Here is a 54,711-nt window from a genome sequence, read left to right as displayed (position 1 = left end):
GCGGAGGGCAACGTCGGCCTCTCCGCGGAGAATCGTCAACGGCGTGCGGAGTTCGTGGCTTGCCTCCGCAAAAAATTGTGTGCGTCGGCTATCGATCGCTCTCAGTTGCTCATTGGCTTTCCGCAGTTCACGGGTGCGCAACTGAACCTCCGCCTCCAAGCGGTCCTGTACCGAAATCAGAGCAGCACGTTCGATCTCGAGAGCCTCGGCCATGCTGTTGAAACTTCGCGAGAGGGAAGCGAACTCGTCGCGTCCGGTCGCGGAAACGCGATGGTCGAGCTTGCCTGCAGCGATGGCTTTGGCGCTTTCGTTCAGTTCACGCACAGGTGTGGCGATTGATCGTCGCAGGACCAGGCCGAACCCCAGACTGCCCAGCATGAGCAACGCAGCGAAGCCGCCGGTCAGCAGCAGCAGCCGCCATTGTGCGCCACGGACGCCGGCGAGTTCCTCTCCAACCTCCCTGCGCTCATCGTGCAAAGCGGCTTCAATCATTTCTTCAAGATCGTTCTCTAATCGGTGCTCCACATCGTTGCGGAAGGCGTCTACGATGCCCTTTGGATCCCCCTTTGTTCGCTGGCTGAACAGTCGCTGGGCGGCCCGATCGATCGCCTCAAACAGCGCCTTGACGCGACCGACGAATCTGAGTTCGGCCTCCTCCTGGCGTCTATCGCTCCAATATCCGAGAGCACCGAGTTCCTCGCGAGTGGCGCCCTCCAGCTTGTAGAATCCGGATTTCACTGCTTCTCGCGCCGCTTCGAAATCCGGCATTTGCTCGGGCCCAAGCAGCAAGACTTCAGCGAGTTGCTCGGTGTAATTGTTGGCTTGCCCATTGAGTTCGGCGAGCGCCTCGAACCGCCCGTGGACGCTGTCGATTCGGCGGACGAATTCCTCTGTCAGCTGGAGTGTTGCGAATGCCAGTCCTGAAATCAGTCCGACAAGGGCGAGAATGACGATTTGAAATAGGAAGATGCGGCCTCGAACGGTCATGCGGTAATCCTGCCGGCGATCGGATAATGCCTCTCACCAAATTCTAACCGGAGCCCTCGCAAGCGTCTAATCGGAACCTCCTAAGTTCGAGCGGAGGGTGTGCGACGCCCTCATCGCCACGTTGGCGACGAACTAGACGAGGTTTCGGTTGGCACAAGTAGATTTTCGGACCGACAGTGACGCCACCCTTCGGGAAAGGACACCGCCGGTGCTCTGGCCGATATGGCGAGCCGCACTGATCGGAACCTGTGTATCCCTGTGTGTGGCCATCATTGAATTCGGCCTCTCCGCGCTCCCGTCCGACGCCCGGCGCGCGCTCGAGATCCTGCTTGTCGCGATCATCGGGTGGACCCTGACGCCGTTCGACGACACCTTCGTTGCGATCGCCGCCGGGCTGGCAATGGCGCTGCTGGTCAACCGTGATCCAGGCGCGCTGTTTCATGCGCTCGGCGATGAGTTGATCTGGCTATTGCTTGCCTCCTTCATGTTGGCGGCCACCTTCAAGGCGAGTGGGGTCGCAGATCGCGTTCTCGGCCTCGTGACGGGGCGCATGCGATCGGTTCGCGCAATCGCCTATTCCTTGACGGCCGTCATGATCGCCACAGCCTTCGTCATTCCGTCGACCTCAGGTCGCGCAGCTTTGATGATCCCCGCCTTTCAGGCGATCGCGGGACGCTGTGGAAGCGCCCGGTTGCGAAGGGCCTTCGCGCTGCTGTTCCCCACTGTTATCCTGCTCTCGGCCATTGCATCGCCCGTCGGCGCCGGTGCCCATCTGCTGGCGATCGAAATGGTCGGCCGCCTCTCGGGTGTGAAAGTAAGCTATCTGGAATGGATCGCTTTCGGCCTGCCGTTTGCGGCCGTAAGCACCTTCCTTTCGGTCGAATGCCTGCTCCGGCTTTTCCTGTCGCCGGTCGAACGGCGGATGACCCTTTTGCAGCCAACGACGGTGACTAGTGGCGGTGCCGGATTGGCACGGCAGCCGATACTCTGGATCGCCGGCGGGGTTGTCACCGCGTGGCTGACCGAACCTGTCCACGGACTTGATGCCACCGTTGTCGCTCTTGGCGGCGCTCTCTTGGCCACACTTCCTAGAGTAGGCTCCGTGGCGTTTGGCGATGCAATCAAGAGTGCGGAGTGGAAGCTGCTCTTGTTTCTGGCGGCGACGATCTGCTTGGCAGACGGCCTGACGGCATCAGGCCTCAATCGGTGGTTGATCGAGACGACTGTCGATCCGCTGCGCGGCACCGGCTTGGGTCCGTTGGCGCTTATCTCCTTATTAGCCTTGCTTGGGCTTTTCAGTCATCTCGTGATCCACAGTCGCACGGCGCGTGTCTCGGTGCTGCTGCCCCCGGCGCTGATGCTCGCATCGACAGCGCGGCTCGACCCTCTCCTGGCAATGTTTGTCCTCGTCTCGGCGACCGGCTTTTGCCAAACCCTCGCGATCTGCGCGAAACCGGTGGCGCTTTTCGCGGGAGTCGACGAGGAAGGCTACGGCCCGAAAGACCTCGCCTTGCTCAGCTCAATCCTGCTGCCGATGCAGTTCATCCTCATCGTCGTGTTCGCGGTCACCGTGTGGCCAGCCACCGGAGCCCTGCTCAACACGCTCCATCTGCAACTTGTTGGAGAGCCGTAGAATGTCGAAAAAGAAAGGATTGACGAAACGAAGACGGCTTCGAGTATTGGTCGCACCCTCCGGCTTTAAGGAGAGCCTCGGCGTTCGTGATGTCATCGCTGCATTGGCGCGCGGCGTTCGCAATGCCGTTCCGACAGCAAAGATCCTGGGCCTTCCAATGGTGGATGGCGGCGAGGATTTTACGCGGACCCTTGTTGAATTGTCTGATGGCGAGCTGCATTCCGTCACAGTGACGGGACCGGTGGGACAACCCGTGGCGGCCAATGTCGGTTTTCTCGGGCGAAGAAAGAAACGGACTGCAGTTCTGGAAATCGCGGCGGCTGCCGGGCTCCGGCTCGTCCCCACTGACATGCGTGACCCGACCCGCACTACAAGTTATGGGGTTGGTGAGTTGATTCGTTTTGCGCTCGATCTTGGCGCGGAAAGAATTCTGATCGGCTGCGGTGACTCGGGTGTCAACGATGCAGGAACCGGCATGGCCCAAGCATTAGGCGTGCGTCTGCTCGATGGCGGCGGCCGTCCCATTTCGGGGAGCGGCTCGGCCCTCTCATCGCTAGCTCGTGTCGATCTTTCCAGTCGTGATCATCGCCTTTCGAATGTTCGTGTCGACGTCGCGGTAAATCCCTACAACATGCTGCTCGGCGAGAGAGGCGTCGCTCGGGTGTTCGGCCCGCAAAAGGGTGCAACACCTGATCAGGTGGTTTTGCTCGAGCAGGGCATGGAAAATGTCGCTCACGTCGTTCGCCGCGACCTCGGCGTCGACGTGACGCCGCTTGTCGGCGGAGGAGCTTCCGGGGGACTCGGCGCCGGACTTCACGCCTTTGCTGGAGCCCGGCTGCATCCGCGCTTCGACCTGATCCTGCGGTATATGGATCTCGATCATCGGCTGTCAAACGCCGACATCGTCATGACAGCCGAGGGTGGCCTGGATGGTCAGACGAGCTTTGGAAAGATACCAGCCGAGATTGCCCGGCGCGCGAAACGTCACAATCTGCCCGTCATCGCCTTGGCCGGAACGATCGGAGCAGGTGCAGAGGCGACCCACGACATCGGCATCGATGCCTTCTTCAGCATTCTGTGCCGACCGTGTTCCCTCGAAGACGCGATCCGTGACGCCGACACGCTGCTGGCGAACGCTGCCGAGCAGGCATTCCGGCTGATGCGGGCGACGCGTGCTTTCAAGTTCAGATGACGGAGCGTGTCAGCCAATGGCCGCGATGTCGCCACGCTGCGGCCCTGACCGGCTCGAAGTCTATGTCGAGAACCGAATTTCGCGCTGCCCGGTGGGCGGGGAAGCCGAAGTCCAACCCAAACTTCACCCGATCGTGGTCCCCGCCTCCACCTTCCTCGCTTCCTTCATGTTAGGCAGGAGGACCGTCAGCAGCCCGAGCAGCGGCAAATACGAGCAGACCTGGAAGACGAAATCGATGCCCTTCATGTCGGCGACGACGCCAAGCACGGCGGCCGCGATGCCGCCCATGCCGAAGGCGAAGCCGAAAAAGATGCCGGCGATCATGCCGACCCGGCCGGGCACCAGTTCCTGCGCGAAGACGACGATGTTCGAGAAGGCCGAGGACAGGATCAGGCCGATCAGCACGGTGAGAACCATTGTCCACTCGAAATTGGCGTAGGGCAGGGCCAGGGTGAAGGGCAGCACGCCGACGATCGAGAACCAGATCATCGCCTTCTGTCCGTAGCGGTCGCCGAACGGGCCGCCGAGCAGGATGCCCAGGGCCGAGGCGCCGAGGAACAGGAACAGCATGACCTGCGACATCTGCACCGAAACGCCGAATTTATGGATGGCATAGAAGGTGTAGTAGCTGGACAGGCTGGCGATGTAGGCGTTCTTGGTCAATACCAGCAAGGTCAGCACCGCCAGCGCGCCCAGGACCTTGCGGCGCGGGAAAGGCGAAACGAAGCGTGCCGCCTTGCGGGTGCCCTGTGCGGCGCGCAGGCGGCTGTACCAGCCGCCAACCTGCCACAGCACGATGATGCCGATCAGCGAGCCGCCGGCAAACCAGGCGATGCTGGTCTGGCCGAAGGGCACGACGATGAAGGCTGCCAGCAGCGGCCCCATCGCTTGGCCGAAATTGCCGCCGACTTGGAACAGCGACTGCGCAAGACCGAACCGGCCACCGGAGGCGAAGCGGGCGATGCGTGAGGATTCCGGGTGGAAGATCGCTGAGCCGATGCCGATCAGCGAGGCGCCGATGAGGAGCAGCGAGTAATGTCCGGCATAGGCCAGCACGACCAGCCCGATCAGCGAAGAAGCCATGCCGTAGGGCAGCGAATAAGGCATCGGCCGCTTGTCGGTAATCATGCCGATCACCGGCTGCAGCAAGGATGCCGTCACCTGGAAGGTAAAAGTCAAAAGGCCGATCTGCCAGAAATCGAGACCGTAATTGTCCTTCAGCAGCGGATAGATCGCCGACAGCAGCGACTGCATGATATCGTTGATGCAATGGCAGAAGCTCACCGCCAGGATGACGGTGAAGGCCGTCGCCTGAGCTGAAATGTGGCTGGCCGCTGCCGGCTTGGCGTCGGCGGTTGCTGTGGTATCGGTCAAGGCAGGCTCCGTGGTCTTTTTGGCGGGCGCTCCCGCAGGCGGTCTTATAGGGCGCAGCCTTATACGTTGCTTGTCACGCGACTTCTTTCGTGGTTTGGTCCAATAGTTTCGCAAGTGGGCCATAGCTGATGCCGCATGGCAGGGAAATGTTCAGAGCGGGCGACACCGATCTCGGGCTGTTGCATGAGCGTCGCTGGCAATGGCTGGAGCAGGCCGTAGGGCCGGCAGTGGCGCTGCCGACCGAATATCCGGACGGCTACCATGTGCCACCGCACCATCATAGCCGCAGCCAGTTGCTGCACGCGCTGGTCGGTGTCGTGCTGGTGAAGACGCGGCATGGGCGCTGGATGGTGCCTCCGGACCACGCGATGTGGATCCCCGCCGGCACCGAACATTCCGTCGAGATGCTGGGCGACGTCAGCATGCGGTCCGTCTATGTGATGCCGGAGGCCATTCCCGGCCTGCCGGACGGGTTGCGTGTCGTCGGCATCACCGACCTGATGCACAGCCTGATCGTGGAATCGGAAAAGCTGCCGCAAGGCGCCGAGCTGAAGGGGCGGGGTGGACTGATCATGAAGCTCCTGCTGCACGAAATCCCGAACCTGCCGGAACGGCCGCTCGGCCTTCCGTTCCCGTCCGATGCAAGGTTGGCGACGCTGTGCCGGCGCTTCGTGTCGGCACCGTCACCGCATGCGACGATCGACGAGTGGGCTGCTATCGTCGGCATGAGCCGCCGCTCTTTCACCCGCGCGTTCCACCGCCAGACCGGATTGTCGCTGTCGACCTGGCGTCAGCAGGCCTGTCTGTTCGCGGCGCTGCCACGGCTGGCCGACGGCGAGCCGATCACGAGGGTGGCGCTCGATCTCGGCTATGACAGCGTGCCGGCGTTCATCACCATGTTCAAGCGCATGCTGGGAGCCTCGCCACGCGGTTACATGCGGGGCGCCCGTGATGCTGGCGAAGGTGTGCGACGAACAAGTGGTCCGGCTCGGCCTGAGGCGCAGCCCTGAAGGGCGTCGCGTTCGACCGGCCTCATGCGACGCGCTTTGGGTTCTTGTTGTATGCATGTCGTTATCGCAAAACCGCTGCACAGTTTTGCGCGACACGCATTAATCGAACAGGCTCGACACCGATTCCTCGGTCGCCGTGCGCGAGATCGCCTCGCCCATCAGTTCGGCGATGGAGATGACGCGGATATTGGCGGCGTCCAGCACTGCCTGGGTCGGCTGGATGGAATCGGTGATGACCAGTTCCTGCAGTTTCGAGGCGCCGATGCGGGCGATGGCGCCGCCGGACAAAACGCCATGGGTAGTATAGGCGGTCACACTGGTGGCGCCATCGGCAAGCAGCGCATCGGCCGCATTGCACAGCGTGCCGCCCGAATCGATGATGTCGTCGATCAACAGGCAATCCTTGCCGCGCACGTCACCGATGACGTTCATGACTTCCGATTCGCCGGGGCGCTCGCGGCGCTTGTCGACGATGGCAAGCTGGGCGTCGATGCGCTTGGCGAGCGCGCGGGCGCGGACCACGCCGCCGACATCCGGCGACACCACCATGACATTGGCAAGCTGCTTGTATTTCGCCTTTACGTCGCGGGCCATGACCGGCACGGAAAACAGATTGTCGGTCGGGATGTCGAAGAAGCCTTGAATCTGGCCGGCATGGAGATCCAGGGTCAGCACCCGGTTGACGCCCGCCCTGGTGATCATGTTGGCGACCAGCTTGGCCGAGATCGGTGTGCGGCCCGAGGCACGGCGATCCTGCCTGGCATAGCCGAAATAAGGAATAACCGCAGTGATGCGCTTGGCCGAAGAGCGCATGAAGGCGTCGATCATGATGAGCAGTTCCATCAAATGATCGTTGGTCGGGAACGAGGTGGACTGCAGGATGAAGACGTCCTCGCCGCGCACATTCTCCTGGATCTCGACGAAGATTTCCTGGTCGGCGAAGCGCCTGACGCTGGCCTTGCCCAGCGGAATGTTGAGGTAGCGGGCGACTGATTCGGCCAGCACCCTGTTGGAATTGCCCGCGAAGAGCTTCATGCACCGTTCCTGGCGAAGGATTGAGAGACTCCGATAGCACTCCAGCCTCTTAGTCGGGCTTTTAGCGGCCCGCGCCGGTATTGCAAGCGTCGTGAATGGGAATCCGCCGGCTAATCTCAATAAACGCTTACGGCTTGACGATGCGGCGATAGGTCCACTTCGACGCCGACGGAATCGGCATAGCTCTATCTTTCAGTCTGAGTATGATCTTTTCCGAAAACCGGATTTCACTTTCGGAATTATGCTCCAGGTCAGCCGGCGCCGCCGCCAAGCCAGGTGGCGAACTGGTCGATTGTCTGGTCGGCAATTGCCTGCATGGTCGCAGGCGCGACCGCCGTCCAGCCTTCGCCGCCGCCAACAGACGGCGCCTTCTGCTGGCCGTTGATGCGATGCAGCCGGTTGCCGGCCGGGTCATAGATGTCCCAGACATAGATGACGGTAGTGTCCTTGCCTTCCGTCATGGTCGAGAAATAGCCCTTGAGCACATGTGTTGGGGTCTGGTCGGTGCTGCCGGCCAAGGTGATGCCGCGCTGCCTGGCGCGTGTCTGAAGCTCGGCGGTCAGCGGTGTCGCGGCTTCTACCGAGGCGCCGACGATCGGCGCCACCTGCAGCCGGGTCCGCGCAATGGCAGCCGCGCTTTTGGCGGGCGGCACGGCTGCTGCAGCGGAAGGCTGCGCCGTATCTGCAGTTTGCGCGGTGCCGGCAGGCTGAGCCGGAGTTGCGGGGGGCGTCGCGGCACCTCCGGCTCCGGAGAGGGATTGCGTCGATTGCGGGGCAATGGCCGAGGGTTCGAGAACGTCCTTCGCATTGGTGCAGGCCGCCAGTGCCAGCGCCACGAGCAATGACACGGTCGTCACATGCGATCGTCTCATTAGCCTGAAAACTCCTTGGCGACGAACGCCCCTCACACTCTCTCCATTATGGATTCACTGCACGATCAAGTCGAGATCATGGCGGGACAGCGGCTTCGGCTGGGATTCGGTGGTCAGATAGGTGCGGCCAAGCGTCATCGCGGTTTCGGTTTCGGAGTCCATGATGATCATATGGGCGAACAGCGTCATGTTCGGCGCAATCGGTTCGGGATTACCCTGATAGAACATCGGCATATCCATCCAGGACGGGGTGAAGCGGGCGCCGAGCGAATAGCCGCAGGCATTGAGCCGGTGCTTGGTCAAGTTGTGGGCTTCGAGGGTGCGGGCATGGGCGTCGAACACGTCGCCGAACGTATTGCCGGGCGTCATCGCCTTCTCGACTGCAAGTAGCGCGGCGCGGGCGGCATCGAACAATTCCTGGTGGCGTTTCGATACCTTGCCGGTCAACACCGTGCGCATCATTGCCGCATGGTAGTGGTGGAAGACACCGGCCCATTCGAGCGTCAGCTGGTCGTTCTTGGTGAGCTTGCGGCGACCGGCCTTGTAGCGGCAAAGCAGGGCGTCGACTCCGGAGCCGATGATGAACTCGTTGGCCGGATAATCGCCGCCGCCGGCAAAGATCGCACCTTGCATGGCGGCGAGGATCAGCGCCTCATCGCCACCCTGCTTGATCAGCGGCAGTGCTGCGTCCAGCGCGTCGTCGGCCAGATTTGCGGCTTTTTCCGCCTTGGCGATTTCTGCCGGGCTCTTGAATAGCCGTAGCCGGCTGACAATGCCGGAGGCATCCGCGATCTGCCCGAAGGTCTGCAACTGCTCGTCGAGGCGCCGGCCATTATAGGCGGTCAGGCCGTGGGTGTCGTATTCGACGCCGATCCGGGCGCCGAGCAGGTCAAGCTCGTTGAGCAGATTGCGCAGATCTACCGCCGGATTGGCGCCGTTGCGGTCCGTCCACAAAACGATGTTGTCGATGATCGAGGTGTGGCGCGCCTGGCGCAAGTCGGCCGAACGCGTCAGCAGCACCATCGAGCCGTCGGCCTTGACCACCAGGCACTGGAAAAAGCAGAAGCCGAAGGTGTCGTAGCCGGTTAGCCAATACATGCTTTCCTGGGCAAACAGCAGGACGGCGTCGAGCTTCTTTTCGGCGATCTCGATCATCAGTCGATCGCGCCGCGCGTCGAATTCCGAGCGTTCGAAATGCAGCGCCATCAGTCAGCCTCCAAAACGATTGCCGAAACCTGCCGCCCGTAGTCGGGCTCGTTGCGATGCGTGCTGCGCCGATAGGAGTAGAAAAGCTCTTCCTCGGCATAGGTGCAGCGGCCAAGTCCTTCGGCATTGACGCCAGCCCTGGTCAGCCGGTCGACCGTGTAGCGGTTGAGATCGAACATCGCGTGTCCGGCATTTGCGGAGGGCGCGAAATAGCGGGCACTGCCGGCATCGGCGTCGACGAAACGGGCGACGAATTCCGGTCCGACTTCGTAATTCCGTGGGCCGATCGAAGGACCGAGCACTGCGACGATGCGGTCGCGCCGGGCGCCGAGGCTTTCCATTGCCGCGATGGTGTTTTCCAGCACTCCGGTGAAAGCGCCTTTCCAGCCGGCATGGGCGGCGCCGATAATGCGCGCCTCGGCGTCGGCGAAGAGGACCGGTCCGCAGTCGGCGGTCGAGGCACCGACGGCAATGCCCGGCCGGTCGGTGACAATTGCGTCGGCCTTGGGCCGCTCGCCGGCAAAAGGCTCCCTGGCAATGACGACGTCCGGCGAATGAACTTGGTGAGCGGTCAGCAGATGGTTTGCAGGCACGCCCATCCATTCGGCGACCCGGCGGCGATTCTCGCGCACCAGCGTCTGGTCGTCGTTCGAGCCGGTGCCGATGTTGAGGCCCCGGTAGATGCCGCTGGAAATGCCGCCGACGCGCGTGAAGTAGCCGTGGCGGATGCCTTGCGCCGTTTCCAGCAAGGGCGACCGAACGGGATCCGGTTTGGTCTGATTCAGCATGGCGGCTTTGTTGTCCGTATGGGCGATTTCGTCAAGCGAGTTGAAGGGCGCAGTTGAAGGCTGGTCAGTTTAAGGCTGGCGCAGTTGATGTCGGCCGCTAGTCGGAGATGGGAGAGTGGGAGAGGCGGCAGCGAAAAGTCAATCCATGCTTGGAAACGGCGGAACGGCAATGCCGGCGGGGAGGACGGCAAGCACCTTGAAGAGTTCGCCCATGGCCAGCGGGCCGGCGAGGCGCTCGACGTCGGCCGCGATCTTTTCGCGAGCTGCCTCATCGGCATTGGCGCCGAGCCGGCCAGCTCGTTCGAGAAGCCCCATCTTGAGCAGGAATTCACCTTGCGTTGAGAGGTGGGCATCGAGGCTGTGTGCCCGAACGGTTGCCGCGAGGGCAGCGAAATCGACATGGGCTGTGAGATCGGCCCGCCCCGGATTGGCCAGCACGTCCTCATGACGGTGCTTGCGCAAGGCCTGCAAGGTGTCGCCGATCCCGGGCTGGAGGTGACCGTAGTCGAGAAACAGGCCGGCGCCGCCAAATCCGGCAAGTCGCCCGGCGATGGCCGCCATCAGGGCGGCGCGGGCTGGCGCCACCTCGACGATCGCACCTTCCGGCGCATTCTCGGCACCCTCCGGCAGCAGCATCGGGTCGAGCGAGCCGGCGCCGACGAAAAAGCGCAGCCGGTTCGCATCGTCGAGACCGATCATCCGCTCGCGCCAGCCGGCTCCGGCGCGGACGAACTGGCGGATGGGCACCGCGTCAAACAGCTCATTACCAACAATCAGAAGCGGCGCCTGCGGTAGTGTGTCCACGGCCTCATGCCAGGCGACGGTGGCCGACGTCCCGGCAAGCGTTCGTTTCTGGACCTCGGTCAACCGCGGACTGGTCTCGATCAAGGCGAACGATGCGCTGGCGGTAAGCGTCGGATCGAGCCGCGAAAGCGTGCGCAGCATATCTCTCATCAGCGTGCCGCGGCCGGGGCCTATTTCGGCGATGGCGACCGGCGTCGGCCGGTCGATCGCCAGCCACGCCTGGTAGAGCCAGATGGCGACCAGTTCGCCAAACATCTGGCTGATCTCCGGCGCGGTGACGAAGTCGCCGGCGGCGCCGAACGGCTCGCGTGTCGTATAGTAGCCGTCCAGCGGATCGAACAGGCAGAGCGCCATGTATTCGCTGATGGGGATCGGTCCCACCGCACCGATCAGCTCGGCGATGCGGGTCTTCAGCCGCGTCATGCCGGCTGCGGTTTTGTCACCGGCTTGGCTGTAGCCATCGCCCAGATGCCGGCCAGCACCATCGGCAGTGACAGCACCATTCCCATGGTCAGCCAGCTCGTGCCAAGGAGGTAGCCAAGCTGCTGGTCGGGCTCGCGAAAGAATTCGACGAAGATGCGCGAGGCGCCATAGCCGGCGATGAACGCGCCGCCGACGAAGCGCGGCGCCTTCAGCTTGAGCCGCGAATGGGTGAGGAAGCGCAGGACAAGGAACAACACCAGCCCTTCGAGGAGCGCCTCGTAGATCTGGCTCGGATGGCGTGCAAATGGGCCGCCATTGGGGAATTCGAATGCCCATGGAACGTCGGTCGGCCGGCCCCATAGTTCGGAATTGATGAAGTTTGCCAGGCGAACGAGGCCAAGCCCCACCGGCACGCCGGCGGCAACCACGTCGAACAGCGACCATGTGCGGATGCCGCGAGACCGGGAAAACAGCGTCATTGCGAGAATGACGCCGATCAGGCCGCCATGAAACGACATCCCGCCCTGCCAGACGGCGACGATATCGAGCGGATTGGCAATGTAGCGCGGCAGGTCGTAGAACAGCACGTAGCCGGTGCGTCCGCCGAGCACCACACCGATGGCTGCCCAGACGATGAAGTCGTCGAGGTCGACGGGCTTCATCGGCAGGGTGCCGTCGGGCCACAGTTTTGGGTTGGTGACGAGGCGCTTGGCATACCACCAGGCGAACAGAATGCCGACGATGTAGCCGACGCCGTACCAATGCACCGCCAGCGGTCCGATCCGGACGATGACCGGGTCGATGTTGGGAAAGGGCAGGGCGGCCAGCGGCAGCAAATATTCGCTCAACAGGGTCTCCGGGTTCCCAATCAGGTTCGGGCGCGGACCATGCGGCAGGCTTTTGGCGGGGTCAAGGCAAGCATATGCTTGCATTCCGAATCGCGCGCCACTACGTCAATTCGACCAAGCGAGGATTTGCCATGGCGACCGGACCGAACCGCATTCTCGATGAATTCGCCAAGCTGATGACCGATGCAGCCGGTGCCGCGCAAGGCGTGCGGCGCGAGGTGGAGACCGCCTTCAGGGGCCAGGCCGAGCGCATACTCAACTCCATGGACGTGGTGCAGCGCGAGGAATTCGAGGCCGCTCGCGACATGGCGGCGAAGGCCAGGGAAGAAAACACCCGCCTCGCCGCTCGCATCGAGGCGCTCGAGGCCAGGCTTGCCGAATTGACCGGTCAACCAGCGCCTGCGGCTGCGTCAAAGCCGCGTGCAAAAAAATAACAAGAAATAAATCGTTAAACTTTTCCACAAAGCCGGATCGCAAAAAGCGCTTTGTCGTGAATCGCTTACCGGTACTGCGTGAATCTTTGTGACAGCGCCTTTCCACATGCGAATGACGCAGTGCGAAAAATTTGGCTGGTCACGCGACTCCCGATCAATAGACTGAATTTGTTGCATGATTCGGAGCAGGGTCATGCGCCGGGCGGTGGGGTCCGGTCCGGGGTCTTTGCGTTGACGAAGTCCTGGCCGTCCGAGTTCTAGGCAGAATTGTTCGAGTGTGCCTCTCCCGCGGAGCGTGTGGTGGCGCTCCCAGAACGACAGGAAGCATTTCATGGAACTTCTCGAACTCGAATTCTCCCGCGAAATCCATCCGGTGGATGTTATCGAGCAGGTGGCGCACAACAACGATTGGTCCTTCGAGCGGGCCGGCGACGACGAGATCTCGATCTCTGTTGCCGGAAGCTGGACCGACTACCACGTTTCATTCTCCTGGATGGAGGACTATGAGGCGCTGCACCTGGCCTGCGCCTTCGACATCAAGGTCCCGGAGGCGCGTGCGCTCGAGGTGATGCGGCTGCTTTCGCTGATCAACGAGCAGATGCTATTTGGCCATTTCGACCTCTGGGAGCAGGAAGGCGCCATCATGTTCCGCCAGTCGCTGCTGCTGGCCGGTGGGGTCGAGCCGTCGAGCCAGCAGGTCGAGGTGCTGCTGTCGTCGGCGCTGGAGGCCTGCGAATGCTATTTCCAGGCGTTCCAGTTCGTCGTCTGGTCAGGAACTTCGGCCAAGGATGCGTTGGCCGGCGTGCTGTTCGAAACCTACGGAAACGCCTGACCGTCGATGGTTTCGAGCAACGCGCGAAAACCCGAGATCAGCTTTGCCGATTTCGACCGCATCGACATCCGCGCCGGCACGATCGTCGAGGCCGAGCCTTTTCCCGAGGCGCGCAAGCCGGCGATCAAATTGAAAATCGATTTCGGTCCCGTGATCGGGGTGAAGAAATCCTCGGCCCAGATCACGAAATATTATACGCCCGAAACCCTGATCGGCCGGCAGGTGTTCGCTGTGGTCAATTTCCCGCCGCGTCAGATCGGGCCATTCATGTCGGAAGTGCTGACGCTCGGCTTTCCCGATGAAGAGGGCGCGGTGGTGCTTGGCGCGATCGAGCGCAAGGTGCCGGACGGAGGCAGATTGTTCTAGCTGCGCTGTTGCTCACGCAGCCAGTTTACGCCTGGTACCCAGCGCCTCTTCGACCGTTTCCATGAACATTTCCGCGCAGGCCTTCCAGCTGTAGCGCATCGCGCGTTGCCGCGCCTCGGCGCGGTCGACGTGAAGGGCGGCGAGCGCTGCTTGCCGCAGGTCGTCCGATACCGCGCCGCCGATGCCGTCACCCACAATATCGATGGGTCCGGTGACGGGATAGGCTGCGACCGGCGTGCCGCTGGCCAGCGCCTCGATGATGACGTTGCCGAACGTGTCGGTACGGCTGGGGAAGACGAAAGCATCGGCCGAGGCGTAGATCTCGGCCAGTTCGTCGTTCGGACGATGGCCAAGGAAATGGGCATCGGGATATTTGGGCTTCAGCTTCGCCAATTCCGGCCCTTCGCCTACGACCAACTTGCTGCCGGGCAGGTCGAGGTCTAGGAAGGCCGGCAGGTTCTTTTCGATCGCGACGCGGCCGACGCAGAGGAAGATCGGTCCGGGAAATCCCAGGTCCTTTCTTTTGTCCGGCCGAAAATGATCGGTGTCGACGCCGCGCGTCCACGGCCGGAGCTTGGTGAAGCCGCGCGCCGCAAGATCGTCGGCAAGCGACTGGGTGGCAACCAGCGTGCCCTGTCCTGAATTGTGGAAATCACGCAGCCAGCGATAGGCCCATGCTTCAGGCACCGGCAGGCGCGCGCTCAGATATTCCGGAAAACGTGTGTGATAGCTGGTCGTGAACGGGCGGCCGGCGTTGCGGCAGTAGCGCCGGGCCATAATGCCGAGCGGTCCTTCGGTGACGATATGGATGTGGTCCACCTTGCGTGCCTCGATCAGCTGCGCCACGCGGTGCGGCGTCGTCAGCGCCAGCCTGATATCGGGATAGGTCGGCAGAGGCAGGGTGCGAAAGATATTCGGCGTCAGGAAGTCCGTCTCGATATCGAAGGATTTCAGGGTCTCCGAGAGACGCTCCAGCGTGTGGACGACGCCGTTGACTTGCGGGCGCCAGGCGTCGGTGACCATCAGGATGCGCATGGCGGTCCCTTGGCGGCAAGCTTGATTGCCTCGCCGCGACGCCTGAGCGGCGACCACGCCGCAGCTCGGGCGTCGCACCAGCGCACCTGGGCAGGCGCGGGGTCGAAATGAGGCCGCAGGGCCGAATCAATCAGGATCGCGCGCTTCATTGGCGCTCTTCACCATGGTTTCATGACGGGCCGATGAAGGCCGGATGTCGCTGCCGTCAAGCGGGGACCTTGATCACCGCCCGAAGGCCGCCGAGCGGGCTGCGTTCGAGGACAATGTCGCCGCCATGGCTGCGGGCAATGTCTCGTGCGATGGAGAGGCCAAGGCCGGTGCCGCTGGCGTCGAGGTTGCGGGCCTCGTCCAGCCGCACGAACGGCTTGAATACATCCTCTCGCTTTTCGGGCGGAATTCCCGGGCCGTCATCGTCGATGGTGACGAGCAGCGAACCGCGCCCATGATTGGCATTGATCTCCACCGTCTTGGCATAGCGGAATGCATTGCCGACGACGTTGGAAAGCAGCCGCGCAAAGGCATTGGGGCGCACGTGCACATGCGGATCGCCGACAAGCACGGTCGACAGCTTGCGCTTGCGCAGCGCGGCTTCCTCGCGAAGCTTGTCGAAGAAGGCTTCGAGATCGAACTGACCGGCGTCTTCCGAAGCTTCGCCGCGTGCAAATGCAAGGTAGCCTTCCAGCATCGACTGCATGTCGTCGATGTCTTGGTCGAGTGCCTGGGTATCGGCCGCCTTGGTCCCGGCAAGCGCCAATTGCAGCTTGAAGCGAGTGAGGATGGTCCTCAGATCGTGGCTGACGCCGCTCAGCATGGCGGTGCGCTGCTCGAGCTGACGTTCGATGCGTTCGCGCATCTGGATGAAGGCAAAGCCGGCGCGGCGGACTTCCTCCGCGCCGCGCGGGCGAAAATCGCGCGGCATCGGCCGGCCCTTGCCGAAGCTCTCGGCCGCCTCGGCCAGCGTCAGAATCGGCCGGATCTGGTTGCGCAGGAAGGGAATGGCGATCATCAGCAGCACCAGCGAGGTGCCGACCATCCAGATTAGGAAAATATGGGTGTTCGATGCATAGGCCTGGCTGCGGCGCACGAAGACGCGCAGCACCTTGTTCTCGAGCTGGACGCGGACCTCGACGATATTGGAATTGCCGACCGTATCGATCCAGAACGGACGGTTGATCTGGCGGGTGATCTCGGACGAAAGGATCTCGTCGAGGATCGAGAAGAACGGCTTTGGCCCGGGAGGCGGCAGCGGGTCGGGCGGTAGGAGGTCGACTTTCAGCTGCATGCGATCCTGGGCGATGCGGATGACGTTGGCGTAGTCGGCGTCATGCGGATAGGTCTCTATCAGGTCGATGATGGCGGCGATGTCGCGCACCGTGGCCTGCGACAGGCGTTGCGTCACGGTCTGCCAGTGGCGCTCCATGAAGACAAAGGCGACGACCGACTGCAGCATGATCATTGGCGCGATGACGATGATCAGCGAGCGGGCATAGAGCCGCTTCGGCATGTAAAGCGACACCAGGCGCCAGAAACGGTTCCAGGCGCGCGGCACGGCCTTGAGCGCCCGCGTCGCGCGGGCGCTGAAGCCGCCATCTCCCGGCCGTTCGAGTTGCGTGGTCGCCATTCGTCCTTTCGCTCACCGGGACCCGGCAAAGGGCCGCTGTCGGCGGCATTCTATTCCACGCTGAGCCGATACCCAATACCGCGCACGGTCTGCAGCCAGACCGGATTGGACGGATCGCGTTCGATCTTGCGGCGGAGCCGGTTGATCTGGACGTCGATCGTGCGCTCGCCGACCTCGGATTCATCGCCGACAAGCTCGTGCCGCGGTATCGTTTCGCCGGCACGCGCAGCGAAGATCGCCAGGATTTCCTGCTCGCGGTCGGTCAGCTTGAGCGCCTCGCCGCCGCGCTTCAGCTCACGCCTGGCGATCTGGAACGTATAGGGGCCAAAGACCAGCTGTTCGACCTTGGGAGTCGTCACGGGGCCGCCGCGGCGCAGGATATTGTTGATGCGCAGGATCAGCTCGCGCGGGTCGAACGGTTTAGGCAGATAGTCGTCGGCGCCGGCCTCGAGCCCGGTGATCCGGCTGTCGGTTTCGGACAGTGCGGTGAGCATCAGGATCGGCACGTTTTTCTCCGTCCGCAGCGCCTTGGTGAGATCGACGCCGCTTTCACCCGGCATCATGACGTCAAGCACGATCAGATCGAAGTCGAGGCCGGCGAGCTTGCGCCGCGCCTCGCCCGAATTTCCGGCGACGGTGACGCGAAAACCGTTTTCGGTCAGATACTGTTTCAGAAGATTGCGGATTCGGGTGTCGTCGTCGACCACCAGCAGATGCGGCGCGTCGTCTTCCGGTGCTGTCGGATGATCAACCCTCTCAATGGTCTCCATGGCTTTTCCCTGACATCTTTGCGGGCACAATGTCGATCTGCGCCCTTAGTTCCGGATTGACCATCGCTTCAAGGAACCGTTCGATAACGGCGCGTTCGGTGGCTCCGGAATCTTCCAATGCAGCATGGATGCGGCGCGACTGTGGCCGCGCCAGTGCCAGCGCCAGAGCACGGCCCTTGGCCGTCGGATAAAGCTCGCGCTGGCGGCGGTCGCGGGGGCCCTGCAATTGCACGATATGGTCGGTGTCGATCAGTTGCTTGAGCACGCGCGCCAGGCTCTGCTTGGTGATCTTGAGCACATCGAGGAGCTCGGCGACCGTCAGGCCGGGCCGGCGATTGACAAAATGCAACACCCGATGATGGGCGCGGCCAAAACCGTAATCGGCCAGGATCTGGTCCGGATCGGAGGTAAAGTCGCGATAGGCGAAGAAGAACAACTCGATGATGGCGAAATCGATGCCGTCCTCGTCGGTGATCGCCGTCCTGATCGGCTCTGCGGCTGCGTGGCTCGTCATCTTATCTCCGTGTGAAGCAGGAAATTATGTCAGCACTATTGACGTATTTTCCGCGCGATGGTAATTTTTGGCAAGCTTTTCGGCGGATTGCGAACGAAAAGGCAAGCGAAGCCGTTTTTTCCGGAACTTCCTGAGTTTGCCAGACCTTAAATATCCGCCTACGCTTTGAGACAATGGCCGCCCGCAGCGGCCGAGGCGAAACACGCAACGACACAATGATGTGCGGGCTGCCGCCCGCGGGAGGTTACCATGGCATCCGTTCCCTTCGACCAACTGGACGGCTTTATCTGGATGAACGGCGAATTCGTCAAATGGGCCGACGCCAAGATCCACGTCTTGACCCACGGGCTGCACTACGCCAGCGCGGTATTCGAGGGCGAGCGCGCTTATGGCGGCGAAATTTTCAAGCTGACCGACCACACCGAACGCCTGCATGAATCGGCGCGCCTGCTTGGCTTCAAGATACCCTACTCGGTCGCCGAGATCGACGACGCCTGCCGCACGCTGTTGAAGAAGCAAGGTTTCCAGGACGCCTATGTCCGGCCGATCGCGTGGCGCGGCAGCGAACAGATGGGCGTTTCCGCACAGAACAGTCGGATCAACTGCGCCATCGCCATCTGGCAGTGGCCAAGCTATTTCGACCCGGCGCAGAAGCTCAAGGGCATCCGCCTCGACATGGCCGAATGGCGCCGCCCCGACCCGCGCACCGCACCGTCGAAATCGAAGGCGGCCGGCCTCTACATGATCTGCACCATGTCCAAGCATGCCGCCGAGGCCAAGGGCTATGCCGACGCCATGATGCTCGACTGGCGTGGCCAGGTGGCGGAAGCGACAGGCGCCAACATCTTCTTCGTCAAGGACGGCAAGATCCATACGCCCAAGCCTGATTGCTTCCTCGACGGCATCACCCGCCGCACGGTTATCGGCCTTGCCAAGGACCGCGGTTTGGAGGTGATCGAGCGCGCCATCATGCCGGATGAGCTTGAAGGCTTCCAGCAGTGCTTCCTCACCGGGACGGCAGCCGAGGTGACGCCGGTTTCGGAGATCGGTCCATACCGATTCGAGGTCGGCGAAATCGCCAAGACGCTGATGAATGACTATTCTGCGGCCGTTCAGCCCAAGCACGCAATCGCTGCAGAATAACGAAAGTCACAGCTTTTTTAACTAGTAAGGGCGGTTTTCGGGCCGCCCCTTTTATTTAAGCGCTTCTGCATTTGACTTTCACACAATTCGGCGTCTCATGATGGGGTCGGCCCGGGAGGCTGGCAGCTATGGAGGGACTGGAAATATGGATATGAACACGCTTCTTCCGATCATTATTCAGGTGATTACGGGTATCATCGGTGGTCAGGCGGTTGGCGCGGCTATCAAGACTGCGGCGATGGGGCAGCTTACCAAAATCCTGGGCGGCGCTGTCGGCGGCGTCGGCGGTGCGGCCATCCTCAACAGTCTGCTGGGTGGCTCGGTCGATCCGGCAGCCGCCGCCACGGCGGCAGGGGCCGGCAGCGCGTTGAACATTTCAAATATCGTTGGCGGTGCCGGCGGCGGCGCCATCCTGACCGGCATCATCGGTGCGGTCATGAACGCGATGAAGAAATAAGCTTTGACGTTTCAGGTTTTCAAATGGGCGGCTTCGGCCGCCCATTTCGTTTGCCGTTCGTGGGAGCGGTGGACGCCGTTCGCGTGTGTCTCTACATCAGGGCCTGGTTCAAGGTTGGAGCTCTCCTGACGCGTTCGAGGGGACGCGCAGCGCTCCGACAGCGTGAAAGGACGAATATGGGTCAGCTCAACGCCGGCATCGTGCCGGTCACGCCGTTCCAGCAGAACTGCACCATCCTCTTCGACATGGACGACAGGCAAGGCGTTGTCGTCGATCCGGGCGGCGACATCGACAAGGTGCTGGCGGCGCTCGAGGACAATGCGATCACTGCCGGCGCGATCTGGATTACGCACGGCCATATCGACCATGCCGGCGGGGCCATGGAGTTGAAGGAGGCGCTCGGTATCGAGATCATCGGTCCGCATGCCGCCGACCGGCCGCTGCTCGCCAATCTCGAGAACCAGGCAAAGCGCTACGGCATCACCGATCCCGTGCGCAACTGTGTCCCCGACCGGTTCCTTGCCGAAGGCGAGACCGTTTCGTTCGGCTCGCACGTGTTCGAGGTGCTCCATTGTCCGGGCCATGCACCCGGCCACGTCGTCTACTATAGCCGGGCTGCGAAGTTCGCCCATGTCGGCGACGTGCTGTTCCGCGGTTCGGTCGGCCGCACCGATCTGCCGGGCGGCAACCACGCCGCGCTGATCGCCTCGATCAAGGAGAAGCTTTTGCCGTTGGGCGACGACATCGGCTTTATCTGCGGCCATGGTCCCGGCGGCCGTTTTGGTGAGGAGCGGCGGAGCAATCCTTTTCTGGTCTGAAACCGCTTGCCGGAAACAAAAAGCGCGGCCTGTGCGACCGCGCTTTTTTCCGACGGGAAACTGCCTCCGCTAATTGGCGGTGCAGAAATGCTGTTCGCCGTCATAGCCGGTGAACGTGCCGGTACGGGCGTTGAAGCTCCGGTAGCGGTCCGAGCAGTATTCGTACCAGCCGCGGGTCCACGGCTCCGCATAGCTTTCGGCATAGGCCACTCGCGGCTGCACGTAATAACGGCGCACCGGGGCAGGCCTGTAGTATTCATCATCATAGGCCGGGTCGTAATAGCGGGGCTGCGGGCTGGCGAGCGCACCGCCGATCAGGGCACCGGCCGCAAGGCCGAGCACGCCGGCCGCAACGGCGTCGCCGTGGCCGTGGTGGCGGCGGTGATGGCGCCATTCGTCGGCATTGGCCGCGGGCAAGGTCGCAAGCGTGGTCGCAACGACCGCGGCGGACAGGATGGCAGTCTTGAAAATTCGGTTCATGTCAGTCTCCTTCGTGCCGGCCCGGGTCGTTTCGGGGGATGCGGTCCGGCTTTAACGAAGATTAATATGCGACCGTGGCTGAACGGGGGCTGAACGAAATTTGGCCAGGCGGTTCATCTAACTGGGCGGTTCAAGCGTGCGGCAAATACCGCAGGCCAGACCGGCCCACGTCCATTCTGCCCGGGGGTGGTTCAGCCGATCGACAGGTTGACGGCTTTCGGACCCTTGCCGCGCTTGTCCGGCTCGGTGTCGAATGTCACTTTCTGCCCATCCTCGAGACCGGGAAGACCCGACGCCTGCACGGCCGAAATATGGACGAAGACATCCTTTGCCCCGTCGTCCGGCGTGATGAAGCCGAAGCCCTTGGCGTGATTGAAGAATTTGACGGTGCCGGTCTGCGGCATGGGAAGCTCCTTTGATCCCACAAGTCCAGTCTCGGGCCGGCAAATGCCCGGACGGAAATTTGTCCTTTATTTTAGTGCCATCGGCAAGAGAAAGTTTTGCGGGTGCCGGCAAGCATCCCGGAACACAAAAGGCGCGACGAAAACCGCCGCGCCTTTACAGAATTCAAGTTCACTCAAAAGCCTTGCAGCATCCTCACACCCCGAAAGGACGCGCGGAACGCCGCCGTTCAGGCGGCGCGGAGATTGACCGCTTTCGGACCCTTGCCCATACGGTCGGGCTCGACATCGAAGGTGACCTTCTGACCGTCGACGAGCGTGCGCAGCCCGGAAGCCTCGATCGCCGAGATGTGGACGAACACATCCTTGGCGCCGCCATCGGGCGTGATGAAGCCGAAGCCTTTGGTAGCGTTGAAGAATTTAACGGTGCCGGTCTGGGCCATTGGGGAAACTCCTTCACCCGTGTCAGTCTTGGTGGTTCCGCCCGCCGCCTGGCGCCGTGGGCAAGTCCCGGTGGTTGCTTCGGCAGTCATGCATTGGCGCATGGTAAAACCCCCCGCCGAAAACGGGGCTGTCAGAGATTCACAGTATCGGGGAAAGGTCGTCCAAAACGTTCCGCTCTCCGGGTCGCAAATGCCCGAACACAAAATTTATCGCACGGAAACGTGATGCTTGCAAGACACAGCCGCGGGCGGCCCCAACAGGCGCATCCCGACGCATCGCACCGATAGTCCGGGTTCGCTGCGCGGTCATCGGCCAGACTTCACCCAGGCATGGTCCAGCAAGCGGGGCAGGTGCTGTCTTGGCTTGCGCCGGCATACCGCTCTGGCTCGCCAGTTGCAAACAGGGGTTGCATCTGGCAGCGGAATGACGAGGATCGGCCTGACCCAGGCACCATTTGTGCGGGCCGGAGTTTCGAGGGAGAGAACATTCATGCGGTTTCTTGCGGCAATCTTTCCGCGGCAGGTTTTTTCCATCCTGTTCCTGTCGGCAATTCTCGCAGCCTGCACCGTCGTGGTGGATGATGAGGGGCCGGGGCCGCGCCCGCCACGGCCGGGGCCGCAATTCTGCACCAGGCAATATGACCCGGTCTGTGCCCGGCGCGGCGGCGACCGCCAGACCTTTGCCAATGCCTGCCTTGCCGAACGGGCCGGATACCGCATCATTCGCGAGGGCGAGTGCCGCGGCGGTGGTGGTGGCGGTGAGGAGCAGACATTCTGCACCCGCGAATACCGCCCCGTCTGTGCCCGTCGCCATGGCGAACTGCGCACATTCCCCAACGAATGCGAAGCCCGCGCGGCGGACTATCGCGTCGTCGATGACGGGCCCTGCTAGCGCACCGACCTACAGCCTGGCCGGATAAGCACCATCTGGGGGCCGGCGTAGAGCTCAGCGCCGTTCCCGTTGGAGATGCGGATCTGCGGCATTATCAGCATGTGAAGCAGCGTTGTGGCGCGTCGGCTCAGTTGGCCGGGTTGTCGACCGGTTCGAGATTGTCTTCCGTGGTGACCCGCTCATAGGTCTCCTGATCGCTGCGGATGCGATATTGCGGCGAGCCGTCCTTGACCGGCAGCCGGCTCTTGATCTGGAACAGCTCCGCGGTCTTTTGGGCAAGGCCGGTGCGGCTCTTCATGCGGACGGTCTGGCCGACGGTGAAGATATGCGCCGGCGTGTCCGTGCGCCGCGCATTCTGCTGGAAGCGGATCATGTGACATTCTCCTGGTCGTGCCGAAGCGCTGCGTCGAGCTCGGCATGGTCAATGGCGACAAGCTGGCTGGTCGCGCTTTTCACTGTCCTTGCCGGCAGATGGATGAAAGTGGCGACGCGGCGCCAGGCAGGCCAGGACATGCCGTCGATCAGTTCTTCGTCGTGGTCGATGTCATAGTCGCCGGCCGGCTGCATGCCATCCAGCCCGCCAAGCACGAAAGGTGCCGCGAAATGCGCTATGGAATGGGTACTGCGAGCAGACATTCTTGTGCGCCTCGAAGTTCTCGCTTGTGCCTTGAAGTTCTCGTGCCTTGAAGTTTCTTTCCGGCCTGCCCCGGAAGCGGAGCCTGCATTGCGGTACCAGGTGTCGGCGATTTGGATAAGTTTGGCGGGCCGAGAATCCCTGACACCGCGGGGCCAAGCATGACCCAAACGGTTTCATACCTCTAGTCTGAAAATACGACTTATTCAAGAAGTTTTCGGCCTCTTACCCCTACCAACGTCAAATTACTTTTCTATAGTTATCCGCAGAACGATGATACGGTCCCGGTGCACCTCAAAAATTGTTTGAAGAACTTCCGAAAAAATTCCTCCGGCATTTGTATTTATCTAGCAATGGAAGGAAGAGAGTCATGAACTCCGCAAGAACACCGGATGTCCCGACAGTTGCAGTCAGTCCTGTCGCAAAGCCGATAAAGGTCTTGTCGCCGCGTCTCACGATAAGAAGCGACGAGGCGGCAAGGCGAAGGATTGCCGACACCGACGGCACGGCGCGGCGGGCGCGCCAGCTTGTCGAAAGCAACCGCCTGATTTGACGCGCGAGCCATGACGCTCAATTTTCCCAATCCCAGCCGCTCCTATGACCCGGCGGCCAAGCGCATTCGTTTCGTCGGCCATGACGGCATGCTCGAAGTCCCGTTCTTTGTCGAGGTCGCGGCACTTTCGGCGGCAAACCCGGCTGCAAGCGGAGCCGAGGCCGAATTTCTCAGCGCCTTCGACGCCAAGCGTTCGTCGATCCACGAGATTGCGCGCCAAGCCTACTCGCACGGCCGCAGGAACATGTATGTGCTGACGCCGGCCGACTTCCGCTAGCTCGGTGGGTTCCGAGGTTCGCTCCCTTGCGACCGCCTCTGCTCTTGCACGCGCCGCAGCGATGGCCTAGATCGCGGCAGGCGGACAACACGGCAGGTTTCCCATCAACAGAGATCCGAGACAACCGGCAGGCGCACGTTACGGCTCAGGCGGGCAGCCACCACTGGGGCTCGACCAGTACGTGCAGCAAGCGCTGCAGTTGCACCAGGCGGGGCGCCGGCAGGAAGCCGAGGCGCTTTACCGACAGGTGCTGGCGCAAAAGGCCAACCACCCGGCTGCTGCGCATTTCCTCGGGCTTCTGCTGCACCAGACCGGGCGCAGCGCTGAGGGGCTGGCGCTGATCGAACAATCGGTGCGTCTGCAACCGAACAATCCGGATTTCCTCAACAATCTCGGCACCGTGCTGCGCGACCTCGGCCGGGTCGCGGCCGCCGCCGATCTCTTCCGCAAGGTGGTGGCGATTCGGCCGGACCAGTTGGCGGCGCGTGACAATCTCGGCTCGTCGCTGAAGCAGCTCGGCCAATTCGAAGGCGCCGAGGATATTTATCGCGGCACGATGGGCCGTAACCCGTTCCATGTCCGCGCCCGCGTCGGGCTTGCCGAAACGCTGCAGGAAGCGGGCCGGCTGGATGAGGCACTGGCTGTTTTTCGCGAGGCGCTGACGATCCGGCCGAAGGATGCCGATCTTTTGCACGGCCTGGGTGTCGGGCTGATGGAAAAGGGCAATCTCGACGAGGCTGCGGATCTTTTCAGGCAGGCGCTGGCTGTGGACCCCGGCATGGCGAGGGCCTGGCTGATGCTTACCCAGGTCAAGCGCCAAAAGGAGCGCGACGCCGAGCTTGCCCGCATGGAGGCGGAGCACGCCAAGGCGCCGCAAGGCAGCCTGGCGCGCATGCAGCTTTCCTTCGGTCTCGGCAAGGCCAATGACGACCTCAGGGAGTATGGCCGCGCCTTCGACTATTTCGCCGAAGGCAACGCGATCCGCCGCCAGGGCATCGACTACGACGCCGGCAAGACGCGCGGCGAGTTCGAGGCGATGAAGGCGGTGTTCGACAAGGCCTTTTTTGAAAGGCACAAGCCGAGCGAGATAGCCGAGGACACTCCGATCTTCGTCGTCGGCATGCCGCGTTCCGGCACCACGCTGGTCGAGCAGATCATCGCCAGCCATCCGCAGGTCTATGGCGCCGGCGAGCTCAGCATATTGAAGACGGCGGTCGGCAAGCAGTTTCCGCTCAGCATGAAGGGCGGCTTTCCCTGGGGCATCGCCGACATGCCCGACAAGGCCTATGCCGAGGCCGGCCAGGCCTATCTCGACATGCTGCACGCCCGCTATCCGGGTTTTCGGCACGTCACCGACAAGATGCCCGGCAATTTCCTCTTGGTCGGCTTCATCCATATGATGCTGCCGAAGGCCAAGATCATCCATTGCGCGCGCGATGCGGCGGCGACCTGCCTGTCGATCTATAAGGTGCACTTCCGCGGCGACAGCCATCGCTACGGCTACGATCTCGACGAGCTCGCCGATTTCCACAATCTGTACACCGACATCATGGCGCACTGGCACGCCGTGCTGCCTGATGTCGTGCACGACGTTCGCTACGAGGATTTCGTCGCCGACCAGGAAGGCCAGTCGCGGGCGCTGATCGCCCATCTCGGCCTGCCGTGGGACGACGCCGTGCTGTCGTTCCACCAGACCGACCGGCCGGTGCGAACGGCGTCGGCTGCGCAAGTGCGCCAGCCGATGTATCAGGGCTCGGTCGACCTGTGGAAGCGCTATGGCGACCGGCTGAAGCCGCTGCTCAATAAACTTGATCGAGGGGCGCCTACAGCTCGATGAAGGGCTGAAAACCGCCAAAGATCATGCGCTTGCCGTCGAACGGCATGGTCTCCCAGTCCTGCTTGAGACGAGGATCGGCCATCACCTTGGCCATCACCGCGTCGCGGCTCTGGCGCGATTCGTAGACCACCCATGAGAAGATGACGACCTCGTCGTCCTTGGCCTGTACGGCGCGCGGGAACGAGGTGAGCTCGCCATAAGGGACGTCGTCGCCGACGCATTCGACGTAGGCAAGAGCACCGTGCTCCTTCCAGACGGCGCCGCCGGTTTCCACCAGCTTCTTGTAAGCATCGAGCTTTGCCTTTGGTACGGCAAGTACGAAACCGTCGACATAGGACATCTGATTTCCTCCATGCGATCGTTTTCCTCTCCGTCTGGAGCGGGAGAGGTGATTTCAGACACAGCTTGTGTGGAATGCTAAGCTGCTTTCACCGGTGCGTTCATTGCCCATTCGACACCGAACGGATCACGCATATTACCCCAGCGGTCGCCCCAGAACATCACCTGCAACGGCACGACTTCCTTGCAGCCCGCCTCGATGGCCCGCTTCCACCAGGCGTCGATGTCGTCGCTGCCGAGATGGAGCTGCATGGTGTAGCCCTGCGGTTTCACAGCGGCCATTCCATGCTCGGGATAGAAGTCGGAAAGCATCAGGGTCGAACCGTTGATGTGGAGATGGATATGCATGGTCCGGCCCTGTTCATCCGGCGGATAGGCAAAGACCTGCTCGGCACCGAAGGCCTTTCGGTAAAATTCTGCGGCTTTGAAAGCGCCGTCAAGCTGAAGGTAGGGCGTCAATCCGCCAAGCACTTTGGCGGCGGGCTGGGTCTGCGGCTGGTCATTCATGTCATGCTCCTCTTTGCGTCTGGTTTGCCTTTGCGAACCACAGGACGAACGGAACGGCGACGATCCTACACGGCCGATGGTTTTTTGGATTTGAAATGGCGCCTGCCGCGACGGCCAACTGCCACCTTCAACCTTCGATGCGAATCCGCGGGCTGTTTTTGCGCGTCGACGACGATTTCCGGCCAGCCAATATCTTTGCGCAGCTCGATCGGCAATGACAGGATGGCGCGTTCGCTGCGATAACGGGCGCGAGCCGCCGAGTAACGCGTTACGGCGTGACCTATGGATGACAGAATGGACATGATGCTTTCTCCTCGATTGGCGCCGGCATCACCGTGTCGGCAACCTAAGGACGTGGCATGCGATCATCATCCGACAGAGCGCCGGATTTTTTCCGCAATTTTTTAACCGCCGGCTTCGGCTACCTCCCGGAAGAAAGCTTCCGGGTCGTCGACCTCGGTCAGCCGCCGTTTCTCGATCAGCCAGAAGCGGTTGCCAACCGCGCGGATGAAGGAGCGGTCGTGCGAGGCAAGCAGGCAGCTCGCCTGATGTTCCAGCAATTCCGCTTCCAGCGCCTCCTGGCCATCAATATCGAGGTGGTTGGTCGGCTCGTCGAGCAAATAGAAGTTGGGATTGGCGAGCCTCAGCGCCAGCATCATCAGCCGCGCCTTTTGCCCACCGGACAGCACGCCGATCCTTCGCTCCTGCATGTCGATGCTGACGCCGGCGCCCGCGAGCAGCGAGCGGGCGCGCTGCTCGCCGACGTCGAATTTGCGCGAGAGCATCGCCAGCGGCGTGTCATCGCCGTCGATGCCGGACAGCGCCTGGTCGCTATGACCGAGCACGGTCGACGGTGTCACCTTCAGGCTTTGCGCCGCCGTTTCCGGCTCGACGATGGCGTTCCGGATCAGGCCGATCAGCCGTGATTTGCCGACGCCGTTACGGCCGAGCAGGACGATGCGGTCGCCTTGGCAGATGTGGCGCTTGCCGGTGCTGAACAGAACCGTGCCGTCAGGTGTTCCGACCACCAACTCGTCGAGCGTGATCAGCACCTTGGCATGGCTGCCGCGGTTGGCAAGCTTGATCGCGCCCGCCGACTTTTCGCGGTGTGCCGGCGCTGCCGCTTCTTCCAGGCGCTCTGCCCGCTGGTTGAGCTGCTTGGTCTTGACCGTCAAAAGGTCGCTGCCGGAATTGATGCCGATATTGTTGAGCTTGGCCGCTTGCCGGCGCAGCTGCTGCGCCACTTTCATGTCGCGCTGGAACTTGCGTTCGGTCGAGGCGTCGACCTCGTCCAGCGCAAGCCTCGCCCGCGAATAGGGCAGCGAAAACACCGGTGATTGTTCGGGACGCAGGAACAGCGTGCGGTTGGTCGTGGCATCGAGGAACGCCCTGTCATGGCTGGCGATCACCACCGGCACCTCGCGCGGCAGCGCGTTCAGCCAGGTCTCGAGCTGGCTGATCTTGCCGAGGTCGAGATGGTTGGTCGGCTCGTCGAGAAGCAGGACGTCGGGATCGGTGACCCAGACGCGGGCGATCAGCGCCAGCCTTTGCCAGCCGCCGCTCAGCGCCTGCATTGGCCGCCCGCGCATCGGTTCTGGCACGTCAAGCGAGTCAAGAACCACATCGACGCGCCATTGTTCGCTTTCGACCTGTCCGGCCGGCAAGGCATCAGCGACCACCTGCTGGAAGCTGCGCCCGGCCAGCGCTGCCGGGACGACTTGCTCGACATAGCCGACGCGCAGGCCGCGCGTACGGGTGATGTCGCCTGATGTCGGCTCCATCTCGCCGGTCAGGCACTTCAGCAAAGTGGATTTGCCGCGCCCATTGGCGGCGACGATGCCGAGCCGGTCGCCGGTGCCGATGGTGAGGTCGAGGTTGGAAAACAGCGGCGCATTCAGGGTGACGCCGAGGGATTTGAGGCTGATCAGGGCCATTTTGATTTCTCTGGTCTTGCCGGAGCCCGGCTCAATGCACTTTGACGGTGCACGTGCCAGCCATTAGGCTCGGCATTGCGCACCACGAAGGGCAGACCAAAAAATCGAAGCGGGGAAAAACCCGGACCGTCCCTGGTCAGCCCTGCAAGCTAGCTCGCAGGGCAAAGACAGGGCCGCGCTGACGGTGGTGAGAAAATAACACGCAGCCCTCCTTTCAAGACGTTCGAGTTGTAGAAACTGGCTACACCAAGGCTAGGGCCGATGGCAAGTGGCTAGGCTCCCCCTTCTCCACTTGTGGGAGAAGGTGGCCGCGAAGCGGTCGGATGAGGGGTGCTCCAGCTTGGCACCGACGGCGATCCGTCCAGCACCCCTCAACCGTCTCGGCGCTGCGCGCCGATCCACCTTCTCCCCCAGGGGGAGAAGGGAAGCTCGCTAGCGTCCCGGGCGCCCCGTCTTGCCGGGGCGGCGCTTTTCACGGCGGGCGTCGGCCGGGTCTTCGTAGGAGCCGATACCACTGCGCTGGCGGACAATGGGTTTGGCGGAATCGTTGCGTTCCTTTGCGCCCCCCTCTGCCCTGCCGCGCATCTCCCCCACACGGGGGGAGATCGGCTGTGGTTTCGCTGGCACCTTTCCTTCGACCGGCTTTTCCGTCCGCCGCACGGTCATCTCGTCGAGCGAGTTCTTCTTGAATAGCGGCTTGGTCGGTTCGCCCGGGATGCCGAAGTCGGAGCCGTGCGCCTCTTCGGCCGACTGCTTCTTGAACAGCGAACGCGACACTGCGCCGGCCGGGGTCGGCATATCCGTGCCCGGCCCCATGGCGTCGAGCGAGGGCTTCGAAAACAGCGGCTTCTTCACCGGCACGGCGCCGTCGGCGCCCATCTCGTCGAGTGCCGGCTTGCGGAAGAGGTTGGGCCGGGCCGCCTCTTCGGCCGAACGTGCCTCGTCGAGCTTGCGGAAACGCTCCTGTTCCTCCGATGTACGGTGTTTGGCCACGCCCTTGTTGTGCTTGCCCTTTTCGCGGCCCGAGACCGGGCTTTCCATGTCGGCATATTTGGCCAGCGGATCGTCGGAGATGGACAGCTCCATCTCGCGCAGCCGCTTGATCTCGTCGCGGATACGGGCTGCCTTCTCGAAATCGAGATTGGCGGCGGCATCGCGCATCTGCTTGTCCAGGGCGTCGAGATGCGCTTTCAGATTGTTGCCCATCATCGCGCCGGCGCTGTCGGTGAACTGCGAGATATCGGCGCGGACATGATCTTTTTCGTAGACCGAGTCCAGGATGTCCGAAATGCGCGACTTGACCGATTCCGGGGTGATGCCGTTGGCCGCGTTCCACTCCATCTGCTTTTCGCGACGGCGGTTGGTCTCGGCCATTGCCCGCTCCATCGAGCCGGTGATCTGGTCGGCATAGAGGATGACCTTGCCGTCGACGTTTCTGGCGGCGCGGCCGATCGTCTGGATCAGCGATGTCTCGGAGCGCAGGAAACCTTCCTTGTCGGCATCGAGAATGGCGACGAAACCGCATTCGGGAATGTCGAGGCCTTCGCGCAACAGGTTGATGCCGACGAGCACGTCGAAGGCGCCGAGGCGCAGGTCGCGCAGGATCTCGATGCGCTCGAGCGTGTCGATGTCGGAGTGCATATAGCGCACGCGAATGCCCTGCTCGTGCAGATATTCGGTCAAATCCTCGGCCATGCGCTTGGTCAGCACGGTGACCAGCGTGCGGTAGCCGGCCTTCGTGGTTTCGCGGATTTCGCCGACGACGTCGTCGACCTGCGTCTTGGCCGGGCGTACTTCGACCGGCGGGTCGATGAGGCCGGTCGGGCGGATGACCTGCTCGGCGAAGACGCCGCCGGACTGCTCCATCTCCCAGGCGCCGGGCGTCGCCGAAACCGCGACGGAGAGCGGGCGCATGGCGTCCCACTCCTCGAAGCGCAGCGGCCGGTTGTCCATGCAGGACGGCAGGCGGAAACCATACTCGGCCAGCGTCGCCTTGCGACGAAAGTCGCCGCGATACATGCCGCCGATCTGTGGTATGGTGACATGGCTTTCGTCGATGAAGACCAGCGCATTGTCGGGGATGTATTCGAACAAGGTCGGCGGCGGATCGCCCGGCTTGCGGCCGGTCAGATAGCGCGAATAATTCTCGATGCCGGCGCAGGAACCGGTCGCCTCAAGCATCTCCAGGTCGAAGCGGGTGCGCTGCTCGAGCCGCTGCGCCTCAAGCAGGCGGCCAGCCTTTTCAAGCTCTTGCAGGCGATACTTCAGTTCTTCCTTGATCGACTTGATGGCTTGATTCAAGGTCGGCCGCGGCGTCACATAGTGCGAATTGGCGTAGATCTTGACGCTCTTCAGCTCGCCGGTCTTCTGGCCGGTCAGCGGATCGAACTCGGTGATCGCCTCGATCTCGTCGCCGAACAGCGAGATGCGCCAGGCGCGATCCTCAAGGTGAGCCGGGAAGATCTCGATCGTGTCGCCGCGCACCCGGAACGAACCGCGGACGAAATTGATATCCTGGCGCTTGTATTGCTGGGCGACGAGGTCGGCGAGCAGCGCGCGCTGGTCGAGCCGGTCGCCGATCTGCATCTGGAAGGTCATCGCCGTGTAGGTCTCGACCGAGCCGATACCGTAGATGCAGGACACCGAGGCGACGATGATGACGTCGTCGCGCTCGAGCAGTGAGCGCGTCGCCGAATGGCGCATGCGGTCGATCTGCTCGTTGATCGAGGATTCCTTCTCGATGTAGGTATCGGTCCGTGGCACATAGGCCTCCGGCTGGTAATAGTCGTAGTAACTGACGAAATACTCGACGGCGTTTTCCGGGAAGAATTTCTTGAACTCGGAGTAGAGCTGCGCGGCCAACGTCTTGTTGGGCGCCAGGATCAGAGCGGGGCGCTGCGTCTCCTCGATCACCTTGGCCATGGTGAAGGTCTTGCCCGAGCCGGTGACGCCGAGCAGCACCTGGGTGCGGTCGTTGCTGTTGACGCCCTCGACGAGATCCTTGATCGCGGTCGGCTGGTCGCCGGCGGGCTCGAAATCCGAGACCATCCTGATGGCGATGCCGCCTTCGGATTTTTCCGGCCGGGCGGGACGGTGCGGCGTCCACAGCACGCCGTCCTTGTGCAGCGGATTGCCGGATTCGATCAGCGCCGACAGTGCCGCGACGGTGGCGGTGACACCGCCGGAAGCCATGGTCTCGGCTTCTTCCAGGGAGACATCGAGGCCAGCGACAGGGTTGAGACCGGCCGCAGTGCGCTCCCGCGCCGAAGCCGCGCCGCCCATCGAGGTGCCGCGTGCCGTACGGCCGGGGGAAGAGGAGCGCTCGGGGATTTTCTTGGCAGACTTGGCGCCTTCCCTCCCCCTCGAGGGGAGGGTGGCGGCGGAGCCGCCGGGTGGGGTCGGTGCGGCAGTACTCGACGTTCCTTTGCGTCCCGCGCTGCCTCCGGCGACCCCCTCTGTCGCCTTCGGCGACATCTCCCCCTCGAGGGGGGAGATTTGACGCCCTTCCTTCTCGGCTTCCTGCTTGATCTGTTCGGCCCAGTCGGCGATCGAACCGGTCAGCGGCGCGCCGGTGAACTCGGCCTGCGGCGCCTCGGCAAAGCCGCCCTTGTACAGGGGCTCCGACGCATCGAGGAAATCGGTCAGCGGACTGCGCCGCTTGGGCGGCGAAGCGCGCTCGTCATTCGCCGGCGGCGGCGTTTTCTTGTCGGAGAGTCTGGCCATGGCCCCGAATATGGGAGGTATCGGCCAAAATGGAAAGAGCGGAGTGGTGAAGGGTGCCGCGCGCAATTTGGCTGCTGACAGCAGGTTGTCAGGAGCAACGTCGAAGTGCGCCGCTCAATTAAACCAAAGCGCGAACGTCAGAAACCCGGCGCCGCCAAACTGGCGCTGGATCTGGTTGAACTCCTCGCTGGTGAGAGTCTTGCCGCGTTCGAGATAGGGCGCGATGGCCGGGCCGGTGATCGACAGCACCAGATCGAAGGGCTTCGGCTCGCCGAAGAAGCGCTTCATGTTGATGCCTTTGTCGGCGCTGCGGAAATGCGGCAGCAAGGTGCGTCCCTCCAGCAGATCCTCGGCCATATCAAGGGCGGCGAGCCAGGCCTGTACCTGCTGCTCACCAACTTCGAGACCGGTCAGCGGGCTGGTGCCTTTCTGCTGCGGCCCGGGCAGCCATTCGCGGTCATTGTCGGTTTCGGCGCGGATGGCTTTCCAGTCCTCGCGCGACAGCCGGATCATTTCCATGAGATGGCGGCGTGCCGCTTGCCGGCGCTCAGGCTCGACCACTTGCCAGTTAATGAGATGCACCAGGGAGATAAAGTCGGCTAGTCGCCATTCGGACGTCAGGATGCCGCCATTCGTGCCACCGTCCAGCGGCACGAGCGTATCCTGCAGCGGCAGTTTTGCGCGCGGGAACAGCATGTGGAAGGAGCCGTCGAACGTGTTTCTGAAATCATGCGCCAGCCAGAAGTCGGCCTGCGCCATCAGGAACTCGGCATAGCCCTGCAGCCAATAGCCGTCGGCGCGGTCGAAGCGGAAGGTGAGGGCGGGTGCGGCCGCGTCTGGCGCACCACCGCCGCGTGACAGAGACGCCATGATCGCGGCGGCGCTCTCGTCCGGCGCGATCGTGCCGTCCTCGTTGAGGTCGATGCCGAGGCGGGTGAGGTCGATGACAATGCCGATGTCCGCGTCGGCGGGTACCGAACCGAGCGTGGCTGCGGATTTCTCCAGCCGGTCGCGGAAGGCGACGAGAATGGCGCGGAATTGTTCGTAGGCCAGCGGCTCGGGATTGGCATTGTCCGGCACCGGCAGCCGCATCAGCGGCAGCATGAACGATTGCGGGCTGTCGAAACCGTGGCGGTGCAGGCCGCCGGCCAGGATCTCCAGCGCGGTGAAGAATTCGCCGGCGCCGGCGGCGTAGGCGGCTGCCGGATCGCCTGGCGCGGCGGCTTCCAGAGCGGCAAGAGCGCTGTCGCGTTCGGCTACGATTTTTGCCTCAAACAGGGCCGCCGCTTCGGGAGCCGCGGCGCTGGGTAAAGCCAGCGGCAGGAGAAGAATGATGGCGCACGCCACCAGCCTGGAAAAACGTTTCATCGTGATCGCCCCTTTTGTCGCTCCGCAGTGGATCATACACGCATTTGGTTCGCTGCGCCTGTGGCCCAGTGGTTCACCCACAACAGTCGACGCTTCAATCAATCCGGCGGACGGTCTACACAAGGCAAACGATTGGGCGTCGCGTGTCGAACTATCCGCTTTCCTACAAACTGTCCTGGCTGCCACGCTTCCTCCGGCCTTCGCTCGACGGCGACGCGCGCAGCTTTGCTCCGGCGGCCGCAGCCCTGCTCGAACCACTGCCGGCGCGGACGGTGCGGCTGGCTTTCGTCGGCGATATCTCGGCGGTGGCCAATCGCCGCGCGCCGGACTGCGATCCGGCGATTGCGGCACTGCTTGCCTCGGCCGATCTGGTGGTCGGCAATTGCGAAAGCCCGGTGGTGGAGCGGCCGAGCGCTGTTTTGGGCACCAGGCTTGGCACGCACCACGCGATGAGCGAGCGGTTCCTTGCCGAGGCGCTGGCCGCCGCCGGCATTTCGCGTGAAAAACTGGTGCTGTCGCTGGCCAACAACCATGTGCTCGACCAGGGTATTGCCGGCTTCGACGAGACCGTCGCCGCGCTGGAGCAATTAGGCATCCGCACGATCGGCACTGCGGCTCCGGTCGAGCGGTTTGCGGTTGGTTCGCTGACCATAGGCCTTGCCGCCTTTACCTTGTGGCGCAATACCGACGAGGCTCAGTTCGCGGGCCGAGTCTCGATGCAAGCCGATCCGACGCAATGGCCGCACGCTGCCGCTTCGGGTGTCGACCTCCTCTGCGCGGTGCCGCATTGGGATTGGGAATTCCGGCATTTTCCACGTGCGAAGACACGGGCAATGGCGCGACTTCTGGCCGAACATGGCGTCGGCCTGATCGCCGGACATCATGCCCATGTCGTGCAGCCGATCGAGCGGATCGGCAAGACGCTCGTTGCCTATGGGCTCGGCGATTTCATCGGCACCGCCTTCGCGCGGCAGCCATGGCCCGGCCGCATCGGCGCCATTCTCGTCGTCGACATCAGCGACGATCCCGGCACGCGCGGGGCCATCGCCGCCTACCGGCTGCATGCCTTCATGCGGCTGCGCGCCGGCGATCACGAGCGGCTGATGCCGGTTGAAACGCTGGCGGGAAAATCCAGGCAAAGGGTTCTGGCCCGCCTCGATGCAATCTTCGGTGCCGGGCGCTGACAGCTGCGCTGACGCGGTCCACCAAACCGGCTATCATGCCCAACGCGGGCGGGCTTGTGGGGCGGGTGGGTGATGGAAACTGCGGATTTCTTGCCGAGCGAAGCGGTGATCGCCGGCCTCAGGAAGGACATCGAGGCCTACGAGGCGCAAAGGGCTTCGGCCTATCGCCGGACGCACTGGCGGGTGCCACTTTTCATCGGATCGGTGGTTGTCTTCGTGGCGCTGGTGGCCTGGCTCTTCAATGCGGTTGCCGACCCCAACGAGCAGTGGTTCTCGACCCCGCATGTGTTCCTCTATATCGGCGGGTTCCTGGCGGCGATCCTGCTCTATCTCCAGGCGATCAGGCCGGCGCGCAAATTGCAGCAGACGTTCCGCAACAGTTTGCTGCCGATCGTCTTCGGCTTCATCCAGGACGTGCGCTATCAGCATGGCGTAACGCCGAACTCCTTCGATCGGCTGCCGCGCGAGACGATTGGCGTGTTCAACCGTTCGTATTTCGAGGACGTCGTCTCCGGTCGGTATGAAGGCTTTGCGTTCGAGCTCTACGAGGTGACGCTGCTGGAGAGGAACGGCAAGACCACATCTCAGGCGTTCAAGGGCGTCATTATCGCGTTCGACACCATTGCGCCGTTCCCGGGAATCTTGGTGGCGGCGCGCCGTGCCAATATGGTGGTAGGTTTCTTCCGAGGCATGTTCGGCAGCAAGACGGAACAATTGTCATGCGGCCTACCCGAACTCGACGCCGCCTACGAGTTCCACACCGACAACATCGAAGCGGCGCGGCCGCTGGTGACCGGCCGGCTGGCGCAGGCGCTCGAATGGCTTGGCGAAACATGGCCGAAGGAACCGGCACGCGTCGCGCTCAACGGCAGCGACGGCTTTCTGCTGCTTCCGCAGACGAAGAACTTCTTCGAACTGCCGGACATCTCTGTGCCGCTCGACTATGCCAAGCATGTTGCGCCGATGATCGCCGACATGGCCACGATCCTGGCGACCGCGGCACTGGTCCGCAAGATCGGCGTGAAGGATGTAGAAGCCGGTTGAACTAGAATTCAGCCGTCAGCAATCGAAGCCATAGTTTTGGCGATAATAGTCGACGTCTTCCTTCGACATTTTTTTGAAGAGAACGCAGACAGTGAAACTTCCCACCCGGCGGCCGTTCTTCATGTAGCCCCAGTCGGAAATATCGTCCCGGCTGAATTCGATCTCCTGGCCTGCCACGACGTTGTGCACGGTCTGCGGCTCGTTGTCCAAGGTTCCTGCAAATCCGGCCGCCGTCCGGTGGAAGGGAAAGACCCAGAAATGTTCAGTGGCGTCCCCGTCCCTGACCACGACTTTCAATTGGAAGTCGGCCGTTCCGGATGGCGGTGCGTCGGCCAATACCAGGAAGTCGTCGAGGCTGGCACGCGCCTGCTCGATAGCGGCCGCCATCTCCGGATCGTCGCCAGCTACGCTGACGACCTTGTCGTCGCCTTGACCAGGAGTCTGCGCGTCGGCTGATGCCGGAGCAAACGCAAGCAACAGGGCAAGCGCGATACGGGCTGCAAGCTTCATGATGCGACTGCTTTCGACATTTTCGCCAGACAAACCGGATCATCGTTCGCCGAACGTCTGATTGGCAACTGGTTTTTGTCTCCATCAGGCGCTATTCCTGGGGCAGTGGGGTGGGGTTATGGTCGAAGAACGCAAGGGGTTTCGCCTGTCGCGGCGGCTGCTGCTGGGTACAACCGTGGTCGGCGGCGCGATGCTCTGGGGCGGCACGACCGTGGCGCGGCTGGCGCGCGGTCCGTCGGGGCAGAAGAATTCCGGGCGCATCGCCGACATTGACGGCATCGACCTGGCGCAGAAGCCGCTGGAGGGAGCGCCAGCCTACGATCCGGCGCTGCCATGGCTGACCAAAGGCGGCAACATCAACGATGCCAGCGGCCTGTCGATGACACCGGTCTACGGCGTTATCGAAGTCAGCAAGGAAGACCACATCGCGAGCGCGCTGGCCTTTGCCCGCGCCAATAGCCTGAAGGTCTCGGTCGCGGCGGTGCGCCATTCGATGGGCGGCCACGCCTTCGACGACAACGCGCTGGTCCTCGACATGCGTAAATTCAACAAGCTCAGTATCGACCCGGCTGCAAAGACGATGACCTTGCAGCCGGGCGCGCGCTGGCACGACATCCAGAACCTTTTGCACCCGCGCTTCGCGGTGAAGGCGATGCAGTCGACCGACATCTTTTCGGTCGGCGGCTCGCTGTCGGTCAACGCGCATGGCATGGACCACCAGGCCGGCTCGGTCGCCGGCTCGATCCGATCGATGCGGGTGATGCTGGCGGACGGTTCGGTGACGACCTGCTCACCGGCCGAAAATACCGAGCTGTTCCGCCACGTCGTCGGCGGCTACGGCCTGTTCGGCGTGGTGCTGGAGGCGACACTCGACATCGTCGACAACGCCGTCTACCGGACCTCGCGCGAGATCATCAAATCGGACGATTTCCCGACGTTCTTCGCCGAGGTTCTGGAGCCAAACAGGGCGATCGGTCTGTTTTATGGGCATCTGTCGACTGCGCCGGGCAATTTCCTCGAGGATATGATCGTCTACCGCTATGATAAGGTCGCCGACCAGCCGCCGGCCGACCAGCCGGCAATCGGTGAACCGGGTTCGGTCGGGCTCAAGCGGGTGATCATCAACCTGGCGAAATGGGGCAGCCTGTTCCAGGAGCTGAAATGGTTCACCGAAAAGACGCTGGAGCCGCAATTCGAGAGCTGCACGGTGGCGCGGACGACGGCAATGGGCGAGGGCGAGGCCTGCCTCGTCACGCGCAACCATCCGATGCACGATTCAGTGCCCTATCTGTTCAACGATCTGCTCGATGAGACCGACATCCTGCACGAGTATTTCATCCCGCGGGCGGCCTATAACCCGTTCATCGCGGAAGCGCGCGAGATCCTGCGCAACCAGACCCTGCCGGTGCTCAACGCGTCGGTACGCATCGTCCACAAGGAGGATGTGGCGCTGAATTATGCGCCGGAGCCGGCCTATTCGCTGGTGCTCTACATCAATCAGCCGACAAACGCTGACGGCAATGCCAGGATGCGGGCGCTGACAAGGGCGCTGATCGACGTGACGATCAAGCATGGCGGGCGTTTTTTCCTGCCCTACCAGCTCCACTACACAGGCAAGGAGCTGCTTGCCTCCTATCCGGAACTGCCGTCCTTCCTGGCGAAGAAGCTGCAATACGATCCGGGCGAGCTGTTTTCGTCGATTTTTTATCGCGCCGTCAAGGCACTGATCGGCACGGCCTGAAGCGGCGGCTACAAACCGTCAGGCAGCTTCGCCGCCAGCCAGTTCGCCGAACGCCTGGCGATGCCGATCGTTGCCGATGCGGCGCGGCCGAGATCGGTCTTGACCACGGCGTAGCCGGCCTTCGTGCGGTAGACCACGGCGCGGCCGCCATCGACCGCCGCTTCATAGGCGACCGGCCGGACGGCTTCCGTTTCCGTCGCCGTGGCCTGCGTTCCGACCGCAGCACTGGGCCGATGGCTCAGTTCCGGTGGCAGCGGGTCTGTCGCGGCCGTACTGGCCGTCGTCAATTCAGGCTCGGAAGCGGTCGCAGCGAGCTGCGATGACGAAGACGAGTTCTGTATCCGGCAGATGCCGGAGACCAGCGGATAGTCGAAATTGCGCTCGTGCAGCATCTGGCTTTTCATCGCCGCTTCGCATTCGGCGATGGTCGACCATTTGGCGGGCGTCTCGCCGATATATTCGCAAAGCCTGGCGTCGCAATCGCAGCCGACGATGGTCATGGCGACAAGGGCGGTCTTGATCACGGTCGTGTCCCTCCGAGTTGCCTGGCACATGTGCGCAAGACAACGTGTCTACGGCATCATCAATCGTTGCGGAACAAGGCGGGATTTGGCCGCGATTGTGGAATGAGCGTGACGGAGCATCACGCAACGTCCTGCCGAGGCCGACTGTGACCGAAAGGCCTCAGTAATCGTAGACATGCTCGAGCCTGGCGCCCGCCGTCATCAGCGCCGGCAGAACGATGTGCAGCTTGCGCACGGCGACGGTCAGGCCGGTGCGGCGCGTCGAAGGTTGCGCCGGAAGCGGGTAGCTGAACAAGGTGCGTGCGCCTTCGGGAACATTGATCTCGTCATTGGAAAGCATGGTGACCATGATCTCGTCATTGCCGCCGATCTCGACGAAGGAGACGCCCTTGCCGATCAGGCGCGGGATCATGTCGGTGAACACCTGATAGCGTCTGGTGACGAAGATCGCGCCGTCGGCGCCGAGATCGCGCTCCAGCAAGGTGTCGGGTTCGTTGCGCGTCACCTCGCCGACCGGACCCTTGGCCCAGACATGAATATCGAGCAAGGCGGGATCGGTGGTGGCGGCGAGCGCCGACTTGATCAGATCGGCATAGCCCTGCTTGACCGTGTCGGCGAGGCCGAAGGCGAGCTTGCGTTCGCTGGTGCGGACGGCGCTGTCGTCCGGCGCCGGCTGGACGGCAAACAGGCCGGCACGCTTTTCGGCATAGGGAAACTGGTACCACGGCACCTGATCGAGAAAACCGGCGTAGTCGGCCGCCACCTTGGCCTGGTAGATGTCGACGGCGGTGCGCTTGCCGGCTGTCGCTTCGGTGACGCGGCCGATCGTATTTTCATAGGCCCACTGGATGGCGTGCTCGATCGTGTGGCTGGTGCCGATGATCACCAGCATCTGGTGGTTGTCGAGGTTGAACTTGTAGGTAGAACTGGCGCGGATGACCATCGCATAGTCCTGCCAGAAGCGGCCGATATAGGAGAGATAGGGAAAACCGCTCGGCTGGTTCTTGTCGACGAAGCCGGCATATTCGCGGGCGGCGTAGACGATGGCCCATTCCGGATAGGTAAGAAAGGTCGATTCCTCCGGCCGCTGGTAGCCGGGGATCTCGGCACGGATCTTGTCGGCCAGCGCCTTTGGCGGGGCACCCTCGGCGACGCCCGGCAATGGCGTTGTGTCCAGCGACGGCGTCGTGAGAAAGCCGTAGGCCAGCCCGGCGATCGGGATCAACACGACAATGACGACGAGCCAGAGGATCGCCTTGATAATGCGCTTTAGCCAGCGGAACAGGAACATGGCCGGTCAGGCCGTGGCGAAATGGTCGTACACACGTTTCGACAGCCAGAACCCGACGTAGACGGCGAAGCCGCCGATGACGATGTGCGGCAGGTTGGCGAAGAAGCGGGCCGGGAATTCGATGTCGTTCAGGGAGCGGAAGCCGTTGATGAAGATGCCGCCATCGAGGCAGCCGGAACCGGTGACCAGGCCGAGCACGCCGTCGAACAGATAGACCGAGCCGAACAGCTTGAAATAGAACACCGCCTGGCGGTGCGAGATGAAGGCGGCGGCCAGCGCCCAGACGCCGGAGAAGGCGTGCAGCAAATCGTCGTACCATTGCAGCGAGAACAGGCCGAACAGATTGCCGACGGCGTCGTTGAAAGCCGGCACATAGCCGATGGCAACAACGCCGAAGAACAGGAAAGCATAGGCAACAGCAAGCTTCTGGATGAGCGTCATGAAATGTCCCCCTGCCGTCAGCCCCTTTAAACGGCCCCCGACGACAAATGGATAGTAGCTGATTTTGGCGCAGCGTGAAGCGTCGCCGGCAAAATCGTCAGGCGGGGCCACAAAGACAGTCGGCGCCGGGATTTCTCCCAGCGCCTCCCTGTCAGATCAGGACACGGTCGCGGCAGCAACTCCCGAAAGATGTCGCGCCATGCCGGCCTTGATTTTGACGGTCCTGCCAGTCGCCACCCGAGGGCAGCGTCCGTTCCGGACCACGCCGGTCTCCACTCTTGCGAGCTTTGCCCAGCGCGCCATCGAAGGTTTTTGCCGTCCTTCATGGCAGCATCGGTCCGCCGTCGGCGTTCGCACGCTTTCCGCGGCCCCGTAGGTCTCGGCGTCCATCCCTCCAACAAGCAAGCCTGTTCTCGTTCAGGGCCGTACGGGCCTCAGGAAATCCGCCGTTCCGCTTTGCCTTTCGGCGTGGCGATCGGTAGCCGCCTGAGATGGGTTTTAACGTACGTCGGATAAGCGTTTGGCGGAACTGCCGCATGCCTGTGGATAGCGGGATTATCGGGGACTGACCCTGCCAAAATAGCGACTTTCCGATCTCTGCCGCCGCCGGTCGGGATTTGCCGCCTCGATGCCGAAGCCGCATTGTCGGGTAATCGACCCTTGCCCCGCAGGCCGGCGCGGGCTTCAATGCCGGCAAATGATTGGAAGGCGTGTTCGATGGCCTTGGGGAGGCAGGCTTGAAGGTCGCGGTGGTTCTCAATCCGATCGCCGGCGGCGGCAGGCTCAAGCGGCATTGGCCCGAGGTTGCGGCTTCGCTGAAAACACATTTCGGTGATTTCGAGCTGCGTGAAACGCAGGCCGAGGGGGATGCCGAACGGCTGGCGCTCGACCTTGCCGCCATCGGCTTCGAGCTGGTGATCGCGGCCGGCGGCGACGGCACCGCCAGCGAAGTCGCCGACGGGCTGCTGAAGGCTTTCCGGGAAAGCGGCCGGACGGCCGAACTCGGGCTGCTGCCTTGCGGCACCGGCATCGACTTTGCCCGCGGGCTCGGCCTGTCGAACAATGTCGATCTGACGCTGAAGCGGATTGCCGAGGCCAAGCCGCGCAAGGTCGATGCCGGCTGCATCAGCTATGTCGACGACCATGGCGCACTGGCCAGCCGCCATTTCATCAACATCGCCAGCCTCGGGCTTTCCGGCGCTACCGACCGTGCCGTCAACGCCGACAGGCGCAAGGGCAAGGTTTCGGCCAAGGCACTGTTCTACTGGCGCACGGTCTGGGAATTCCTCCGCTATCGGTTCCAGGAGGTTGCGATCACCATCGACGACGGTGCCCCGGTTGAGGCGCGCATGGCATTGGTGGCGGTGGCCAACGGCAAATTCTTCGGCGGCGGCATGATGATCGCGCCCGACGCCGAGCTTAACGACGGCGAGTTCGACATCGTCATCCTGCGCGCCGCCGGCAAGCTGAAGCTGATCTGGGACATCCGCCTGCTCTATGGCGGGCGGCACCGCAACCATCCTGCGATCACCATCCTGCGCGGCAAGAAAGTGGTTGTCGAGCCGCTCGGCGATCTGCAAAAGAACGCCGCGCTGATCGACATAGACGGCGAATCGCCGGGTCGCATACCAGCGACTTTCGAGATCCTGCCCGGCGCATTGACGCTGAGATATTGAATCAAGCTGTTAAGTCTTTGATTCAGTTGACTGCGGCTCTGGTTCCGGCGATCTCTCCAATCGACTGAAATCGATTGATAATCCGGCCAATATCAACTTGCGAGTTTAGCCGGGAAACCGGGTGCGCGCAGGTCGGTGCCGACGGCATCCTCGAGCAGTTTCACGATCATCGTCGACCAGGCGCTGCCGCCATAGGCCTGCTTGCCTTGCCTGAAGATTGCGTCGACGCGCGAGGCAAGCTCGAGCGGAACGCCGAATTTTTCACCCATGCCGAGGGCGAAGCCGAGATCCTTCAACGCCAGGTCCATGGTGAAGCCGATGTCGTAGGAGCCGTTCAGCACCAGCTGGCTTTCGGTCTCATGGACGAAGCTGTTGCCGGAGGAGGCGACGATGGCGTGATAGGACTGGGCAAGGTCGAGCCCGCCCTTTTTGGCCAGCATCAGCGCTTCGCCGGCGGCGACCAGATGGATGAAGGCCAGCATGTTGGTGATGACCTTGATCACCGCCGCCGAGCCGACCGGACCCATCAGGAACGAGCGCGCGCACATCGCCTCGACGGCAGGGCGGTGGCGCGCATAAAGCGCTGCGTCGCCGCCGACCAGCGCGGTGATTTGTCCGACGGCTGCCAGATGCACGCCGCCGGTGACCGGGCATTCGAGCGTCTCGACGCCTCTTGCCGAGGCGAGGGATGCAAGGCGCAAGATCTCGTCTTGGCCATTGGTCGACATCTCGATCCAACTGCCGCCTGCGGGCAGGCCTTCGAGCAATCCGCCGGGGCCGGCCAGCACCGCCTCGCTGACTTTTGGCGAGGGCAGGCAGGTGATGGCATTGCCGGCGCGGCCAGCGGCATCAGCCGGGCTGTTGGCGGCATCGGCACCAAGCATCACCAGCCGCTCGACGGCCGCCTGGTCGAGGTCGAATACGGTGACGGCAAAGCCGTTGTGGATCAGGTTGGCGGCGAGCTGGCCGCCGAGATGGCCAAGACCGACGAAGGCATAGCTCTGACGCGCGCTCACGGTATCAGCGGCGTCTGCATCATCTGCAAATGCAGGTCCTTGCCGGTCCAGGGATGCGCCTCGCAGACGGCTTCGTCGAGCTCGACGCCGAGGCCCGGCTCCTTCGACGGGATGACGTTGCCGTCCCGCCATTCGATTTTCTTCTTCAGCAGCTTTTCGTGGAAGCCGTTCCACTGCTTCAGCGATTCCAGAATGAGGAAGTTGGGCAGCGTTACCGCGAGCTGGATGTTGGCGGCGCCGACGATCGGCCCGCAATAGCAATGCGGTGCGATCTGGATGTGATAGGCCTCGGCCATGGCGGCGATCTTCTTGGTTTCGAGAATGCCGCCGGAGCGGCCAAGGTCCGGCTGAAGAATGGTCGCCGCACGGTTCTCGATGACGCGGGCAAATTCAAATTTCGTGGTCAATCTCTCCCCTGTTGCGATGGGGATCGAAGTGCCCCTTGCGACCTGAGCCATGACCTCGGGCATGTCGGGCGGCACCGGCTCCTCGAACCACAGCGGATCATAGGGCTCGATGGCGCGAGCCAGGCGCAGCGCGCCCGATGCGGTGAACTGGCCGTGCGTACCGAACAGGATGTCGGCTCTTGTGCCGACCGCCTCGCGGATCGCCTTGACCATGCGGGCGGAGAGGTCGATGTCGACGAGGCGCGGCTGGTGGCCGTCGAAGGCGGTGTAGGGGCCGGCTGGGTCGAGCTTGACCGCGTTAAAACCCTGCTCGACATATTCGAGCGCGCAGGCTGCGGCCAGGTCAGGATCATTGTAGACGTTCTTGCCGCGGGCGTCCTCGGAGTGGACGCTGCCGCTGTGCGGGTAGAGGTAGGTATAGGAACGCAGTGTTTCGTGTACCTGGCCGCCAAGCAGCTTGTAGACCGGCTTGCCGGCCTCCTTGCCGATAATGTCCCAGCAGGCGATTTCGAGCGCCGAGAAACAGCCCATGCCCGACACGTCGGGCCTCTGGGTGAAGCCGGACGAATAGGCGCGGCGGAAGAAGGTCTCGATATCGTGCGGGTCGCGGCCGATCAGATAACGCTCGGCCATGTCCTCGACCATTTTCGCCGTGACATGGGCCGAGAAGGTGGCGTTGTAAGCTTCGCCATAGCCGACGACGCCGCCATCGGTGGTGAGCTTGACGAAGATGAAATACTTGCCGCCGATGCCGGGCGGCGGATTGCCGACCACCCAGGTCTTGACGTCGGTGATTTTCATTTCTGATCCTCCAGAACCAGTTCGGCGCCCTTCCATCCGGTCATGATCGCGGCGGCGTTGGTGTTGCCGGTTATGTTGTCGGGAAAGATCGAGGCGTCGATAACGCGCAACGCCTCGAGGCCGTGTACCTTGAGGCGCGGATCGACGACGGCGTGCGCCGCGTCCGGCCCCATGCGGCAGGTCGAGACCGGGTGATAGACGGTGCCCGAGCGCTTCCTGAAATCCTGAATGAGATCCGCGTCGGAGGTGATCGAGGGACCGGGCAAAACCTCTTCCTCGATGATCTCGGCCATCGCCGGCATCGAGGCGATCTTCCTGACGAATTTCACCGCCGCCAGCATTTCAGCGACATCCGCCTCGGTCGAAAAGGCATTGGCGACGATTTTGGGATAATCGCGCGGATTGGCGGAACGGATCATGATTTCGCCGCGGCTCGACGGACGGCAATTGGACAGCCCGATGGAAAAGCCCGGCCATGGATCGGGCGTCAGGATCGGGCGTTCGCCGCTCTTCGGAATGACGGTTGAAAACGCCTGGAAATAGAGCTGCATGTTGGGCCGTGCCGTGGCCGGATCGGTGCGGAAGAAGCCGCCGGCATTGTTCATCGACAGTGACAGCGGGCCCGACCGCAAAAACACGTACTGCATGCCGACCAGCAGTTTGCCCCACCATGGGCGCAGCATCTGGTTGAGCGTCGGCAGCCTGCCCTTGAAAGTGTAGTTGATGCCGACATGGTCCTGCAGGTTTGCCCCGACATTCTCGTTGGCGTGAACGACAGGAATGCCCAGACCAGCAAGAAGCGCCGACGGGCCGATGCCTGAAAGCTGTAGCAATTGGGGCGAATTGACCGAACCGCCGGAGAGAATGACCTCGCGGCCGGCGCGTGCGGTTTTCGTCGCGCCATTCTGGAGATATTCGATGCCGACGGCGCGTTTGCCCTCGAACAGGATTTTTGTCGCCAGCGCGTTGATCTCGATGCGGACGTTTTTGCGCTTCATCGCCGGGCGCAGGAAGGCGCGCGCCGCCGACATGCGGCGGCCGTTCCTGGTGGTGATCTGGTAGACGCCGACGCCTTCCTGGGAGGCGCCGTTGAAATCCGGGTTGAGCGGCAGGCCGGCCTGGTTGGCGGCGGCGAGATAGCGCTTGGTGAGCGGATGGACGGAGGTCGAGCAGTCGGTGACATGCAGCGGCCCGCCGACGCCGCGCCATTGGTCGGCGCCCGCCTGGTTATCCTCCAGTGCCTTGAACGCAGGCAGCAGGTCATCGAAGCCCCAGCCGGGATTGCCGGCCGCTGCCCAAGCGTCGAAATCCTCGCGCGCGCCCCTGATCCAGACCATGGCGTTGATCGAGCTCGAGCCGCCGAGCAGCTTGCCGCGCGGCCAGTGGTCGACATTGCCGGCCAGACCCGGATCCGGCTCGGCCTTGTAGTTCCAGTTGACCGCCGGGTCGAAGAAGGTCTTGCCGTAGCCGAGCGGCATCTGCACGTAGAAGCGACGGTCGCTGCCGCCGGCCTCGAGCACCAGCACCGAGAAGCGGCCGGAAGCCGACAGCCTTTCGGCCAGGACCGAGCCGGCCGAGCCGGAACCGACGATGATGAAGTCATAGGTTTGCATGGTGGCTGCGGCTGGCTCCGGAATTCGGCTCTAACCTAGGCTTGGGCGCGACGCAGCGTCGCCGGGTCTTCCGGCATCTGATGTGAAAAAAGCGACTGGTGATATTCGGTTTGAATGTCAGCCTGTCGCCTGCTGCCCGAGTTCAGTCGTGTTCGCGCCCATCCGGGTCGAACAGGGCCGCCACCTCATTGGCTTCTTCCAGCAGGAAGGTGAACACGCTCGTGTAGGAGGTGATCGAACCGAACAGAGGATCATCACTCTCCCAGCGAAAGACCCTCCCGTCCGGATTCATGCCAATTAAATCGTCATTGTCCCCTAGCGCACCAATAAAGAGAACATCGTCTGGTGCATTGCCTGGTCGTCTCTGCACATTCGGTTCCAGTATGGAGAAGGGTTGTTGACCTGCCTCCACTAAATTTGTGCGTGACCAGCTACGTCGCAGCCCATAGACGTTTATATAATTCGCAAACAGACCTATCCCGTTGTGGAGCATGAGAAAGCAACGGAAATTATCTGGGAGTCGACGCGAAATTTCAGACTCCATCTGCCCAATTCCGATGGCGTCAAGCGGCGCATACAGTTGATGCAAATACGCTTGAGGCGCTCGATCAGGAGTATGCCCGATCCACTCTGTTCCATCCGGATATGTCTTCGTCCCGAGGCGTTTCCATTTATCGACTAGGGTTCGGAGCTCTCTGTATGCACGAGCGTCTTCATTGCTTGACCATTCTTCCTGCGAACGCATTGTCCCTAATAGCTCCATTTACCCACTTTTGACGGGTTCTAGGGTCTACCTTGTCAACCTGATCTATCACATCGAAAACAACGGGCGAACATCACAGAGTTGGTAATCACGCCCGACGGTGACTTTCGCGCCTACAACCTAAGGTCGCCAGCCAGTTCGTTCGGCCGGAGACGTGAGACTTGCCAAGCTGCGATCCGCTGCGGAAGTCTAGTCTTGCTGTTGCAATGTCGGTGAGCCTCGCTACGGCTTTGATTAATCTGTTTGCGTTCAGTAATGTTCGCCGGTGACAGCGAAGCGGGCGCAATAGCGGCTGGATGGCAACTTTCCACCCATAGCCGAAACTTCAAGCTGCGATCACAGGCGATGATCGGCAATCTGCTTGAAATCATAGCGCATGATCGGGCGGGCCGGCGTTCTGCGAGCGACGACCCTGAACCCGGCGCGCGCGAAGGTGGAGGCATATCCGCTGCCGGAAGCACTCGGCGATACGTCGGCCTCGAAAGGATAGGCTTCGAGCGCAGGCACATTTGCGCGCCTTGCGATTTCCAGAGCCTCTCCAATCAGCTGGGATGTTACGCCTCGCCTGCGGTATCTTTTTCGCACGTAGAGGCAGGACAGGGACCAGACCGGCCTGTCGTCCACGCGCTTGAGCTGCCACAGCCGATCGAGCCAGGGCAGGGCATCTCGCGGCGTCACCTGGCACCAGCCGACAGCTGTATCGCCGTCGAAAGCGAGCAAACCCGGAGGCGGACCATGCTGGACGGCCTGCCGGAACGCTGCCTTGTTTTCCTCGCCGGGTCGCTTTCGATAAGAACTGCCGATCCGTCCGTACATACACCAACAGCGACTGCAGGCGGCGCTGTCACCGAACAGGTCCTCGAGCGCCGGCCACAGATCGGGCGTTAATGGGCGAAAGCCAAGTTCCATGTCAGCCGTCATCCGCTATTGATATTGCTCAGTCTAGCCTGCACTGCGCGCTAGCGCATCATAGGTTGCGGTCCATGCGGGGATGTTCAAACCGGGGTTTCACTCAGCGTCCCTGTCGTGCTCCATCTCAGCGCAGAAAAGCAAGCACGGCCTCCATGAACTCGGTGGGGTACTCGACATTCGACAAGTGGACCGCGGGCAGGACAACCGGTTTCGCGCCGGGCACCGTCGCCGCGATCAGCTCGCTATGGCTGACGGCTGTCACAGTGTCGTGCCGGCCGGCGATCACCAGCGTTGGCCTGGAAATCAGCGCAACGGTTCGGCGAAGGTCCGCATCGCGAACCGCCGCGAACAGACCAGCCAGGCCTTGCCGATCTATGGCCAGCAGCATGGCGCGAAATTCTTCGATGACGGGTTCGTTGGCCGTCAGCATACGCGCAGGGAACCAGTTGCCCAGGAACATCTCGGCGGTTTCCGCCATGTCTGGCGCCTGCAGCACGGCGGCAATCCGCTCGTCAAACTGCTTTGCCGGTCCGAGGTAGGACGAGGTGTTGCTCAGGATCAATCGTTCGACCCGCTCGGGCGCGTGGATGCCGAGCCACTGCCCGACGAAGCCGCCCAACGACAGACCGAGGAAGTGTACGCGTTCAATGCCCAGGGCGTCGAGCAACTCGATCACGTCGCGGCCAAGCCGGTCGAGCGAATAAGCGCCGGCCGGAACGCTCGACCCTCCGTGGCCGCGAAAATCATAGCGCAGAACACGGAAATGCTTCGACAGCTCGTTGACCTGCATGTCCCACATCCGCAGTGTGGTGGCGATGGAATTCGACAGCATCAGCACGGGCTTCCCGGCGTTGCCGTCCATGCGGTAGGCGATGCGGGTACCATCGCCGACGGTCATGAAATCCAGCTCATTCATGGTGAATACCTTCCTTGCTTGGAGCGTTGAATGTGGCAAAGCCTAGCTGCGGCACGCTTTTGAAGATATTACAAACATAGGACTATCTCTGTAATAGAAGCCGACATGGCCGAATTCACCCTGCACGACCTGCAATGCTTCGATGCCGTGGTCCGCTGCGGCGGCTTTCAGCCTGCGGCGGCCATGCTGCATCGCTCGCACCCGGCTGTGTTCGCAGCCGTTGCAAAGCTGGAGCGGCAACTCGAGCTCGTTCTTTTGGATCGCAGCGGCTATCGCGTGCGCCCCACCGAGGCAGGGCTGTCGTTCCATCGCAGGGCACAATCGCTGCTGCGCGAGCTCGAGGGCTTGCGGCTTCATGCTGCTCAGCTGTCAATGGGCGAAGAAAGCGAGATCCATGTGGTGATCGGCGACCTTTGCCCGCGCCCGCAGGCATTGGGCATGCTCGGACGGTTCTTCGCCCAGTGTCCGGGCACACGCCTGCACCTGCATTTCGAGGCGGTGGGCGGCCCGTGGGAGCGCCTCTTCGATGACGAAGCCGATTTGATCCTGCACTGGATCGACAAGAGCGATCCGCGGGTGGAATGGATCGATCTCTGCAAGGTGCACTTCGTCCCAGTAGTGGCGTCGGGCTTCCTACCGGAGCGGATCAAGCACCCCATCACGCCGGATCAGATGCACGCGTTCACCCAATGTGTCATGCGCGACACGGCCCGCCATTCACCGCAACAAGACTACTTCATGATCGAGGGTGCGCCGCAATGCATGGTGGCCGACCAGGGGATGAAGAAGGAAATCATCCTGCAGGGCCTCGCGTGGGGCCACATGCCCCGCTTCCTGATCGAGGATGAGCTGCGCGACGGACGCCTGCAATCCGTTGCCGGCCGTCATCTGCCAGGCCGCACCGAGGAGTTGGTGGTGGCGCGCCGCCGCGACCGGCCGCAGGGGCCGATCTCGAACCGTCTGTGGGATCATATCGAGCAAGAGGCGCCGACGTTGCGCCGAGCGCTCGAACCCCGGCAACCTGTCCAGTAGGCGGCCAGCCGGGGCTCAGCGAGGCCGTTCGGAGGGCCAACCACCTGCTGCTCTTCACTGACGTAATTCACGCCTCCGCGCTGCAATTTGCGCATCCGGAATGGGCAATCGCCTTCGACGTGGACCAGGAGGCCGCAATCGCCACACGCCAGAAAGTGCTCGACATGGTGTCGGCGGATGGCCTGCTCGTCGCAGGCATGCACCTGCCCTTTCCAGGAATCGGTCATGTTATTCGCGAGGGCAACGCCTATGCCTACGTCCCCCTCCGCACAGCATCTTTTCAACACTGTCGACCGATAGCCGAACCTCAGGCCGCGACACTGTTCAGTGGCGCGTTGACCTGCCCGTGCCATGACGATACGGGATCGGGACAATCGGCTTCGAGAGGATTGGCCAAATGGTGCATTACGCGGACGGGCGGCCGATCGGCGATCTGACGCTCAGGACGCTGGCCATGCCTTCCGACGCCAATGCGGCAGGCGACATTTTTGGCGGCTGGGTGATGGCGCAGATGGATCTCGCCTGCGGCATCCGCGCCGCCGAGCGCGCCAAGGGCCGCGTGGTGACGGCGGCGGTGAAGGAAATGTCCTTCGCCAAGCCGATGAAGATCGGCGACACGCTGTGCATCTATACGCATGTCGAACGCGTCGGCCGCACCTCGATGACGCTCAAGGTCGAGGCCTGGGCGCAGCGCTATCTCTCCGACCTGATGGAGAAGGTCACCCATGCCGACTTCGTCATGGTGGCGCTGGACGGCGAAGGCAAGCCGAAGGCGGTTCCGGCCGAAGGCTGACCCGGCCTGATTCCCAGAAGACGGATTTAAACAGCCGTCTCTCCCGCGCGGGGGATGCGGACAGCGATCCCGCGTGGTCTTTGGCTAACGGGTTCCCGCATGTGCGCCTGCAGCGCGACCGACGGGATATTGGGAGGAAAGACAATGCGTCAACACATGCTGAACGCTGCCCTGGCGGGTACCTTTGCAGCCTTGCTCTGCCTGTCGTCCGCAAGCGCTTTTGCCGAGGTCAAAAAAGGCGATCCAGGCGCCACCTGCACGTCGGAAAACCGCACCATCAACGGGCAGGCGGCCAAATGCGAGATCTGCTCGGCGACGAAATGCGACACCAGCGGCACGACGGTGAGCAATTGCCGCAAGGAGACGACCACGACCTGCACGATTGGCGGCAGGGTGGTCAGTCCCAACCCGAAATGGAACCGGATCGAGAAGCTGCCGAAGAGCAAGATGCAGTTACAGCAGTAGCGCTCATCCGGAGGCTCCCGGGCAGGTTCAAACCCTTGCAGCACAAGGGTTCAGCTGTGCATGGCGTCGAACTTCTCGCGCGCCGCCTTGACGCGCTCGGTGTTCTTGCGTGCCCATTCGCCGAGCGCATCGACCGGCACCAGCAGTTCGTAGCCAAGATCGGTCAATTCGTAGTCGACCCGCGGCGGGATGGTCGGGAACACGGTGCGTGTAACGAAGCCGTCGCGCTCGAGCCCGCGCAAGGTCGTGGTCAGCATCTTTTGCGAAATGCCGCCGACCGCGCTGCGCAACTCGTTGAAACGCAGCGGCCCGTTGCCAAGCTTGCCAACCACGAGCACCGTCCATTTGTCGCCGACGCGCTGCAGGATTTCCGAGATGGCGCGGCAGTCCTCGGTGCGGTGCGGGTGCCTTGGTAACAAAAAAGTGCCTCCTTGCACATTGAGCGGCCAGTTACTCATATAGCTCAGGTATCTAAACGATACCAGTATTCCTGTAAGGAGAGCCCCTCTATGTCAAAACCCAAAATTGCCATCGTCATTGGTTCGACCCGCGCCGCGCGCTTTGCCGACGTCCCGGCCGAATGGATTGCCAAGATCGCCAAGTCGCACGCCGACATCGACGTCGAAGTCGTCGACCTGCGCGATTTCCCGCTGCCGTTCTTCGATGAGGTCGCATCCTCCGCCTGGGCGCCGTCGCAGAACGAAGTGGCGCAGCGCTGGCAAAAGAAGGTCGCCGGATTCGACGGCTTCATCTTCACCGCCGCCGAATACAATCATGGCCCGACGGCCGTGCTGAAGAACGCCATCGACTACGCCGCCAACGAGTGGAACAAGAAGCCGGCCGGCTTCGTCGGCTATGGCAGCGTCGGTGGCGCGCGCGCGGTCGAGCAGCTGAGGCTGCATGCGGTCGAGTTGCAGATGGCGCCGGTGAAGTCCGCCGTACACATCTCCTGGGCCGATTTCCTTGCGGTCAAGCAAGGCGACAAGAAGCTCGATGAGTTCGAGCACCTCAACCAGGCGGCAACCGCGCTGGTCAACGACATTGCATGGTGGGCCAGGGTGCTGAAGACGGCGCGTCAGGCCGATGCCGTCGCCGAGGAAGTCAAGGCGGCCTGAGCACAGGTTCGAACAGTCCTCCAAGGATTAATTCTCCCAAGCATTGGGGCGGCGCATGCGCCGCCCCTTTTGTTTACACGGCATGGGCGTCCTGCGCTTGCCGTGGTCTGATGATGCAATCGGCAAGGCGGTCCATCTCATTCAGCTCGTCGGCGTGATGCTGGCCCCACTGGCAAAGTGCCAGCAGGATCGGTTCGAGGCTGAGGCCGAGCCGCGTCGCCGAATATTCGACGCGCGAAGGTATCTCGGCAAAGATCTCGCGGCGGACGAGGCCGTGCTCTTCCATTTCGCGAAGCTGCTGGATCAGCACTTTCTGGGTGATATCGGGCATCAGCGCCTGCAGCGCCGACAGCCGCCGGGGCGCGTCGAAGAGATGGTACAGGATGACCGCCTTCCAGCGCCCCGAAATCACTTTCAGCGCGCGCTCCGCCGGCAGCAGCGGCAGTCTCTTGATCGGCTTGGCCATGGTCACCTCCCGGTCAGCAGCGGACAAATTGGTGTGTAGTCGAAGCCAGGCAGATAGTGGCAAACAGCGGCCGATGCCAACAGCTATCGGTGCATGCGATGAGAGCCATTCAACTGAGCCGCTTCGGCGGGCCCGACGTTCTCGACATAGTCACGGTGCCGAAGCCTGAGCCGCAAGCCGGCGAGGTCCTGGTCCGCGTTCATGCGGCCGGGGTGAATTTCTTCGAAGTGCTGATGCGCGCGGATCGCTATGCGGTGACGCCGCAACTGCCGATGATCCCTGGCGTCGAGGCCGCCGGGATCGTGGAGGCGCTTGGGCAGGGGGTGGACGCTTCCTTGCTCGGCACGCGCGTCGCCGCGCCGTTGTTCGCCTCGAGCCGCCCGTTTGGCGGCTATGCCGAGTATGTGACGATCGACGCAAGCCTGGCCGTGCCCTTGCCGGATTCGCTCTCGTTCGAAAACGCGACGGCATTGATGGTGCAAGGACTGACGGCATTGTATCTATCGTGGCAAAGCCCGCCCGCCCGCAGATCGGTGCTGGTCGCCGCCGCCGCGGGCGGCGTCGGTTCGTTGCTCGTCCAGCTTGCCAAGCGCGCCGGTGCAAGCCGTGTCATCGCGGCAGCCGGCAGCAAGGCCAAGCTCGACCTTGCTTTGTCGCTGGGAGCCGATGCTGCCGTCGACTACAGCAACACGGATTGGCCGGTGCACGTCCGGGCAGCGACAGGTGGCGCTGGCGTCGACATCATCTACGACATTGTCGGCGGCCCGCTGACGGCGGTTGCGCTGGAGGCTCTGGCACTTCGCGGAGAGTTGGTGTTTGCAGCACTCGGCAGATACGCGCTCGGCGCCCCGGAGATGGAGGCGATGATCGGCCGCAACCAGTCGCTGAAGGGTTTTGCCCTGCTGCCGTTGCTGTCTACGGACGGGCTCCGTGACGGCCTTTTGGAGCTTTTCGATCTGGCCGCTGGTGGTCAGCTTGTGGTGACCAAAGGTGGCCGCTTCCCGCTCGACCAGGCCAGCCACGCACATCGCCTGCTGGAGGAGCGCGGCGCGACCGGCAAAGTTGTCTTGATACCTTAGTAGGTGCTCGGCAAGGAGCCGAGGATCCGGGCTTGTGCCGTTCCGGCCGTCAGCGAACCCGGTAGAACGGATTAGGCAGCTGGAACAGCTTCTCGGCATGCCCACCGAACAGGTCGGATGGCTGGTCACCGACATTGGCAATTATTGTGTAGCCGGCCTTTTCGATTTCGGCCCTTATGGGTGCCTTGAAATCTGCGGCGGAGCCGTATTTGGCCCCAGGCTGGACCATGTAAAGGTGCTCGTAGCCGGCATAGCCGGCCGACTGCAGGTTTTGTTCGGTTGCCTGACGCTGGTCCTCCGGACGTCCGGTGATGAAGAACACCGCGACTTTCGCCGTTCGTGCCTGCCGGAAAACCTCCAGCACCGGGTCGATCGCCGGATCCTTCGCAAGCTGATCCCAGGCGGCCCAGCCACAGGGACCGTCGATTGCAATGTCGCAGGCGCCGCCGATCGGGCGGCCGAAATTGTCACGTGTGATCACTTCCCAGTTGGCCAAAGCCGTCTCGTCGATATCGAGCACCAGTGCGGGGCGAGGCACCTCCATTGCGCGCTTGACGACCCAGTCGCCTGCCTGCTTCGCCACAGCGGCAAGGTCGCGATCATAGTCGCCGGAATCATGATAATTGGCAGCCGCCAGCATCGCATCGCCGACATTGGCCGGCTGGGACGGGCTTGTGAGAAGGAGCGAGTCGGAACGTGCCGGCGCAGGAACATTTGTGCCGATCATCAGCACGATTGCCCCGGCACGCGCAATTCTATTCCAGCCAATCGCCCGCATCACGGGACTTTGCGGTCACGAGAAGTCGGCTGTCAAGCGAGGTCTTCCACGGTAGTGTCTCAGTTTGAAATTTGAAATATGCGAAAGCGCCTATCCCGGTTTGCTCGCCTAGGCGAAACCGCCTATGTGCTCAGCGGAAAGCATGGAAGGCACCCAATGTCAGATCCGATTCAGTTGCTACCATTCGCGTTGTTGACAGTCCTCACAGCAATCCCCGCGTGGGTGCTGTTTGGGCGACTAAGAATGTCTCGGGCGTGGGTGCTTCTCTCTGTGGTCCCGTTGGGAATGATAATCATTCTCTGGGTCGTCGCGTATAAGCGCTGGCCAATTCAGGAGGCAGCAATTGCCCACCGGACCTAGAGGCCAGAAGCGCCCCGCCGATGTGATCGGCAACGCCGTCCGCGTCATGCGCATGCAAGACTCCTGCGAGGAAGTCGAGCTTCGGTGGCCAGGCACGCCGCCACCGCCTGACTACGATGGACCGTCGTCTTAATTTCAAACATGGGGTAATCGCGGAGCGAGTCGCCCTGAAGCCGGAAACGGTCACATATTGAAGAGCGGGTGGTTGTTCCCCGATAGGATGGAAGTACGGGC

58 protein-coding genes (1 of these 58 only partly in view) are annotated in these 54,711 nt (G+C 62.5%); 22 read left to right on the top strand and 36 right to left on the bottom strand.

All coding sequences use genetic code 11. From position 1 onward, the window contains the following. Positions 1 to 987 carry the 5' portion of a sensor histidine kinase gene (locus tag NKH49_RS21530; protein WP_352469745.1) on the bottom strand. Its footprint begins 618 nt before the window's first position, so the window shows 987 of its 1,605 coding nt (coding positions 1–987); the start codon lies at positions 985 to 987; its stop codon lies off the left edge, out of view. A 208-nt stretch (positions 988 to 1,195) separates the two neighbouring features. Here NKH49_RS21530 and NKH49_RS21525 point away from each other — a divergent pair, with 208 nt between their 5' ends. Together NKH49_RS21525 and NKH49_RS21520 are read left to right on the top strand one after the other, a co-directional pair. Next, complete coding sequence (locus NKH49_RS21525; protein WP_352469746.1) at positions 1,196 to 2,620, top strand: SLC13 family permease; 1,425 nt, start codon at positions 1,196 to 1,198, stop codon at positions 2,618 to 2,620. A gap of 1 nt (position 2,621) precedes the next feature. After that, on the top strand, positions 2,622 to 3,812 hold the full coding sequence (locus tag NKH49_RS21520; protein ID WP_352927747.1) for a glycerate kinase family protein: 1,191 nt from the start codon (positions 2,622 to 2,624) through the stop codon (positions 3,810 to 3,812). 123 nt (positions 3,813 to 3,935) lie between these two features. Here the strand turns inward: NKH49_RS21520 and NKH49_RS21515 are convergent, their stop codons facing one another. Further along, positions 3,936 to 5,186, bottom strand: a complete 1,251-nt coding sequence (locus tag NKH49_RS21515) for an MFS transporter (RefSeq protein ID WP_352541014.1) — start codon at positions 5,184 to 5,186, stop codon at positions 3,936 to 3,938. Between the two features lie 128 nt (positions 5,187 to 5,314). Here NKH49_RS21515 and NKH49_RS21510 point away from each other — a divergent pair, with 128 nt between their 5' ends. Next, positions 5,315 to 6,196 (top strand): AraC family transcriptional regulator, encoded by an 882-nt coding sequence (locus NKH49_RS21510; RefSeq protein WP_352469749.1) that lies wholly within the window; start codon positions 5,315 to 5,317, stop codon positions 6,194 to 6,196. A gap of 99 nt (positions 6,197 to 6,295) precedes the next feature. Here the strand turns inward: NKH49_RS21510 and NKH49_RS21505 are convergent, their stop codons facing one another. From NKH49_RS21505 to lgt, 6 genes are all read right to left on the bottom strand, one after another. Then, a complete protein-coding gene (locus NKH49_RS21505) occupies positions 6,296 to 7,231 on the bottom strand; it encodes a ribose-phosphate pyrophosphokinase (protein ID WP_023678427.1) in 936 nt (311 codons plus the stop codon). A gap of 251 nt (positions 7,232 to 7,482) precedes the next feature. Continuing rightward, on the bottom strand, positions 7,483 to 8,103 hold the full coding sequence (locus NKH49_RS21500; protein WP_023678426.1) for a hypothetical protein: 621 nt from the start codon (positions 8,101 to 8,103) through the stop codon (positions 7,483 to 7,485). Positions 8,104 to 8,157: 54 nt separating this feature from the next. Then, complete coding sequence (locus tag NKH49_RS21495) at positions 8,158 to 9,309, bottom strand: M24 family metallopeptidase (protein ID WP_023678425.1); 1,152 nt, start codon at positions 9,307 to 9,309, stop codon at positions 8,158 to 8,160. Then, the gene (pgeF, locus tag NKH49_RS21490) at positions 9,309 to 10,097 is read right to left on the bottom strand and encodes a peptidoglycan editing factor PgeF (protein ID WP_352683930.1); all 789 of its coding nucleotides are present in this window, start codon (positions 10,095 to 10,097) and stop codon (positions 9,309 to 9,311) included. Before pgeF ends, NKH49_RS21495 begins: the two co-directional genes overlap by 1 nt. 138 nt (positions 10,098 to 10,235) lie before the next feature. Continuing rightward, the gene (locus NKH49_RS21485; protein ID WP_352541016.1) at positions 10,236 to 11,324 is read right to left on the bottom strand and encodes a class I SAM-dependent methyltransferase; all 1,089 of its coding nucleotides are present in this window, start codon (positions 11,322 to 11,324) and stop codon (positions 10,236 to 10,238) included. Beyond that, positions 11,321 to 12,172 (bottom strand): prolipoprotein diacylglyceryl transferase, encoded by an 852-nt coding sequence (lgt, locus tag NKH49_RS21480; RefSeq protein WP_352450498.1) that lies wholly within the window; start codon positions 12,170 to 12,172, stop codon positions 11,321 to 11,323. Before lgt ends, NKH49_RS21485 begins: the two co-directional genes overlap by 4 nt. Before the next feature lie 131 nt (positions 12,173 to 12,303). Between lgt and NKH49_RS21475 the strand changes: the two genes are divergently transcribed. The 3 genes from NKH49_RS21475 (at position 12,304) to NKH49_RS21465 (ending at position 13,804) form a co-directional block, all read left to right on the top strand. After that, positions 12,304 to 12,606, top strand: coding sequence for an accessory factor UbiK family protein (locus NKH49_RS21475; protein WP_352469829.1), 303 nt, complete (start codon positions 12,304 to 12,306; stop codon positions 12,604 to 12,606). Positions 12,607 to 12,937: 331 nt separating this feature from the next. Beyond that, positions 12,938 to 13,438: a type III secretion system chaperone family protein gene (locus NKH49_RS21470; protein ID WP_023678420.1), complete on the top strand. Its 501-nt coding sequence runs from the start codon at positions 12,938 to 12,940 to the stop codon at positions 13,436 to 13,438. A gap of 6 nt (positions 13,439 to 13,444) precedes the next feature. After that, positions 13,445 to 13,804 carry a tRNA-binding protein gene (locus NKH49_RS21465; protein ID WP_023678419.1) on the top strand — a complete coding sequence of 120 codons (360 nt, stop codon included), beginning with the start codon at positions 13,445 to 13,447 and terminating at the stop codon, positions 13,802 to 13,804. A 12-nt stretch (positions 13,805 to 13,816) separates the two neighbouring features. Here NKH49_RS21465 and NKH49_RS21460 read toward each other — a convergent pair whose 3' ends face one another. From NKH49_RS21460 to NKH49_RS21445, 4 genes are all read right to left on the bottom strand, one after another. After that, complete coding sequence (locus NKH49_RS21460) at positions 13,817 to 14,839, bottom strand: glycosyltransferase family 4 protein (RefSeq protein WP_352816055.1); 1,023 nt, start codon at positions 14,837 to 14,839, stop codon at positions 13,817 to 13,819. Positions 14,840 to 15,044: 205 nt separating this feature from the next. Further along, on the bottom strand, positions 15,045 to 16,460 hold the full coding sequence (locus NKH49_RS21455) for an ATP-binding protein (RefSeq protein ID WP_352541020.1): 1,416 nt from the start codon (positions 16,458 to 16,460) through the stop codon (positions 15,045 to 15,047). 50 nt (positions 16,461 to 16,510) lie between these two features. Further along, the gene (locus NKH49_RS21450) at positions 16,511 to 17,230 is read right to left on the bottom strand and encodes a response regulator (protein WP_352927740.1); all 720 of its coding nucleotides are present in this window, start codon (positions 17,228 to 17,230) and stop codon (positions 16,511 to 16,513) included. After that, positions 17,217 to 17,744 (bottom strand): MarR family winged helix-turn-helix transcriptional regulator, encoded by a 528-nt coding sequence (locus tag NKH49_RS21445; RefSeq protein ID WP_023719182.1) that lies wholly within the window; start codon positions 17,742 to 17,744, stop codon positions 17,217 to 17,219. Before NKH49_RS21445 ends, NKH49_RS21450 begins: the two co-directional genes overlap by 14 nt. A 249-nt stretch (positions 17,745 to 17,993) precedes the next feature. Here NKH49_RS21445 and NKH49_RS21440 point away from each other — a divergent pair, with 249 nt between their 5' ends. The 3 genes from NKH49_RS21440 (at position 17,994) to NKH49_RS21430 (ending at position 20,162) form a co-directional block, all read left to right on the top strand. Further along, positions 17,994 to 18,887: a branched-chain amino acid aminotransferase gene (locus NKH49_RS21440; protein WP_352450493.1), complete on the top strand. Its 894-nt coding sequence runs from the start codon at positions 17,994 to 17,996 to the stop codon at positions 18,885 to 18,887. Positions 18,888 to 19,032: 145 nt separating this feature from the next. Beyond that, on the top strand, positions 19,033 to 19,344 hold the full coding sequence (locus tag NKH49_RS21435; RefSeq protein ID WP_352450492.1) for a hypothetical protein: 312 nt from the start codon (positions 19,033 to 19,035) through the stop codon (positions 19,342 to 19,344). 176 nt (positions 19,345 to 19,520) lie between these two features. Continuing rightward, on the top strand, positions 19,521 to 20,162 hold the full coding sequence (locus tag NKH49_RS21430; RefSeq protein ID WP_352450491.1) for an MBL fold metallo-hydrolase: 642 nt from the start codon (positions 19,521 to 19,523) through the stop codon (positions 20,160 to 20,162). Positions 20,163 to 20,231: 69 nt separating this feature from the next. Here NKH49_RS21430 and NKH49_RS21425 read toward each other — a convergent pair whose 3' ends face one another. The 3 genes from NKH49_RS21425 to NKH49_RS21415 form a co-directional block, all read right to left on the bottom strand. After that, positions 20,232 to 20,642, bottom strand: a complete 411-nt coding sequence (locus NKH49_RS21425; protein WP_023678410.1) for a BA14K family protein — start codon at positions 20,640 to 20,642, stop codon at positions 20,232 to 20,234. 191 nt (positions 20,643 to 20,833) lie between these two features. After that, positions 20,834 to 21,046, bottom strand: a complete 213-nt coding sequence (locus NKH49_RS21420) for a cold-shock protein (RefSeq protein ID WP_006202521.1) — start codon at positions 21,044 to 21,046, stop codon at positions 20,834 to 20,836. 227 nt (positions 21,047 to 21,273) lie between these two features. Beyond that, positions 21,274 to 21,486, bottom strand: coding sequence for a cold-shock protein (locus NKH49_RS21415; protein ID WP_006202520.1), 213 nt, complete (start codon positions 21,484 to 21,486; stop codon positions 21,274 to 21,276). Positions 21,487 to 21,976: 490 nt separating this feature from the next. On the opposite strand from NKH49_RS21415, the gene NKH49_RS21410 reads away from it, so the two are divergent. Then, complete coding sequence (locus NKH49_RS21410; protein WP_023678409.1) at positions 21,977 to 22,378, top strand: Kazal-type serine protease inhibitor family protein; 402 nt, start codon at positions 21,977 to 21,979, stop codon at positions 22,376 to 22,378. A 127-nt stretch (positions 22,379 to 22,505) separates the two neighbouring features. Here NKH49_RS21410 and NKH49_RS21405 read toward each other — a convergent pair whose 3' ends face one another. Together NKH49_RS21405 and NKH49_RS21400 are read right to left on the bottom strand one after the other, a co-directional pair. Continuing rightward, a complete protein-coding gene (locus NKH49_RS21405) occupies positions 22,506 to 22,751 on the bottom strand; it encodes a hypothetical protein (RefSeq protein ID WP_023678408.1) in 246 nt (81 codons plus the stop codon). After that, positions 22,748 to 23,014: a hypothetical protein gene (locus NKH49_RS21400; RefSeq protein ID WP_352927737.1), complete on the bottom strand. Its 267-nt coding sequence runs from the start codon at positions 23,012 to 23,014 to the stop codon at positions 22,748 to 22,750. Before NKH49_RS21400 ends, NKH49_RS21405 begins: the two co-directional genes overlap by 4 nt. Positions 23,015 to 23,382: 368 nt before the next feature. Between NKH49_RS21400 and NKH49_RS21395 the strand changes: the two genes are divergently transcribed. From NKH49_RS21395 to NKH49_RS21385, 3 genes are all read left to right on the top strand, one after another. Then, the gene (locus tag NKH49_RS21395; RefSeq protein WP_352927734.1) at positions 23,383 to 23,565 is read left to right on the top strand and encodes a hypothetical protein; all 183 of its coding nucleotides are present in this window, start codon (positions 23,383 to 23,385) and stop codon (positions 23,563 to 23,565) included. A gap of 10 nt (positions 23,566 to 23,575) precedes the next feature. Continuing rightward, positions 23,576 to 23,842: a DUF1488 family protein gene (locus tag NKH49_RS21390; protein WP_352683477.1), complete on the top strand. Its 267-nt coding sequence runs from the start codon at positions 23,576 to 23,578 to the stop codon at positions 23,840 to 23,842. A 181-nt stretch (positions 23,843 to 24,023) separates the two neighbouring features. Next, entirely contained in the window at positions 24,024 to 25,679 is a 1,656-nt protein-coding gene (locus NKH49_RS21385; RefSeq protein WP_352850319.1) for a tetratricopeptide repeat-containing sulfotransferase family protein, read from the top strand. Here NKH49_RS21385 and NKH49_RS21380 read toward each other — a convergent pair. From NKH49_RS21380 to NKH49_RS21355, 6 genes are all read right to left on the bottom strand, one after another. Further along, positions 25,666 to 26,019 carry a DUF1428 domain-containing protein gene (locus tag NKH49_RS21380; protein ID WP_352850320.1) on the bottom strand — a complete coding sequence of 118 codons (354 nt, stop codon included), beginning with the start codon at positions 26,017 to 26,019 and terminating at the stop codon, positions 25,666 to 25,668. The two genes, NKH49_RS21385 and NKH49_RS21380, sit on opposite strands and share 14 nt — an antisense overlap. A gap of 77 nt (positions 26,020 to 26,096) precedes the next feature. Further along, complete coding sequence (locus NKH49_RS21375) at positions 26,097 to 26,525, bottom strand: VOC family protein (protein ID WP_352850321.1); 429 nt, start codon at positions 26,523 to 26,525, stop codon at positions 26,097 to 26,099. A 65-nt stretch (positions 26,526 to 26,590) separates the two neighbouring features. After that, a complete protein-coding gene (locus tag NKH49_RS21370) occupies positions 26,591 to 26,827 on the bottom strand; it encodes a hypothetical protein (protein WP_352927730.1) in 237 nt (78 codons plus the stop codon). A 102-nt stretch (positions 26,828 to 26,929) separates the two neighbouring features. After that, on the bottom strand, positions 26,930 to 28,459 hold the full coding sequence (locus NKH49_RS21365; protein ID WP_352469763.1) for an ABC-F family ATP-binding cassette domain-containing protein: 1,530 nt from the start codon (positions 28,457 to 28,459) through the stop codon (positions 26,930 to 26,932). A 432-nt stretch (positions 28,460 to 28,891) separates the two neighbouring features. Then, a complete protein-coding gene (uvrB, locus tag NKH49_RS21360) occupies positions 28,892 to 32,182 on the bottom strand; it encodes an excinuclease ABC subunit UvrB (protein ID WP_352927727.1) in 3,291 nt (1,096 codons plus the stop codon). 114 nt (positions 32,183 to 32,296) lie between these two features. Further along, entirely contained in the window at positions 32,297 to 33,550 is a 1,254-nt protein-coding gene (locus NKH49_RS21355; protein ID WP_352927724.1) for a hypothetical protein, read from the bottom strand. Positions 33,551 to 33,693: 143 nt separating this feature from the next. Between NKH49_RS21355 and NKH49_RS21350 the strand changes: the two genes are divergently transcribed. Beyond that, a complete protein-coding gene (locus tag NKH49_RS21350; protein WP_352927721.1) occupies positions 33,694 to 34,734 on the top strand; it encodes a CapA family protein in 1,041 nt (346 codons plus the stop codon). Positions 34,735 to 34,806: 72 nt separating this feature from the next. Further along, complete coding sequence (locus NKH49_RS21345; RefSeq protein WP_352927718.1) at positions 34,807 to 35,778, top strand: hypothetical protein; 972 nt, start codon at positions 34,807 to 34,809, stop codon at positions 35,776 to 35,778. Positions 35,779 to 35,793: 15 nt separating this feature from the next. Here NKH49_RS21345 and NKH49_RS21340 read toward each other — a convergent pair whose 3' ends face one another. Continuing rightward, positions 35,794 to 36,288 carry a YegJ family protein gene (locus NKH49_RS21340; protein WP_352927715.1) on the bottom strand — a complete coding sequence of 165 codons (495 nt, stop codon included), beginning with the start codon at positions 36,286 to 36,288 and terminating at the stop codon, positions 35,794 to 35,796. A 118-nt stretch (positions 36,289 to 36,406) separates the two neighbouring features. Here NKH49_RS21340 and NKH49_RS21335 point away from each other — a divergent pair, with 118 nt between their 5' ends. Beyond that, positions 36,407 to 38,029, top strand: coding sequence for an FAD-binding oxidoreductase (locus NKH49_RS21335; RefSeq protein WP_352927712.1), 1,623 nt, complete (start codon positions 36,407 to 36,409; stop codon positions 38,027 to 38,029). An 8-nt stretch (positions 38,030 to 38,037) separates the two neighbouring features. On the opposite strand, the gene NKH49_RS21330 is transcribed toward NKH49_RS21335, so the two are convergent. The 3 genes from NKH49_RS21330 to NKH49_RS21320 form a co-directional block, all read right to left on the bottom strand. Then, complete coding sequence (locus NKH49_RS21330) at positions 38,038 to 38,553, bottom strand: hypothetical protein (protein ID WP_352836590.1); 516 nt, start codon at positions 38,551 to 38,553, stop codon at positions 38,038 to 38,040. Between the two features lie 160 nt (positions 38,554 to 38,713). Next, positions 38,714 to 39,844: a hypothetical protein gene (locus NKH49_RS21325; protein ID WP_352683497.1), complete on the bottom strand. Its 1,131-nt coding sequence runs from the start codon at positions 39,842 to 39,844 to the stop codon at positions 38,714 to 38,716. 6 nt (positions 39,845 to 39,850) lie between these two features. Beyond that, positions 39,851 to 40,285, bottom strand: coding sequence for a hypothetical protein (locus tag NKH49_RS21320; RefSeq protein ID WP_352927708.1), 435 nt, complete (start codon positions 40,283 to 40,285; stop codon positions 39,851 to 39,853). Between the two features lie 737 nt (positions 40,286 to 41,022). Between NKH49_RS21320 and NKH49_RS21315 the strand changes: the two genes are divergently transcribed. Next, a complete protein-coding gene (locus NKH49_RS21315; protein ID WP_352927705.1) occupies positions 41,023 to 41,961 on the top strand; it encodes a diacylglycerol/lipid kinase family protein in 939 nt (312 codons plus the stop codon). Positions 41,962 to 42,053: 92 nt separating this feature from the next. Here NKH49_RS21315 and NKH49_RS21310 read toward each other — a convergent pair whose 3' ends face one another. The 6 genes from NKH49_RS21310 to NKH49_RS21285 form a co-directional block, all read right to left on the bottom strand. Beyond that, positions 42,054 to 42,977: an NAD(P)-dependent oxidoreductase gene (locus tag NKH49_RS21310; protein WP_352683503.1), complete on the bottom strand. Its 924-nt coding sequence runs from the start codon at positions 42,975 to 42,977 to the stop codon at positions 42,054 to 42,056. Further along, positions 42,974 to 44,185: a mandelate racemase/muconate lactonizing enzyme family protein gene (locus tag NKH49_RS21305; protein ID WP_352927701.1), complete on the bottom strand. Its 1,212-nt coding sequence runs from the start codon at positions 44,183 to 44,185 to the stop codon at positions 42,974 to 42,976. The genes NKH49_RS21310 and NKH49_RS21305 overlap by 4 nt, the downstream gene beginning before the upstream one ends. Next, positions 44,182 to 45,798, bottom strand: a complete 1,617-nt coding sequence (locus tag NKH49_RS21300; protein ID WP_352927698.1) for a GMC family oxidoreductase — start codon at positions 45,796 to 45,798, stop codon at positions 44,182 to 44,184. Before NKH49_RS21300 ends, NKH49_RS21305 begins: the two co-directional genes overlap by 4 nt. A 142-nt stretch (positions 45,799 to 45,940) precedes the next feature. After that, on the bottom strand, positions 45,941 to 46,543 hold the full coding sequence (locus NKH49_RS21295; protein WP_352927695.1) for an SMI1/KNR4 family protein: 603 nt from the start codon (positions 46,541 to 46,543) through the stop codon (positions 45,941 to 45,943). 354 nt (positions 46,544 to 46,897) lie between these two features. Then, positions 46,898 to 47,377 (bottom strand): GNAT family N-acetyltransferase, encoded by a 480-nt coding sequence (locus NKH49_RS21290; protein WP_352927786.1) that lies wholly within the window; start codon positions 47,375 to 47,377, stop codon positions 46,898 to 46,900. Positions 47,378 to 47,597: 220 nt separating this feature from the next. After that, a complete protein-coding gene (locus NKH49_RS21285) occupies positions 47,598 to 48,389 on the bottom strand; it encodes an alpha/beta fold hydrolase (RefSeq protein ID WP_352927693.1) in 792 nt (263 codons plus the stop codon). A 105-nt stretch (positions 48,390 to 48,494) separates the two neighbouring features. On the opposite strand from NKH49_RS21285, the gene NKH49_RS21280 reads away from it, so the two are divergent. The 3 genes from NKH49_RS21280 (at position 48,495) to NKH49_RS21270 (ending at position 50,679) form a co-directional block, all read left to right on the top strand. Continuing rightward, positions 48,495 to 49,421, top strand: coding sequence for a LysR family transcriptional regulator (locus NKH49_RS21280; protein ID WP_352927691.1), 927 nt, complete (start codon positions 48,495 to 48,497; stop codon positions 49,419 to 49,421). Positions 49,422 to 49,818: 397 nt separating this feature from the next. Beyond that, entirely contained in the window at positions 49,819 to 50,214 is a 396-nt protein-coding gene (locus NKH49_RS21275; RefSeq protein ID WP_023678380.1) for an acyl-CoA thioesterase, read from the top strand. A gap of 144 nt (positions 50,215 to 50,358) precedes the next feature. Next, entirely contained in the window at positions 50,359 to 50,679 is a 321-nt protein-coding gene (locus tag NKH49_RS21270; protein WP_352927689.1) for a hypothetical protein, read from the top strand. Positions 50,680 to 50,729: 50 nt separating this feature from the next. Here NKH49_RS21270 and NKH49_RS21265 read toward each other — a convergent pair whose 3' ends face one another. Next, complete coding sequence (locus tag NKH49_RS21265; protein WP_023678378.1) at positions 50,730 to 51,098, bottom strand: winged helix-turn-helix transcriptional regulator; 369 nt, start codon at positions 51,096 to 51,098, stop codon at positions 50,730 to 50,732. Between the two features lie 90 nt (positions 51,099 to 51,188). Here NKH49_RS21265 and NKH49_RS21260 point away from each other — a divergent pair, with 90 nt between their 5' ends. Continuing rightward, positions 51,189 to 51,794, top strand: coding sequence for an NADPH-dependent FMN reductase (locus NKH49_RS21260; protein WP_352469781.1), 606 nt, complete (start codon positions 51,189 to 51,191; stop codon positions 51,792 to 51,794). Positions 51,795 to 51,867: 73 nt separating this feature from the next. Here the strand turns inward: NKH49_RS21260 and NKH49_RS21255 are convergent, their stop codons facing one another. Then, positions 51,868 to 52,260 carry a winged helix-turn-helix transcriptional regulator gene (locus NKH49_RS21255; RefSeq protein WP_352541040.1) on the bottom strand — a complete coding sequence of 131 codons (393 nt, stop codon included), beginning with the start codon at positions 52,258 to 52,260 and terminating at the stop codon, positions 51,868 to 51,870. A 98-nt stretch (positions 52,261 to 52,358) separates the two neighbouring features. Between NKH49_RS21255 and NKH49_RS21250 the strand changes: the two genes are divergently transcribed. Continuing rightward, the gene (locus tag NKH49_RS21250) at positions 52,359 to 53,339 is read left to right on the top strand and encodes a quinone oxidoreductase family protein (RefSeq protein WP_352541041.1); all 981 of its coding nucleotides are present in this window, start codon (positions 52,359 to 52,361) and stop codon (positions 53,337 to 53,339) included. 49 nt (positions 53,340 to 53,388) lie between these two features. Here NKH49_RS21250 and NKH49_RS21245 read toward each other — a convergent pair whose 3' ends face one another. After that, positions 53,389 to 54,066: an HAD family acid phosphatase gene (locus NKH49_RS21245; RefSeq protein ID WP_352927686.1), complete on the bottom strand. Its 678-nt coding sequence runs from the start codon at positions 54,064 to 54,066 to the stop codon at positions 53,389 to 53,391. Positions 54,067 to 54,711 lie beyond the last annotated feature (645 nt).

The organism is Mesorhizobium sp. M1088 (genome assembly GCF_040318575.1).
GTDB lineage: Bacteria > Pseudomonadota > Alphaproteobacteria > Rhizobiales > Rhizobiaceae > Mesorhizobium.
This window is presented reverse-complemented; position numbering and strand designations above follow the sequence as displayed.

Bases quoted from the DNA above. Each gene is read 5' to 3' on its own strand.
- NKH49_RS21345 (WP_352927718.1), top strand. From the start codon at position 34,807: ATGGAAACTGCGGATTTCTTGCCGAGCGAAGCGGTGATCGCCGGCCTC.
- NKH49_RS21460 (WP_352816055.1), bottom strand. From the start codon at position 14,839: ATGCGCATCCTGATGGTCACCGACGCCTGGCGCCCGCAAGTCAACGGC.
- NKH49_RS21245 (WP_352927686.1), bottom strand. From the start codon at position 54,066: ATGATCGGCACAAATGTTCCTGCGCCGGCACGTTCCGACTCGCTCCTT.
- NKH49_RS21450 (WP_352927740.1), bottom strand. From the start codon at position 17,230: ATGGAGACCATTGAGAGGGTTGATCATCCGACAGCACCGGAAGACGAC.
- NKH49_RS21465 (WP_023678419.1), top strand. From the start codon at position 13,445: ATGGTTTCGAGCAACGCGCGAAAACCCGAGATCAGCTTTGCCGATTTC.
- NKH49_RS21285 (WP_352927693.1), bottom strand. From the start codon at position 48,389: ATGAATGAGCTGGATTTCATGACCGTCGGCGATGGTACCCGCATCGCC.
- NKH49_RS21355 (WP_352927724.1), bottom strand. From the start codon at position 33,550: ATGAAACGTTTTTCCAGGCTGGTGGCGTGCGCCATCATTCTTCTCCTG.
- NKH49_RS21375 (WP_352850321.1), bottom strand. From the start codon at position 26,525: ATGAATGACCAGCCGCAGACCCAGCCCGCCGCCAAAGTGCTTGGCGGA.
- NKH49_RS21275 (WP_023678380.1), top strand. From the start codon at position 49,819: ATGGTGCATTACGCGGACGGGCGGCCGATCGGCGATCTGACGCTCAGG.
- NKH49_RS21445 (WP_023719182.1), bottom strand. From the start codon at position 17,744: ATGACGAGCCACGCAGCCGCAGAGCCGATCAGGACGGCGATCACCGAC.
- NKH49_RS21320 (WP_352927708.1), bottom strand. From the start codon at position 40,285: ATGACGCTCATCCAGAAGCTTGCTGTTGCCTATGCTTTCCTGTTCTTC.
- NKH49_RS21420 (WP_006202521.1), bottom strand. From the start codon at position 21,046: ATGCCGCAGACCGGCACCGTCAAATTCTTCAATCACGCCAAGGGCTTC.
- NKH49_RS21410 (WP_023678409.1), top strand. From the start codon at position 21,977: ATGCGGTTTCTTGCGGCAATCTTTCCGCGGCAGGTTTTTTCCATCCTG.
- pgeF (WP_352683930.1), bottom strand. From the start codon at position 10,097: ATGCTGAATCAGACCAAACCGGATCCCGTTCGGTCGCCCTTGCTGGAA.
- NKH49_RS21475 (WP_352469829.1), top strand. From the start codon at position 12,304: ATGGCGACCGGACCGAACCGCATTCTCGATGAATTCGCCAAGCTGATG.
- NKH49_RS21455 (WP_352541020.1), bottom strand. From the start codon at position 16,460: ATGGCGACCACGCAACTCGAACGGCCGGGAGATGGCGGCTTCAGCGCC.
- NKH49_RS21495 (WP_023678425.1), bottom strand. From the start codon at position 9,309: ATGGCGCTGCATTTCGAACGCTCGGAATTCGACGCGCGGCGCGATCGA.
- NKH49_RS21290 (WP_352927786.1), bottom strand. From the start codon at position 47,377: ATGTACGGACGGATCGGCAGTTCTTATCGAAAGCGACCCGGCGAGGAA.
- NKH49_RS21390 (WP_352683477.1), top strand. From the start codon at position 23,576: ATGACGCTCAATTTTCCCAATCCCAGCCGCTCCTATGACCCGGCGGCC.
- NKH49_RS21380 (WP_352850320.1), bottom strand. From the start codon at position 26,019: ATGTCCTATGTCGACGGTTTCGTACTTGCCGTACCAAAGGCAAAGCTC.
- NKH49_RS21405 (WP_023678408.1), bottom strand. From the start codon at position 22,751: ATGATCCGCTTCCAGCAGAATGCGCGGCGCACGGACACGCCGGCGCAT.
- NKH49_RS21300 (WP_352927698.1), bottom strand. From the start codon at position 45,798: ATGCAAACCTATGACTTCATCATCGTCGGTTCCGGCTCGGCCGGCTCG.
- NKH49_RS21395 (WP_352927734.1), top strand. From the start codon at position 23,383: ATGAACTCCGCAAGAACACCGGATGTCCCGACAGTTGCAGTCAGTCCT.
- NKH49_RS21415 (WP_006202520.1), bottom strand. From the start codon at position 21,486: ATGGCCCAGACCGGCACCGTTAAATTCTTCAACGCTACCAAAGGCTTC.
- NKH49_RS21255 (WP_352541040.1), bottom strand. From the start codon at position 52,260: ATGGCCAAGCCGATCAAGAGACTGCCGCTGCTGCCGGCGGAGCGCGCG.
- NKH49_RS21510 (WP_352469749.1), top strand. From the start codon at position 5,315: ATGCCGCATGGCAGGGAAATGTTCAGAGCGGGCGACACCGATCTCGGG.
- NKH49_RS21520 (WP_352927747.1), top strand. From the start codon at position 2,622: ATGTCGAAAAAGAAAGGATTGACGAAACGAAGACGGCTTCGAGTATTG.
- uvrB (WP_352927727.1), bottom strand. From the start codon at position 32,182: ATGGCCAGACTCTCCGACAAGAAAACGCCGCCGCCGGCGAATGACGAG.
- NKH49_RS21365 (WP_352469763.1), bottom strand. From the start codon at position 28,459: ATGGCCCTGATCAGCCTCAAATCCCTCGGCGTCACCCTGAATGCGCCG.
- NKH49_RS21470 (WP_023678420.1), top strand. From the start codon at position 12,938: ATGGAACTTCTCGAACTCGAATTCTCCCGCGAAATCCATCCGGTGGAT.
- NKH49_RS21370 (WP_352927730.1), bottom strand. From the start codon at position 26,827: ATGTCCATTCTGTCATCCATAGGTCACGCCGTAACGCGTTACTCGGCG.
- NKH49_RS21440 (WP_352450493.1), top strand. From the start codon at position 17,994: ATGGCATCCGTTCCCTTCGACCAACTGGACGGCTTTATCTGGATGAAC.
- NKH49_RS21295 (WP_352927695.1), bottom strand. From the start codon at position 46,543: ATGCGTTCGCAGGAAGAATGGTCAAGCAATGAAGACGCTCGTGCATAC.
- NKH49_RS21425 (WP_023678410.1), bottom strand. From the start codon at position 20,642: ATGAACCGAATTTTCAAGACTGCCATCCTGTCCGCCGCGGTCGTTGCG.
- NKH49_RS21325 (WP_352683497.1), bottom strand. From the start codon at position 39,844: ATGTTCCTGTTCCGCTGGCTAAAGCGCATTATCAAGGCGATCCTCTGG.
- NKH49_RS21400 (WP_352927737.1), bottom strand. From the start codon at position 23,014: ATGTCTGCTCGCAGTACCCATTCCATAGCGCATTTCGCGGCACCTTTC.
- NKH49_RS21280 (WP_352927691.1), top strand. From the start codon at position 48,495: ATGGCCGAATTCACCCTGCACGACCTGCAATGCTTCGATGCCGTGGTC.
- NKH49_RS21250 (WP_352541041.1), top strand. From the start codon at position 52,359: ATGAGAGCCATTCAACTGAGCCGCTTCGGCGGGCCCGACGTTCTCGAC.
- NKH49_RS21435 (WP_352450492.1), top strand. From the start codon at position 19,033: ATGGATATGAACACGCTTCTTCCGATCATTATTCAGGTGATTACGGGT.
- NKH49_RS21305 (WP_352927701.1), bottom strand. From the start codon at position 44,185: ATGAAAATCACCGACGTCAAGACCTGGGTGGTCGGCAATCCGCCGCCC.
- NKH49_RS21340 (WP_352927715.1), bottom strand. From the start codon at position 36,288: ATGAAGCTTGCAGCCCGTATCGCGCTTGCCCTGTTGCTTGCGTTTGCT.
- NKH49_RS21270 (WP_352927689.1), top strand. From the start codon at position 50,359: ATGCGTCAACACATGCTGAACGCTGCCCTGGCGGGTACCTTTGCAGCC.
- NKH49_RS21505 (WP_023678427.1), bottom strand. From the start codon at position 7,231: ATGAAGCTCTTCGCGGGCAATTCCAACAGGGTGCTGGCCGAATCAGTC.
- NKH49_RS21335 (WP_352927712.1), top strand. From the start codon at position 36,407: ATGGTCGAAGAACGCAAGGGGTTTCGCCTGTCGCGGCGGCTGCTGCTG.
- NKH49_RS21260 (WP_352469781.1), top strand. From the start codon at position 51,189: ATGTCAAAACCCAAAATTGCCATCGTCATTGGTTCGACCCGCGCCGCG.
- NKH49_RS21500 (WP_023678426.1), bottom strand. From the start codon at position 8,103: ATGAGACGATCGCATGTGACGACCGTGTCATTGCTCGTGGCGCTGGCA.
- NKH49_RS21485 (WP_352541016.1), bottom strand. From the start codon at position 11,324: ATGACGCGGCTGAAGACCCGCATCGCCGAGCTGATCGGTGCGGTGGGA.
- NKH49_RS21430 (WP_352450491.1), top strand. From the start codon at position 19,521: ATGGGTCAGCTCAACGCCGGCATCGTGCCGGTCACGCCGTTCCAGCAG.